Here is a 57,671-nt window from a genome sequence, read left to right as displayed (position 1 = left end):
GCATGTTTATCATTCATTACCCCTTGCATAATAACTTGATCATCTTCAGACAAAGAGACTTTTTTTACAATGCGATGATTTTGTAAGATGACATTTTGAAAATAATCATACGTACCAGAGTCTACGCCTGGTGCATAAAACTTCACTTGTTCACGTGGCCATGTTGAATGAATTTGTGACCATCGCTTCTCTCTTCCATTTTCACTCCAAAGTAGTCGTAACTCGTCTACTGACATATCGTCTACCCATGTATTATGGCGATTCACAACAATCGTAAGACCGTCGTTAGCAACCTCAAAAGGTGTGAACTGAATAGAGTTTTTCTTCATTTCATTTTTCTCGACTTGTTTCATTACTCTCGAAGCATTATTTATATCTACTTCTCCTTTACTGAAACGATTAAATCCTCCCCCAGTTCCAGAAATACTGATGGAAATTTTCACGTCTGGATGCACCTTTGTATATTCCTCCGCTACTGCTTCTATAATAGGAAAAACCGTTGAGGATCCATCAACTCTCACTTCTCCCGTATCATTTAAAGCAAATGCAGTAGACATTTCAAAACAGAGGAACCATATTGATAATACGAAAATCTTAATCGGTGTATGCATCCATTTCACGTGTTCTTCCTCCTAGAAGTAACCGGAAATAACAGGATTACAGATATAAGAATACTGCTAAACTATTAATTCGGTTTTAATTGTTTGTAAAAGTTTTGTAAAGTTCCACAAAAATCAACATACGATACAATTTTAATTCAGTAGTAGCTATTCATTTCCTCTGATGATTTCCCTATAAAATATTTATCCCCTATCCCACCATATACAAGTATCATTTATAGGGCCGCGTTTTTTAAATGTTGTATACTTGTCCACATTTATTACACGATATGCATAAACCATAAAAAAAAGCACACTATCTTTTCTAAAATGTACCCTATAGAATAGACACTTGAAAAAAGTCTATTCTATAGGGTATTTCTTGTATAATAAAAGGAAAATTGGGATCGGAGAATGTTGAAAATGACAAAAAAACTATTTACAGAAAGAGAAATTCAAATTCTATCAAATAACCTATACGTAAAATCTGTAAGTCAGAAAGGTATCACTTATACAGAGGAATTTAAGCATATTTTTATTGAGGAAAATGAAAAAGGAAAGCTACCTCGAAATATTTTTGAAGAATGTGGTTTTGATATAGATATGATTGGAATGAAACGAGTTATGTCATCGGGAAGTAGATGGCGTGCTGCTTATAGAAAAAATGGTGTATTGGGTTTAAGGGATACACGTATCGAAAACGCTGGAAGAACTCTTGAGAGAGAGCTTACGTTAGAAGAAAAGTATGCCCGTTTAGAAGCCGAACGAAACTTACTAAAGGCGGAAAACGAATTGCTAAAAAAAATCAAACTTATGGAAGGGAGGATGAGAAGGAAATAACACTACCACCTAGTCAGAAATTCATCTTGATTCGTTCTGTCATCATGAAATACAACTTAAGGAATATGGTCAGTCATTTGTGTAAAGTAGCTGGTGTATCCCGTTCGGGATACTATAATTACTTTTCAGTTTCATCTCAAGAACAACGGAAACAAAAGAGTGATCGAGATGAAATCTTGAAGGAAACCATATTAAAAGCACTTCGATTTAGAAATAGAAACAAAGGGGCTCGTCAGATAAAGATGACATTGGCGGGTCAGTTTCAAGTTGTCTACAATTTAAAGCGTATCCGTAGAATTATGAAGAAATACGAGATTATCTGTCCGGTTCGCAAAGCGAATCCTTATAAAAGAATGCTTAAAGCTACAAAAGAACATCGAATAGTACCAAATCAATTAAATCGGGAATTTAAACAAAATACCCCAGGGAAAACACTTCTTACAGATATCACCTATTTAGTTTACGGTAAGAATCAAAGGGCCTATTTATCTACAATTTTAGACGGCTCAACTAATGAAATTTTAGCTTACCATGTTTCAGAACAGATGACATTAGAGCTCGTAACGACAACTCTCCATAAACTAAAAAGGAATCCGCGGATTCGATTGACTGAAGGTGCTTATATTCATTCAGATCAAGGATCCCACTACACAAGCCCTACCTATCAAAAGCTAGTTAAAAAGCTAAACCTAGGACAATCCATGTCAAGAAGAGGAAACTGTTGGGATAACGCCCCACAAGAATCATTTTTTGGTCATCTGAAAGATGAAGCTCATATAAAACCTTGCGTGTCCTTTAATGAATTGAAACAAGAGATTAAGAAATATATGACGTATTATAATCATTATAGATATCAATGGAATTTAAAAAAGATGACTCCTGTTGGATACAGAAACCATCTTCTTGATGTTGCCTAACTTTTTTCAAAATGTCCTTTACAAAGGGTACAGATTATTTCATATAGTGTGCTTTTTTACAACTTTTTTATTCATCATCTTGATCTTTGTTTTTATTGTCTTTATCATCTTTTGGAGCTTCACCATTTACTTCTTTGTTTTTCAAATCAAAGTAAGCGTCCATAATTTCACGACCAATATATCCATTAATACCAGTCTTATCATCATGTACCCATGGAACGACAACAGAGAATGCTACTTCTGGATCTTCAAGTGGCGCATAACCTACTAATGTTAAGTTATATGTTTCCACACGTTCACCTTTTGCATTTCTACCAATCTCTTTATCTCCACCATACACAGTTTGAGCTGTACCAGTTTTCCCAGCAGCTTTATATTTTGCACCTGTAAAGTACTTTGTAGCTGTACCACCTGAATCATTATACACTTGTCTAAATCCTTCTTGAACGCGTTTAATTTGCGATTCCGGCATATCAATACGATTTAATACTTTCGGTTCCATAGATTGAACAACTTTCCCAACTTCATCTGGTTTCACTGCCGGTTGACGAATTTCTTTTACAACTTGTGGTTGCATACGATATCCGCCATTGGCAATCGTCGAAATATATTGCGCTAATTGAAGCGGTGTATACGTATCATACTGTCCAATTGATAAATCTAGTAAGAAACCTGGTTGACTACTCTTACCCATCTGACCAGCAGATTCATTCGGTAAATCAATTCCTGTTTTTACACCAAGTCCAAACTGTCCGAAATAATAACGCATCGTATCAAATGCTTTTTGAGGTATATCTAACGTACCACCTCTCACATATGGAACACCGGCGATATTCATCGCTGTTTTAAACATATAAACGTTAGAAGACATTTTTAAAGCTGTAAGGTCATTAATGTATCCCATCGTTTTCCAAGACGACTTCGTAGGTGTACCTTTTAATTTAATTGGTTCATCCAATTGTACTGCCCCTGGTTGAATCGCACCAGTTTGATATCCAGTAAGTACTGTTGCACCTTTTACAGTTGACCCCATCGGATAAGAACTTGTCATGGTACCTAATGCAAAGTCATTTACTTTCGTTTGACCATCTTCGTTAACTAATTGTTTCCCCGCCATAGATAAAACTTCACCATTTTTTGGGTTCATCATTACAACAAATGCGCGATCTAAAAGAGGTTCACTTCCTTTAAACCTCATTAAATTCTTCGCAAGAATATCTTCCACGCGCTTTTGTAATTCCATATCAATTGTTAAGTTCAGGTCATTACCACTTTGTCCTTTTGATACATTAATCGTTTCTAAAATATTACCGTTTTTATCTGTAACATTTCTAACTTCTGCTTTCGTACCATGCAGGCTATCTTCATACTGTTGTTCAAGATAACTTTTTCCTACTCGGTCATTTCGATTGTAATCACGAACAAGATAGTAATCTAGTCTTTCTCTCGGTAAGCCTTCATCAGATGTCGACACCCCACCAAGTACACTTCGGAATAAATCATCGTACGTATATTTTCGCTCCCAATCAACATTCGTATCTACACCTGGTAATGCTGCTAGGTTTTCACTAATAATCGAATATTCCTTTTCTGTAGCATCCTTTTTAATAACTTGAGGTGTCATTGCATATCCGCCGTCCATCTTACTCTTAATCGCTAGTATTTCTAGATCTTTGGCGGATAATTGATTAATCTCTTCTTCTGTTACACGACTTCTCTGACGCTCGTCTAATTCTTTATCATCAATTTTTTTATCTTTAAACTCTTGACGATCTTTATTCGTAATTTTTTCTTTAGCTTCCTCTTTATGCATAGCAAGCCAATAATCTTTTTTATCGCGATCTGTTAATTTATCTGTCGGTACTTCAATCAAATCTGCTAGCTTTTTCGCTGTTTCTAAGCGATCCTCTGCAGTTGATCCCTTCATTTTTGTAAATGTAATAGTACGAATGGCTGCATTATCTACTACAGGTCGCCCATAACGGTCAAATATTTTCCCACGCGGTACAGGATTACTTATCGTTGAGTTTTCTTTCTTCTCCACTTCATTCTTATATTCTTCACCGCGAACAATTTGTACATATCCGAGCCTTACAATAACCGCGGAGAACATTAAAAACACGCAGAAAAACAACACGTTTAATCGAAAAGGAACGTGGGTCTTTTTCTTATTTTGCTTCTGCTTCTTGCTCATACAAACCCCCTCTACCAACAGCTATGTAATGTGAAAGGGACACCCTCATACAGGTGTCCTCACTGCTGTCTTACATCTTTTTCTATTCTAGCATAAAACAAACGAGAAGTTAACCTTCTGGTTCAGTTTGGTTTTGCGCGTTCTCTTGCGTTACAACACTTGTTTTACTCGCATTTCCCTCATCATATTTGACATTTTTAACTGCAAAATAAATAAGAAAATGTCCAGCACCTAAAATACATAATAAGTAAGGTAAACTTTTTTCAGGTGGAAAGAATAGTACAGCACATAAAAAACTTAAAATGGAACAGATTCTTCCGGCGTTTAACCATAACTCCCGAACAACGACATATTCCACACGCCATTCTCTCGCATTTTTCGCTCTACCAATTACATCATATGTCATTGATCCGTACGGAACAAGTAAAATAGGATATGCAATCGCAATACATGCCGCATAAATAAGTAATTTCGTGTATGTAACATTGAAAATAACTAAAAAGACGACAGCATATAAAATAATGCCCCCAAGTAAAATTGCTTTTTTTCGCCACTCCTTCTTTAACATACGAGCAACTAAGTAATAACATACAAAGGATACAGCAGAGTTCACTAAACTGTATTTCCCTAATGCGAACTCACTATTAGTTGCTAAATAAACATATACTGAAATGACAAAAATAAACGTCCCTTCTCTCAATCCTTGGAAAAAATGAGCTCGTGTAATCTTTCCCCAATTTTTATCAATCCGTCGTTCTTTCAATACTTGCACGATTTCATAACGCCCTTCACATTCTCTTTTAGATAAAAAGAAGCTTAAGACGACAGCAATTGCAAATAGAACTAATGAAAGAAAGAATATAACAGTATAGCCACTCCATTTCTCCATACGTGAAATTGTGTATCCTGCTGCTATTGGTCCAATCATCCCAGAGAAGGATGTAAGAAGTCCAAGAAACCCATTAAAGAAATCTCTTGTTTCTGGTTCTGTAATTTCAAATGTCAATAAGTTAAAAGCCAACCAGTAAAAACCGTATCCTACTCCTAAAAGAGCCCCCATTAATAGAATATACTGAGAAGCACTTTTCCCTGCTACTAAGACAACGATAAAAAAAATTGCGAGCGTTCCTACCCCTATTCGTAATAAAATCGAGCGATCGATACGTTTCGCTAATTTCCCCCCTACAAGAAATGTGAGAGGCTGTAATACCACGCTGGCTAAATTATACAAGCCAAGATTCACATAATTTTGTGTTTGTTTCCATAAATAAATATTTACAAACGTATTCGATAAAGAAATTGCGAGCGTGTATAAACCTCCTATAAGGAGCAATAACACTAAATCCCGATTCACTTCAACGTCACCAATTATATGTTTCCATTTCATACACAACTCTCCTTTACTTCATGTTCTAGTCTTCCAAAGACAAGCCCAATTATGTAAAAGGAAAGCATAGAAAAAAGCTAGGGGCTCTCCCCTAGCTTTTTCTATATTTGTTACAATTATTTTGCTTCTTGGTAACGTTTTTCAGCAGCGTTCCAATCTACAACGTTCCAGAATGCACCGATGTAGTCTGGACGACGGTTTTGGTAGTTTAAGTAGTAAGCATGCTCCCAAACATCTAAACCGATAACTGGCGTTTTACCTTCAGTTAAAGGAGAATCTTGGTTTGGAGTGCTTGTTACTTCTAACTCACCATTGTTTACTACTAACCAAGCCCAACCAGAACCGAAGCGAGTTGCGCCAGCTTTTGCGAATTCTTCTTTGAATGCATCGAAGCTACCGAATTTTGCTTCAATTGCAGTTGCAAGTTCACCTACAGGTTGTCCTCCGCCGTTTGGAGATAGGATTGTCCAGAAGAATGTATGGTTAGCATGTCCGCCACCATTGTTACGTACTGCTGTACGGATTGCTTCTGGTACTTCGTTTAAGTTTGCAACTAATTCTTCTACGCTTTTGTCAGCTAATTCTGCATGACCTTCTAAAGCAGCGTTTAAGTTTGTAATGTACGTGTTGTGATGTTTTGTATGATGGATGTTCATTGTTTCTTTGTCAAAGTGAGGCTCTAAAGCATCATACGCATAAGGTAAATTTGGTAATTCGTGTTTTGCCATTGTTATATTCCTCCCAGTTTATGTATTGCCACTTAAGTGACATACAACTTCATTCTACCCTAATTGCCATAGGGTGCAAACAAATAAATCACATTGTCTTGCTATCATTAAAGTAGCAAAATCCCCACTTCTTTTCAATTAAAATGCTCATATATTCCGTAAAAAAAGCTTCCTTCTACAAGGAAGCTTCCTGCTAACATAATAAACATGTGAAATGGATATGGACCCTGTAGGACTCGAACCTACGACCGGACGGTTATGAGCCGTCTGCTCTAACCAGCTGAGCTAAGGGTCCACAATTATGTATGTAACAACATATCAAATAAAGGAATTCCTATCGGATATGCTCTTTAAGAAATGTAAGATAAATTTACCATATAGAAAAGAAAAGTGTCAATTGTATTTTTCTTATTTAAAAGAAGAAAGTTAATAAAAGAAATTTAGTTATCTCCACTATATGTAAATATAATATATCTTGAGATTCTCTAGATTACTACGTTACAATGATTTTATACATACATAAAGGAAGTGAATCTATGTCCATATTTACCCAATTCGTAAAAAGCATATACTCGCCTAAAGATATGGCGCTATTCCGTTTTCAAAAAATCGGTAAAACCATTTTGTATATTATGCTACTTTGCTTAATTACTACTATTCCAAGAACTTTTTTGTACGGTAGTTTTATCCAAGATGGTGTAAGCATGGTAAATCAAGTCATCGATAAAGATTTACCTGATTTTAAAATTGAAAATGGCGAACTAAAAGCCGATATTGATCAACCTATTGAAAAAGAAGAAGGAAATGCACTTTTCGTATTTGATCCAAATTCAACAGACCTAGAAAAATATCAAAATAAAACAGGTTTATTTGTTTTAAAAGATAAAGTAGTCTCTATGGGAAATGGTCAAATACAAACGTATTCTTATAACGATTTGTTAGGTGCATCTCTTGAGAAAAAAGATCTACAAGAATTTATTTCTTTATTCGATAATATTTATCCAATTTTATTATTTGTTATTGGATTCTTAGTGTACCTATTCCAATTATTCATCACTTTTGTAGGTGTGACTTTACTTGCGTTCATCGGTTCTGCTATGAGCGGTCAACGTAAACTATCCTATAAACAAGTTTGGACACTAACTGCATACAGCTACACAATCCCAACAATCTTCTTTATGATTATGGATGCATGTAAGATTGTCGTACCTGGATCAACATTCATCTATATCGCAGTTGTTTTAATTGTTCTGTACTTAACGATTAAAGAAGTTCCAAAACCGAAAGAAAAATAAGAACGAAAAAAAATGCCTAAATAGGCATTTTTTTTTTGGACAAGCATATATTCCTAGCAAAGGAGTGAAGAATATGAAGAGATTAGGTATATTCCTATTCGTGCTTGTTCTCGGTTATATATTTTATTACGATATAAAAATCGGTACTTTACCGATGTTAAGTTCATATAAAAAAACAACTGCTGCTCAAACGATTAAAAAAGAAAACACAGACAGTCAGCAGAATAAAGAGAACAAAACAGAAAAAGAAACGGATGTATCTTATAAAACAATTGAAGTAAAAACTGGTGAGACAGTTCTTTCTATTACAGAACAAATTAACAAGAAAAAAATTCCTTCCATAGAAAAAGTCATTGACGACTTTAAACAATTAAACAAAAGTACATCTGCTACAAAAATACAAATTGGAAAGTCTTATAAATTCCCCTTATATCAATAAGCTATCACTTAATCCTTGTCAATTACATAAAGGCGCTGATACAATAGTAAAAGTGAAACCGAGTACTTCGGTTTCTATAGCCCTATATCACGTATACTATCATTGATATGAGGGACTAAATAAGAAACTTCTTTTATAAGGAGAGCGATCTATTCGTGAATGAAATGACTCATCGTACAAAAACACGTCCAGTTAAAGTCGGTAATTTAACAATCGGCGGTAATAATGAATTAATTATACAAAGTATGACAACAACAAAAACACATGATGTTGAAGCAACAGTTGCTGAAATTAAGCGTTTAGAAGAAGCCGGCTGTCAAGTCGTCCGCGTTGCCGTTCCAGATGAACGCGCAGCAGATGCTATTGCTGATATAAAAAAACAAATCAACATTCCACTTGTTGCTGATATTCATTTTGATTATCGCCTTGCTTTAAAAGCAATTGAAGGCAGCATTGATAAAGTACGTATCAATCCAGGTAACATTGGTCGTCGCCATAAAGTAGAAGCTGTTGTAAATGCAGCAAAAGAGCGCGGTATTCCAATCCGTATTGGTGTAAACGCTGGTTCATTAGAGCGTCATATTTTAGAAAAGTACGGGTACCCAACTGCAGATGGTATGGTTGAGAGCGCGCTACATCATATTAAAATTTTAGAGGACCTAGATTTCCACGATATTATCGTATCTATGAAAGCCTCTGATGTTAACTTAGCAATTGAAGCATACGAGAAAGCTGCTCGTGCTTTTGATTATCCATTACATTTAGGTATTACAGAATCTGGAACATTGTTTGCCGGAACTGTAAAAAGTGCTGCTGGTCTTGGAGCAATCTTAAATAAAGGCATCGGAAATACACTACGTATTTCATTAAGTGCTGATCCAGTTGAAGAAGTAAAAGTTGCTCGTGAACTATTAAAATCATTCGGTCTTGCGTCTAACGCAGCAACACTTATCTCTTGTCCAACTTGTGGTCGTATTGAAATTGATTTAATTAGCATCGCTAACGAAGTGGAAGAATACATCTCTACACTTCAAGTACCAATTAAAGTTGCAGTACTTGGTTGCGCTGTAAATGGCCCTGGTGAAGCTCGTGAAGCTGATATCGGTATTGCCGGTGCACGTGGAGAGGGATTATTATTCCGTAAAGGGCAAGTCGTTCGTAAAGTACCAGAAGAAACAATGGTAGAAGAACTGAAAAAAGAAATCGACGTAATTGCTGCTGAAATGGCTGCTGAACGAGAAAAAGAAAAAGAGACACAAGAACAATAAAAAGAAGGTTGCCACAACATTTGTGAGCAACCTTCTTTTCTACGTAAAAAAGCTCGTCAGTTATATAACCGACGAGCTTTTACTTTGCACATTTTGGACAACGACCATATATTTCAAACTTATGCCCCGTTACTTCATAACCGGTAAAATCTTTATTCATAAAATCCATTGGACAGGAAGTAATCTCTTTCGTTCCCCCACAATCCAAACAAATAAAATGATGATGATGTTCCATAATAGAACAAGTAAAACGAAAATGTTTTTCACCATTTAATTCCGTTTGTTCTAAAACACCAATCTCAGCAAAAACTGTTAAGTTACGATAAATCGTATCAAAACTAAGCCCTGGATAATCGTCCTTCATATGCTCTAAAACGTCTTTCGCAGTTAAATAACGATTATGTGCTGCAAATAATCTGAGCATCTCTTCTCTTTTTCCAGTATGTTTGTATCCTTTTTCTTTCATTAGGCGTAAAGCTTCTGTTAGATTCATACCTATCCCTACTTTATGCAGTTTTTTTCTTCTTCCATAAAATCGCACCGATTAAAATAAGAACTGCTATCATAACAATTGTACCACCTGGCGCTAGATCAAGTTGATACGAAGCAAACATTCCACCAATTACTGCAATTTCACCAAATAAAATGGAAAAGAAAATTGTTTGTTTAAATCCTTTAGCAATACGAATACTTGCTGCAACTGGTAACGTCATTAATGATGATACAAGAAGAACCCCCACTACACGCATTGATACTGCAATGACAAGAGCAACTAATATAATGAAAATAAAGTGAATCCATTTCGCTCTTAAACCAGTTGATACTGCGTATTCCTCATCAAATGATAATAGAAACAGCTCTTTATATAATAAAATAATTGTCGCAACAACAACAATTGCTACAATCCCAATAATAATTAAATCTGTACTTGTTACAGCACTGACACTACCAAATAAATAACTAAATAAGTCTGTGTTAAATCCATTTGCAAGTGAAATGAAAATAACTCCAACCCCCATCCCTGCCGAAAGGATAATTGGAATTGCTAATTCTTGATAGTGCTTATATACAGTTCGTAACTTTTCGATTAGTAGCGCTCCACCAATCGAGAAAATCATCCCCATATATAAGGGGTTTAAAAACCCACCTGTAAAAATGGTTTTTTCAAGTAATAAACTTGCTGCAATACCCGATAACGTCACGTGACTTAATGCATCCGCAATAAGAGATAAACGACGAATAACAACAAACACACCAATTAACGGTGCAACAAGTCCAATTAAAATACCTGCGTATAAAGAATTACGTAAAAAGTCATATTGTAAAAAATCTTGTATCATTATATCCTCCCGTGATGCTCATGTTCGTGTTCTAAACGATGAACATGATGTCCATATAAGACGGACATTTCTGCATCTTCTAACTCTCGGAACTTCTCTACATTCCCATGGAAATGTAGATGTTGGTTTAGGCATGCAACATGTGTTACTTTTTCAGTAACAGCTCCCATATCATGAGTAACAAGAATTAATGTGATCCCGAGCCTTTTGTTTAAATCCTCTAATATTTCGTAAAAACTTTCCACATTTTTCACATCGATTCCAACAGTAGGCTCGTCCAAAATAAGCAATTCAGGATCACTAACGAGCGCACGAGCAATAAATACACGCTGTTGCTGTCCACCAGAAAGCTCTCCAATGTTACGACCTTGAAACTCACTCATCCCTACATCAGCAATTGCTTTTTCTACCTTTTTCTTATCCTCTTTTGTGAAAAAGCGAAAAAGCCCTTTTTTCGAAACAAGTCCCATTGACACAACTTCAGAAACAGTTGCTGGAAAACCAGAATTGAAACTATTTGCCTTTTGGGATACATAACCAACTTTGTTCCATTCCTTAAACTTCTTACTATCAACGCCAAACACGCGAATGCTTCCTTCTTTTGGCTTTAAAACACCTAATAAACACTTAAGTAAAGTTGATTTACCTGAACCATTCGGTCCCACTAAACCTAAAAAAGCTCCCTTCGGAACTTGCAAATTAATATTTTCTAACACATTCCGATCTTCGTATCGGAATGTTAAACCTTCAATTTCTAATATATTATTCATAGCATCTCACCTATTTTAATTCAGAATGATTCCGATTTATATCTATTTGAATTATAGTACAGCTTATTATAGTTGTAAACCAATCTGCCTAAAATATATCTATTTTTTCAAGAAACCTTACTATTATAACAAAAAGCAGAGAAAAATTCTCTGCTTTCGAAAAATATTCCTATAAACTTTTTAGTGAATAGCCGATTTAAACTTACCACCATTTGTCTCTTGCGTGCTCATAATCGTAACAAACGCATTTTCATCAATTTCATGCACAATTGATTTTAACTTCGTCACTTCTAGACGCGTTACAACTGCATAAATAACTTCTTTTTCTTTATCCGTGTAACCACCTTTCGCTACAAGCTTTGTAGTTCCACGGCCAAGACGATGCAAAATCGCGTTTGATACTTCCTCATATTGATCAGATACAATTAAAACCGCCTTCGTTTCATCTAGCCCTTGAATTACTGTATCGATCGTTTTAAATGCGATATAGTACGTCATAACAGAATACATCGCTTGTTCCACACCAAACACAAATGCTGCCCATGCAAAAATAAATAAGTTCACAAACATTACGAATTCACCAACAGAGAACGGTAATTTCTTCGTTAATAAAATCCCCATAATTTCAGTTCCATCTAGCGATCCACCATGACGAATTACAAGTCCTACACCAAGACCTAAAATAAGACCACCAAACACTGTCGCTAAAATAGGTTCTGTTGTAAATGGTGGTACCGCATGTAACGTTGACTCAATGAAAGCTAATGCTACAATACCAAATGTCGAAGATAACATAAATGTTTTTCCAATTTGCTTATAACCGGAATACATAAATGGGATATTGAGAACAACGACTAAAGTAGAAAAACTTAACCACCAAATGTTAGGAGTAAGATAATCTAATATAAGAGAAATACCAATAATTCCACCATCAATAATTTTATTTGGCATTAAAAATAGTTCAATTGCTACCGCCGCGCATGCTGCTCCAAAAATAATCATAACTAAACGATAAATGAGATGAATAACACTTTCTTTTCGATGTTGCTTTTGCTCCATAAGTCCTCCCTTTACTCTTTTTCTGTAGTTTTGTCCTTATATTATAACATACGCTTCTTTTCCTCATGAAAAAAGAAACTCCATACGAATATGTACAAGCTATATGCTCATATATTTCGATAGAAGAACGCGTGAAGGAGGATAATAAGATGAACCTCATTAAACAAATTGTTAATAAAAAATTAAATCATATTTCTACAAAAGAGTTATTAAAATATAGCAAAGAATATGAAGTTCCCATTACAGCCGCACAAGCTGATCAAATCGTTTTACTTATGAAGGGTAAAAATATTAATATTTACGATAACAACGAGCGACTAGAGCTCTTAAAACAAATCGCAAAAGTAACTTCCCCTGCCACTGCCCAACAAGTAAATACATTATTTCAGCAACTACTAAAATAAGGAGGGGATTTCCCCCTCCTTATTGCGCTTTAATTTTTTCAAGAAGCCCTTCATCAAAAGTGCCGTTTTTCAGCATTTCGATTTCCAATTTGTATGGTGGCTTCTTATCTTTTTTATCTTCCCCTACATACGGTGTTTCAAGAATTTTTGGTACATGCATTAACTGTGGATGATGTACAATGTGATGCAATGCTTTATACCCAATGTGACCAAATCCAATGTTTTCATGACGGTCTTTTCCTGCTCCGCGTACATTTTTACTATCATTAATATGAAGTACTTGTAAACGATCTATACCAACGATCTTATCAAATTCGTTTAATACGCCGTCAAAGTCATTTACAATATCATATCCTGCATCGTGCGTATGACACGTATCAAAGCATACAGATAGCTTTTCATTATATTTTACACCATCAATAATTTTTGCAATTTCTTCAAAGCTACGACCGCATTCTGTTCCTTTTCCTGCCATCGTCTCTAACGCAATGTTAACCGTCTGTTCTGGCGTTAATACTTCATTAAGCCCTTTAATAATTTGTTGAATACCAGCATCTGCTCCAGCACCAACGTGCGCTCCTGGGTGAAGAACAATTTGTTTCGCTACACCTAATGCCGATGTTCTTTCAATTTCCATGCGAAGAAAGTCTACGCCTAATTGGAATGTTTCTGGCTTCGTCGTATTCCCAACATTAATAATATACGGCGCATGGACGATAATTTCCTCAATTCCGTTCAGCTCCATATGTTTTCTTCCTGCTTCTATGTTCAATTCTTCAATTGGTTTTCTTCGTGTATTTTGCGGTGCACCTGTATAAATCATAAACGTTGTTGCACCGTATGAAACAGCCTCTTCACTTGCTGCTAATAACATTTTCTTACCACTCATGGAAACATGAGATCCAATCTTTAACATACAATCACCTCTTCAATATACAATAGATATAATGATAGCATAATTTGTAGAAATATGTAGTGAATTGTTTGTTCACAAAAGATGCACTACACAAATTTATATGACTATTTATACAGACTATACTTTTCATTTAAATTAGCTGGATTAAGTGAAACTTTAATCAATACTTTTCTATCCATATTGATTACATCTCCCACAAATAGCGGGATAAAAAAAAGATAAGGGAAACCCCTTATCTTTTTTTATTGCCATATTTTTTCTTCACTTTGTCACGTTCTGTTGCAAGTTTACGTTTATAGTTTGGTTTTACTTTTTTCGGTTTTTTAATAACTTTCGTTGCCATAACATCAAGTTCGTCATTTGGTTTTTTACGGCTCTTACGACGACGACGCTCACCTAAATCGGCCCACTCATCTCCGCGTAAATCTACATGCTTGAACTCAATATGACGTTGTTTTTCTAAACTATCTAACGCTTCTTCGTTTGCTGGATCATATATCGTCACTGCAATACCAGAATGCCCCGCACGTGCTGTTCTTCCAACGCGGTGAACGAAGAAATCTAAATCTGATGGTAGCTCATAGTTAATAACATGGCTAATCCCTTCAATATCAATACCACGTGCTGCTAAATCAGTCGCAACAATATATTGGAATTCAAGGTCACGAATTTGTTTCATCATTTTTTTACGATCACGTGGTGATAAATCCCCGTGAATTCGTCCAACTTTTAAGCCACGTTCCATTAATCCATCAGCAACTTGGTCTGCCATCTTTTTCGTATTCGTGAAAACAACTGCTAAATACGGTTTAAATTGAAGTAGCATTTTATGCACTAAATCAATTTTATTACGATGTTTAGAAGGCACTAAATAGTGTTCAATGTTTCCAGCTGCAACTTGTTTTGGATTGATATGAATATGCTCTGGATTCTCCATATACTTCTTCAGAAACGGTTTTAGTTTTTGAGGAATTGTTGCAGAGAAAACTAACATTTGCAAGTTTTTAGGCATGCGTGCTGCAATTTTATCTACATCATGAATGAATCCCATATCAAGCATTAAGTCTGCTTCATCGACAATAATCGTATTTGCTTTATGAACAAATAATGCTTGCTCTTCTACTAAATCTTTAATACGTCCTGGTGTTCCAACTACGATATGAGGTTGTTTTTTCAACTTTTCAATTGAGCGTTGTTTATCAGTTCCACCAATTAAACAACGTGCTGTAATCATTTGGTCTTCCGCACAAAACTTTGTTAATTTCACGATTTCTTCGTAAATTTGTTGTGCTAACTCACGAGTAGGCGCTGTAATAACAAGTTGTACTTCTTCACGACTTGCATTAATTCTGTTTAATGTAGGAAGTAAGTATGCATGTGTTTTCCCAGAACCTGTTTGGGATTGTCCAATTACACTTACACCTTTTTTCACGACCGGGAAAATTTTCTGCTGAATTCCTGTCGGCTCTGTAAAGCGTAGTTCACGAACTGCATCTATTAAAAATGGTTTAAAATCATACTGTGTAAAAGTTTGTTGTGTCATAAGTTACACCTTCTTTCTAAAATTTCTACTGCGCGCACAAATCAGTCAAGTCTACATTATATCGAAATCTACAAGTAAAATCCATCTTTAGTTTAGGTTTTCACTTCAAAAACTAACCTTCTTCCCTTTTATTGCATATTGTATGTGTATATACCTAACTGAAGAAAGGAGGATTTCTCACATGTTTCCGAAATCCCCTACAAGGCAAATGTATCCGAATCCAGGGCAACAACCTTATACACCATATCCAATTCCACAACTACCACCAATGGCACAAAAAAAGAAAGGTTTTCTTGCTAAGCTTTTTAAAAAACACGATCCAACCGAGCCTTTTATGCAAATGGTTCCACCTTACCGACAAATGGAAGGGCAACCGATGATGCATCAGCAACCACCACCGCCACAATATCAACAGCAATATCAGCAGCAATACCACCAACAATATCAGCAGCAACATCCACAATATCAACCATACATGCAGCAACATCCTGAGCAAATGATACCGCCTCAAATGTATGAATCAAATGAAACGCGCGGCGGCGCAACTACAGCTGCCGCAACAGCAAGCAGTGGCATCGGCAGTTTCTTTTCGAACTTAATTTCGAATCCTACTAATATGATAAACAACATCGAAAAAGTATCCCAAGTCGTTCAATCTGTAGGTCCTGTCGTCGAACAGTATGGTCCTATTATGCGTAGTCTACCAAGCATTGTTAAAATCCTCACCTCTGGAAAAAGTACGGAAGAAAATCAAACGGAAAATGTAACAGAGCCAGTTGAGGTAGAAAGTCCGCCTCCTGCACCTCAAAAAAAGAAACGAAAACGAAAGAAAATAGTGATTGAACCTGTAATAGAAAAAGAGTTACCGAAAGAACCAGTTCAACAAACAGCAACAAAACCAAAACTATATGTGTAACAATCCTTTGTTTTCTATCCACTCCTCCTTTATAATGTAAAAGACTATGCACAAAAGTATCCCTTGTTTAGAAGGAGAGGATTACTCATATGAAAATTGTTAAAATTTCCCCTCGTGGTTATTGCTACGGTGTTGTCGATGCAATGGTAATTGCACGTAACGCTGCATTAGATAAATCATTGCCGAGACCCATTTATATTTTAGGTATGATTGTTCACAATAAACATGTTACAGACGCTTTTGAAGAAGATGGAATCATCACATTAGACGGTCCAAGTCGCTTAGAAATTTTAGATAAAATTGATTCTGGTACTGTTATTTTCACAGCACACGGTGTTTCTCCAGAAGTTAAACAACGCGCAAAAGAAAAAGGTTTAACAACAATCGATGCCACTTGCCCAGATGTTACCAAGACGCATGACCTTATCGAAGCTAAGAAAGCGGAAGGGTATCATGTCATTTATATCGGTAAAAAAAATCATCCAGAGCCAGAAGGCGCAGTTGGTATTGCACCTGACATCGTTCACCTTATCGAAAGAGCCGATGATTTAAAAACATTAGAAATCCCAACAGATAAAATTTTAGTAACAAATCAAACAACGATGAGTCAATGGGATGTTCAACATTTAATGGAGGACATTCAAAAAAAATTCCCAACAGCAGAATTCCATAAAGAAATTTGTTTAGCTACTCAAGTTCGCCAAGAAGCTGTCGCTAAACAAGCTGATGTTGCAGACTTAACAATTGTTGTTGGTGATCCGAAAAGTAACAATTCAAATCGCTTAGCACAAGTATCACAAGAAATCGCGGGTACAAAAGCATATCGAGTTGCTGATGTAAGCGAAATTCAATTAGAGTGGCTACAAGGTGTAGAAAACGTAGCTGTTACAGCAGGTGCTTCTACTCCAACGCCAATTACGAAAGAAGTTATCGCTTTCTTAGAGCAATATGACCCAATGAATCCCGCTACATGGGAAAGAGTTCGAAAAGTACCGTTACAAAAAATATTACCTCGCGTGAAAGTGAAAAAAGAACAATAATAAAAACCGTTGCTTACATGAGCAACGGTTTTTATTTTTCTTATACAAATATAAATGGATCTGTATGTAACTGCGAAGCATGAATGTGTACATTGAGTTTCTTTGCATCCACTTTTTCTTGTAATTGCTTTTGTACACCTTGTTTCATTACTTTTTCAACATTATGTCCTGGGTCAACTATATTTAAACCGAGCATCATCGCATCATGAGCAACATGATAGTACATGTCACCAGTTACATATACATCTGCTCCTTTAAATTTCGCTTGGTTTATATATTTATTACCATCTCCACCAAGTACAGCTACTTTACGCACTTTATCATCTAACTTACCGACAACTCTTGCGCCCTTCACGTCTAATGATTGTTTCACATGTTCTGCAAATTGGCCAAGCGTCATTTCTTCTTGTAAGTATCCTATTTTTCCTAGGCCTAACGTTTCACCTTTATTATCAAGCGGATACACATCGTACGCTACTTCTTCATAAGGGTGCGCCGTTACCATTGCTTTAATCACTTTCCGCTGTAAGGAAGCTGGAATAATCGTTTCGATTCGCACTTCTTCTACACGTTCTAACTGTCCAGTTTCCCCGATATAAGGATTTGTCCCCTCTTGAGGTACAAATGTGCCTGTACCCTCGCTACTAAACGTACAGTGGCTATAATTGCCGATATGACCAGCACCTGCGTCTCCTAATGCTTTCCTTACTTCTTCTGCATGAGTGACTGGCACAAACACAACAACTTTTTTCATTTCTTCTGCATATGTCGGTGCCAAAACTTCTGTATTTTGCAATCCTAACGCCTCAGCAAGTAAATCGTTTACCCCGCCCTTAGCAACATCCACATTTGTATGCGCTGCATAGATTGCAATATCATTTTTAATACACTTTTCAATAATTTTCCCATACACCTTATCTGTATGAATCGCTTTTAACGGGTTAAAAATTAAAGGATGATGAGCAATAATGACATTTGCCCCTAATTGAATTGCTTCATCCACAACTTCTTCCGTTACATCTAGCGCAATCAATACGTGCTGCACGGGTTTATTAAGCGCTCCAATCTGCAGACCAATCTTATCTCCTTCCATTGCCAAATGCTTCGGATACATACTTTCAAATAAAGAAATAATTTCATGGCCGTTTGGAATTTTACTCATGATAAAACCTCCCCTATCATTTTCATTTTCGCTTCTACTTCCCCACGCTTCGCTTTTGTTTCTTCAGAATCAGCCGCACGTTCTAACTGTTTTAAAATATTTTGGAAGTTTTTTAATTCTCCTTCCCATTTTTCAACGAAGGCTTCACTTTTTTCTGTTATTAAAAATGGTCCCATAAACAATTCAGCTTGTTTATTTTCAGAGTAAGGCGCTACAACATTTCCGCGCTCCCCTACTAAAATTTCGTAAATTTTCCCATCTTCTTTTACGATTTTTTCATGGATAAGCTCCCAACCATTCTCAATAAACCATTCACGAATATGATGCGCTGCAATATTCGGCTGTAAAATTAAACGTGTTACACCTTCTAATTTTTCTTTACCACTTTCTAAAATGTCACGAATTAACGCTCCGCCCATTCCGGCAACCGTAATTACATCTACTTCTCCTGGTGCGATAACAGCTAATCCATTCCCTTTACGCACATCTACTTTATCTTGTAAACCACTTTCAGCTACAGTTGCTTGCGCAGAGCGAAATGGTCCATCTACAACCTCTCCTGCAACTGCTTTTGTAGCAATATTATTTATAATTGTATAACACGGTAAATACGCATGATCCGATCCAATATCAGCAACTGTAGATCCTACTGGTATTTCACGTACAACTTCTTCTAATCGTTTTGAAAGCTTTACTTCATTCATGTATTTCCATTACTCCTTCTCTTGTCAGTCTGTCTCCATGATAATGAATTTACAGTAGTTGTTGCAAGCCCATAACAACAATTCACCGCTCTATCATTCATCGTATTTTAGAAAATATAGAAAAACAAGCCCTTTGCATAAGCAAAAGGCTTGTCATACGGAACTTTATTTTTTCTTCGATAACCAATCAGCTACTTTAGCGGCTTGATCAGCTGGAACTATATTGGCAGGCATATTGCCTTTTCCTTTCGAAAGAATTTCTTTAATTTCATCCTTTGAAAGTTTCCCACCAATTTTTTGTAAGTTAGGTCCAACTGCCCCTTGTAACTGATCACCATGGCAGCTCGTACAGCTTTGCTTCACAATATCTTCTGGTTTTGATGCCGTTTGTGCTGGCTTCCCGCCATTTTTTGCATCAGCTAACTCTTTAGATTTATTTAGCCCCTGAAATGAAAATACAAACATAACGATAATACCCAATGCTGCAATAAGAGCGAACGGAATCAGCGGATTACGTTTCATATCTCTTCTCCCCCCTCTATACCCCTAAATAGTTAGATGATTCAGTCATTTATATTGTACTTGAAAACGCTCTATCAGAAAAGAGCAAACTACCACTTGTTAAAAATATTCCATAAATTCAGTTTATTGTTTTTTATTGTCATATCGCTTATTATTTCGATAATTATTAACGTTTCTCATCATATTTTTCGCTTTTCTACATATATTTTTGTATATAATAAACAAAATTAATCGAAAAATCGAAAAATGAGCATTTGCAAATCAAAAGACAATTCTGTAAAATAAATTACAAGAAATTGTAATCGTTGCCCATAGCTAAATTTTAACAAAAATTAACAAAATAAAAAAGTTTACTTCACAAAAGTGAAGTAAACTTAAAAAATAACCTATTCTAAGAAATCCTTAAGACGCTTACTACGGCTTGGATGTCTTAATTTGCGAAGTGCTTTTGCTTCAATTTGACGAATACGCTCTCTCGTTACGCCGAATACTTTCCCAACTTCTTCAAGCGTACGAGTTCGTCCATCATCTAAACCGAAACGAAGACGTAGAACATTTTCTTCACGATCTGTTAGTGTATCTAACACATCTTCTAATTGTTCTTTTAGCAATTCATAGGCTGCATGGTCCGCAGGCGATGTTGCTTCTTGGTCTTCAATAAAGTCACCTAAATGGGAGTCATCTTCTTCACCAATTGGTGTTTCAAGAGAAACTGGCTCCTGTGCAATTTTTAAGATTTCACGTACTTTTTCTGGAGCAAGATCCATTTCCTCACCAATCTCTTCAGGAGATGGTTCGCGACCTAAATCTTGTAATAATTGACGTTGTACACGAATTAACTTATTAATCGTTTCAACCATATGAACTGGAATACGAATTGTTCGCGCTTGGTCTGCAATGGCACGTGTAATAGCTTGGCGAATCCACCAAGTTGCATACGTACTAAATTTGAAACCTTTACGATAATCGAACTTTTCAACAGCTTTAATTAGACCCATATTACCTTCTTGAATTAAGTCTAAGAAAAGCATACCACGGCCTACATAGCGCTTTGCAATACTTACTACAAGACGTAAGTTTGCTTCTGCAAGACGACGTTTCGCTTCTTCATCGCCTTCTTCAATACGCGTTGCAAGTCGAATTTCTTCTTCTGCAGATAGTAAGTCTACACGACCAATTTCTTTTAAATACATACGAACAGGATCGTTGATTTTAACCCCAGGTGGTACACTTAAATCATTGAGGTCAAACTCTTCTTCTGTTTTTGTAATTTGGCGATTATTAGGGCCTTCTTCGTTGTCATTATCACCAACTAAATCAATGCCTTGTTCACCTAAATATTCATAGTATTCATCCATTTGATCGGATTCAATTTCAAATCCATTCATGCGTTCTGCAATCTCTTCATATGTAAGAACGCCACGTTTTTTTCCGAGCTCAGTGAGTTGTTCTTTCACTTGCTCAAGGGTCATTTCAGTTTCAATTTGTTTAGAACGAGCTGGTTTGTCAGCCATCTGTTCCCCTCCTTACGCGAGATACAAACATTCATTATACTAAAACTTTATCAAAAAAGCTATTTTCTCGCTTTTTGATTTTGTAAATATGCTACATAATATTTAGCAGCCTCTACAGGATCTGTTTTTTCCATTTGTTTCACTTTAAAGATAATTTCCATCTTTTCAAGTTTTTCCTGATGCCGTCTAAGCGTCTCCAAATGGCCTTGCAACACTTCTTCTGTGTATTCTGGATTAATAAATTCATCCGTCGAAATATCAGTGATAATATTTTTCAACTTTTCATCAGAGAGCCAACTTAAAAATGTTCCAACTGAAGGTTCATTTCCCTTTTCATAATATGCGTATAGTTCATATAAAATCCCTTTATGTTCTTCTGTATGAAAATCTTCTATATGGGATTCCATACGAACAGCTACTTCTGCACTTTGCAACATATGGTAAATAATTTCTCTTTCCGCTCTTTCAAAACCTGTTAACTTCGGTTTTGTTTGAACGACTTGAGACGTTTTAGCAACCTGCTTTATTTGTTTTTGCTGTACCTTTTGTTCTTTGCGATATTGGTGCAATTGGTTCAAAAGTGTTTCCATTGAATACGAAAATTCTTGCGATAATGACTTCAAATATGACTCTGCCTGCATCGCATCTTGTAACAACGATAACTCTTTTAAAACACTCTTCACATATTCTTCTTTGCCAGACTCATCTTGCAAATTTTTCCCTAAACGCAAATAATTTATTTTAAAACCAACAAAACTCACACTTGATTTCACAAGATTTTCAAAAGCAGTAGTCCCATATTGTTGCACATATTCATCAGGATCAAGCTTATCTGGCAAGGATGTGACTTTCACTTGGCAACCAACTTTTAGCAATAATTGCCCTGCTTTCATCGTCGCTTCTCGCCCTGCTTTATCACCATCATAGCAAAGAACAACAGTTTCAACGTTACGTCGCAGAAGTTTTGCTTGTTCTTCAGTTAAAGCTGTTCCCATTGTCGCAACAGCTTCTTCCACACCACTTTTTACCGCAGCTAGTACATCGGCATATCCTTCGAAAAGAACCACTTGCCCACGCTTTCTAATAAACGGTCTTGCTTGGTGGAAGTTATACAACAATTTACTTTTGTGAAAAATCGGTGTTTCAGGGCTATTTAAATATTTCGGAGTGTCATCTCCTAACGCCCTTCCACTAAACGCTATCACCTTACCTTGTAACGTATAGATCGGGAACATAACTCTTCCACGGAAGCGATCATAATGACTACCATCCTTCTCACTTCTTATTAGAAGGCCAGCTTGTTCCATACTAGACAGCGATAAACCTCTTTTTTGTAAAATTTTCGTCGCTGCATCCCAAGCAGGTGATGCATAACCAATTTCAAACTTCTCAATCATCTCTTTCGTAATACCACGGTTTAATAAATATGAAAGTGCTTCATTTCCCTCTTCCGTATTTACTAATAAATGATGATAATACTTTTTCAATAATTCATGAGCTTGTTGCATGATGACAGTGTCATCAGATATGTCTTCTTGTTGTCCTTGCCCTGATGTATACTCTGCAACCGCAATTCCATTTCTTTCGCCTAGCTTTTGAACAGCCTCGGTAAAAGCCAGTCCTTCCATTTTCATTAGAAAGGAAAATACATTTCCACCTTCTCCACATCCGAAGCAATGAAAAATTTGCTTATCAGATGAAACAGAGAATGAAGGAGAATTCTCACCATGAAATGGACAAAGGCCGAAATAGTTACGCCCCTGTTTTCTAAGTTGAACGTATTCACCAATGACTTCTACAATATCGGATGATGTCCGAATCTGTTCAACAACTTCTTCGGGAATTCTGTTCCCCATAACTCCATCTCCGTGTCGTATTTTGTATTCGATATAAATTAAAAAATTCCTTTATAATTCGACAATATTTTTCTAAACTTGTTAGAAAGTGTTGCCGATTACATTGTATAAACGATTTTGAACCTTTCCTATAGGTCCTTTATCTGCATAAATCGCATATACATACTTGCTATATAAAATTGTATACATTTGCTCATCTGTTACAAATGTATCTCTTAGAAACAATACATACACACCTTTTTATAAGAAGAGTAGCAAGCCACATATACTGTTTGATCTTGAGATTTGTAACTTTTTCATGTTGATCCATATAACGATCAACTCCATTTTGTTCAGTATCTACAAAGATCCAATTGCCTTGCTATTTCCTTAAAGGATGAGCATATGATGCGACAAACAAAATTCCGACATGAAATTCCGCTCCAACTTGCACAATTTCAGCCTTCACGGGATATACATCTACACCAACTAATATGTTGTTGATGCTTTGCATATTTCTGTATTCTACATCCCTTCTGTGAATCCTTCCATAATGTGCGTTTTCTTGTATAGATTTTGTCGATTTAACGTAATTACATGTCTTTTTCGTAAATCCTATCCCTAGTTTATTCTGAAAAATTAAAGTCTAAACGTAAAATATAGGTTTTTATCACAATTTTTTATTATAATATATTTTCTTCAACTACGCTACATATCCCTTTATTTTTTCATCTTACATTTCAGGATGACAAACTCACACCTTGAATATACTAAAAGACAAAGGAGTATAAGTATAACCATTACACTACAATCTATTACAAAATCCATAGGTACCATATTTCACACGAGCGAAAAAAGCACATTCACCTTTGGTAAATGTGCTAAAACATTTTTTGGTTTTGCACTGCATTCACAATAATATTTGCTGTTTCTTCAATTGCTTTATTCGATACATCGATTACTTGACAATTTATTTTACTAATTACTTCCTCAAAGTGATCAATTTCTTCTTGAATACGATTAATATTTGCATATGTTGCTCCATCACTTAATCCAAGTGATTTTAATCGTTCTTTTCGAATATGATTTAACTTATCTGGCGTAATTTTCAAACCGAAACATTTTTCTTTTGCCACTTGATATAGTTCTTCAGGTGGGTCAACTTCTGGCACGAGTGGTACATTCGCAACTTTCAAGCGTTTATTATGAGCTAAATATTGGGAAAGTGGTGTTTTTGATGTACGCGAAACACCAATCAACACGATATCCGCTTTTAAAATACCTCGTGCATCTCTGCCGTCATCATACTTCACAGCAAACTCAATCGCTTCAATCTTTTTAAAGTATTCTTCATCTAACCTACGGACAACGCCTGGTTCATATCTCGGCACTTGCCCCGTAATTTCTTCAATTTGATCAATAAGAGGGCCGATAATATCGTATGCCTCTACCCCTTCTTTTGCAGCCTCTGTTACTAAATATTTGCGCATATCAGGCTTAACTAACGTAAAACATATAAGTGCTTGATTACTCTTAGCAATCGAAATCACTTCTTTTAATGTCCCTGTATCTTCTACATACGGTACACGTCTAATATCAGGAGCAAACGGGAATTGCCCCATTGCTGCTCGAACAACCAAATCAGCCGTTTCTCCTACAGAGTCAGATACGACATATACGATTTTATTATCCATTACATTACCTCACTTTAAACAAATTACACTTATTCGTTATTTACTAAATTTACAAACGCACGTGTAATATTTGTTTTTGTAATTCGCCCAATCACTTCTAAACCTTGTTTCGTATCTTTTACAACTGGCATTGCATCAATCTGTCTTTCTATTAATTCCATCGCAATATCATATAAAGAATCCTCTCTACGACACATCGCAATGTTTGGCATCCTTGTCATGATAATATTAACCGGAAGAGAGGTTAAATCCTGCTTTCCTAAGCTCGCTCTTAATAAATCTTTACGAGACACAACACCAACTAATAGAGTCATCTGATCTACAACGAACAATGTACCAACGTCCTCTAAAAACATCGTACAAATTGCATCGTATACGGAAACATTTTTATCAATTACAACCGGTCTAGATTGATAATCTTGTACTTTAATTTTCTTAACAGCTTCAGATAATAGCTGCCCCCCAGTTTTACCCGTATAAAAATAACCTACGCGTGGACGTGCTTCTAAATAACCAGCCATCGTTAAAATTGCTAAGTCTGGTCTTAGCGTCGCACGTGTTAGACCCAATTGCGCTGCAATTGATTCCCCTGTAATAGGACCGTGATCTTTTACAATCTGAATGATATGTTCTTGCCGTTTATTCAGCTCTATGATAATCACCACCTTTAATGCACAACGAAAAAAGTTATACTATCTCTTAAATATTATATACTAAATATGCTATTCGAAAAAGAAAGTATGTAAAAAGGACCGTATACGGCCCAAAATTATATTTGAAACTTATCAAGTTGTTCTAAAAAACGTCTTGATTTCAAATAAATTCCGCAATATTCATCATAATATGTATTCAATACTAAACGCATTTGTTTTTTTGTGCTATCCTTTACCGATACATTTCCGAGCCTATGTAAATCGAAATGGAAGAAAAGACGTAATAATTTATGAACAGCTTCTCCTACCGGTATACGATACGGGTCTTGCTCCGCATGACGTGAGCACAGAAAACCGCCTTCCCTAACGGAGAAGGCGACAAAGTCTGTTTCTTGATGACAAATCGCACATGTATCAAAGTACGGGCGCATCCCTAATACCGGAAGCATTTTCGTTTGATAAATTAATGATAATACTTCTGGATCAACACCCTCACACATATAATGCAACGTTTGATATAACATTTCAAATAAATACGGATTATGTTTTTTATCTTCTGTTGCTTTATCAGTTAATTCAACAATAAATGATGCATAAGCAGTTAAAAATATATCCTCGCGAATTTCTTTCATAGTTGAAATAATCTCGCCTTGTTGCAATGTTCCAAGCCCAGATCCCATTTGAATAAGAAACTGGCCATGTGTCATTAATTGCGACACAGATGCTAATCGGCTTTTCGGTTTTTTTGCCCCTCTTGCCATTGCACTTACCTTACCAAGTTCTCTTGAGAATATTGTAACAATCTTGTTCGTTTCTCCGTAATCTGTCGTACGGATAACGATGCCCTCAACTTTTTGAAACATGTTCGTCACCATCCAAGGTTTGAACAAAACGGGTCAAGAAATTGGAGAGTCTAGATGCGCTAGCTCCTCTTCATGTTGATCCATCTCATCGTTTACGTCTTTTTCCATTTCTTTCAAAAGCAAGTACGTTTCAATGCTTCCTGTTTTGGAGAAAAACTTCCAGGTAAAATCTAGCATAAGAATCCACCTTTCTCAATAAGCGTAGCCTATAAACCAATTTCCTTTGTTGTTATTAAATTGACCCATTTTGTCCATTTTCATGTGAGAAAAATTTTTCCTAATTTATCAAAGTTCATAAAAACCAATAATCAGTGGATGAACCAACCATCCACTGATTACAGCTTGACTCTATTTTAGTACTCATCCTCGCGGAAACCTAGGTCACGAAGCTGAGACATTTTATTACGCCAATCTTTTTGCACTTTTACCCATACTTCTAAAAATACTTTAGAACCAAGTAGCGCTTCAATATCAAAACGAGCTCGCTTACCAACTTCTTTTAACATTTTCCCTTGTTTTCCGATGATGATTCCTTTTTGTGATGCACGTTCAACAACAATCGTTGCATTTATATAAACTGCCCCGCCCTCACGCTTTTGAATCGCATCGATAACAACAGCCACAGAATGCGGCACTTCTTCACGTGTTAAATGTAGTACTTTCTCACGAATAAGCTCTGCAATAATAAATCTCTCCGGATGATCCGTTACTTGATTATCTGGATAGTATTGTGGTCCTTCTGGTAAATACTTTTTAATTGTTCCAATTAAAGCGTCCACATTATTACCGTCTAACGCAGAAATTGGTACAATCTCTGCAAACTCATGTAGTTTACGATATTGATCAATTAACTCTAGTAATTGCTCTGGATGAAGTTGGTCAATTTTATTAATTACTAAAAATACTGGTTGTTTCGTTTCTTTTAACTTCTCGATGATGAATTCTTCACCACGACCAAAGCCTTCGACAGCATTAACCATAAACAGAACGATATCAACTTCTTTTAATGTCGTTTGCGCCATCTTCACCATGAAGTCGCCTAGTTTATGTTTAGGTTTATGTATTCCTGGTGTATCAATGAAAATAACTTGTGCATCATTTTCTGTATATACACCTTGAATTTTATTACGAGTCGTTTGTGGCTTATCACTCATAATAGCAATTTTCTGGCCGATAATACGATTTAAAAATGTAGATTTCCCAACATTCGGTCTGCCAATAATAGAGACAAAACCTGATTTATAACCTTTTCTATTCATGTAAATCCTCCGCTAAAAATGCTCCTGGTAACAATTCTCCGACTGTCGTCTCTTGAACGTCACCATGTAAATTTGTTAAGTATACTTTCGTATCCTGTTTACATAATTCTACCATAACTTGTCGACATGCTCCACAAGGAGGTACTGGGCGCTTTGTATCTGCTACAACCGCAATGGCTACAAATTCTTTATCTCCTTCAGAAACCGCCTTAAATAAAGCTGTTCTTTCAGCACAATTACATAAGCCATATGATGCATTCTCAACATTACATCCACGATATACTTTTCCATCGCGCGTTAATAGTGCTGCACCTACTTGAAATTTAGAATATGGTACGTACGCTTGTTTACGCGCTTCGATTGCTTCTAGAATTAATTGTTTACTATTCATATTCCCGCATCCTTCCTGTTCACAGCTATGAAGAGGTACACTCTCTCATTAAAGCCCCTTACGGCACTTCCAAAGCTTAATAAAAGCTTCGGAATGCAACTATACCATATACGGTAAAAAGATAATAGCACCAATTATAACAGCTATAATTGCAAACAATAAAACCGCTCCTGCCGCAACATCCTTTGCAATTTTTGCAAATGGATGAATATCGGCAGTCGCTAAATCTACTGTTTTTTCCACAGCCGTATTTACCATTTCTAAACTCATTACACTCCCTATTACAATAAGTAATATCATCCACTCTGTTCTCGTAATATGGAAATAAAAGCCGCAGCATATAACAATGACTGCGGCTAAATAATGGATTTTCATATTTCGCTCATGACGAAAACAAAAGAATATACCAGCTATAGCATATCCAAAACTATCTATAAGTTTTCCTTTTTTCATCGTCCTAATCCAAAAGCTTCTAAAATTTCTTTTTGTCTTCCGAACATTTCTTTTTCATCTTCTTCTGTCATGTGATCATAACCAAGTAAATGTAAAAAGCCATGTAATGCCAAAAATCCAAGTTCACGATCGAAAGAATGTCCGTACTCTTCAGCTTGCTCTTTCGCCCTTGGAATAGAGATAATAAGATCACCTAACATGCGTGGCATCTCTGCACCAACAATCTCCATTTCTCCTTCTCCCATTTCTTCCATCGCAAAGGATATTACATCTGTAGGTTGATCTTTATCTCGGTAATCACGATTAATTTCTCTAATGCGCTCATTATCTACAAATGTCACCGATACCTCCGCACCATCCTCGATATTTTCCATTTGAGCTGCTTTTTCTAACACTTCACGAATTAAACTCATATACGCTTCTTTTACTTCTTCTGTTTCATCAATAAAATCAATTAACAAACTCATTCTTTCTCCTTTTCTTCCGGAAGTTCCGGATATGTAATACGCGAATGGAAAATACCATTTAACGTTTCACACAACGTTTTTCCAACGATTTGTAGTTCCTTAAACGTCAAATCACATTCACTAAATTGACCGTCTTGTAGTCGATCTTTAATAATACTTTGCACCAAATTATTAATTTGTTCTGGCGTTGGGTGATTCATAGAACGTACCGCAGCTTCTACACTATCAGCAATACCAACAATTGCCGATTCTTTCGAAGTTGCTTTTGAACCTGGATAACGGAACATCTCTTCTGTATATTTTTCTTTATCTTCTTTAATAGCTTTATAATAAAAATATTTCAGTAACGTTGTACCGTGATGTTGCCCAGCGATATCAATAATTTCTTGTGGAATATGATATTCTTCGAGCATTCTTACTCCATCCGTTACGTGAGCAATTATAATATCTTTACTCGTTACAGGATCTAATTTATCATGCGGGTTTTCAATTCCCATTTGGTTTTCAATAAAAAATTGCGGTTGTACTGTTTTTCCTACATCATGATAATATGCCCCTACACGCGCTAATACACCATTTGCCCCGACTGCTTCACAAGCAGCCTCAGAAAGATTCGCTACCATTACACTATGATGATATGTCCCTGGCGCTTCTAACAAAATTCTGCGTAAAAGCGGATGATTTGGACTTGATAGTTCCATAAGCTTCATGCTTGATACGATTCCAAGTCCACTTTCTAAATATGGTAAAATCCCCATAGCCAAAACGGATGATATAATCCCTGAAAGTGAAGCCATTAATAATTGCGTACCAATTTCAAGAGGCGAAAAATTCCCATTACGTAATAATAAGAGCGCCGCCAATACGACTACATTTAATACAGAAACGAGTATACCAGCTTGTAAAATCATTGTACGACGATTTTTTTCTCGCAAGAAAATACTAACCGATAATGAACTTAACAATACGTAAATCCCTACACTATAATTTAATGTACTCGTTACTCCTTCATTAAACATAATACTTCCGCATACAGAAAAAATCATACTCGTTAAAAAGACAAATCGATCACCAATCATTAGTTTTACAAGTATTGTTCCCATCGCAACTGGGACAACATATGCAATCCCCGCGTATTCAAGTTTTTGAAACAAACTAATGATTTTCATTAAGACGATTGTGATAGACAAAATTGTAATATACGCTAAAACATACGGTCTATCTTCTCTTTTTCTCTTTAAAAATAATTCAAATTGTTTATGCATAAAGTATAGTAACACACCAATGAGTACCGCTAATCCAACATAAGGTTGAAAGCCGTTCCCTTTTTCTAACAAACCAACTAATTTCAACTGATTATACACATCACTTGAAATTGTTTCACCTTCTCTAACAAGAACTTGTCCTTGAAGAATATAAACAGGTGGAACTAAATCTTCCTCTGCTTTTCTTTTCTCTTTCGTTAAGATCGGGTCATAAAAATAGTTTGCTGAAATTGCATATCTTCCTAGCGCCTTAATTGACTCTTTTAAACCATTATCAACATTAACACTATTCATCTCACTTACATATCGTTCTTTCGCATCTTTCAATTCGTCCATTTTAATATGCTCAGTCATGATACTATTAATCGCTGTGACCGCAGCATCTTTCGCTAATACTAATTGGCTCGAATCTGCATTAATCAAACTTAGTAAGTTTGAATCAGATAATTCTTTCGTTAAGTCAGCGGGTAGTTTCTTTTTTAACTTCTCCACTTTCTCAGCATCAGTCATCTTTTTTTGATCATCCGGTCCAACAGCTTTAATCTCTTGCACCACTTCATCCACTTTAGCAAAAACGTCATTCACAATATCAACTTTGTTTTGTTTATACTCACTTTTATATGTATATTGATCTTCAACTTTTGTAGCGGCTTCTTTTTTCTTTTTATCCGTTGTAACTTTATCTTCAATTTTTATAGGAGAATGGATTGTCTTTTTCGCAATAGAATACATATTAACATCTAATTGCTCTGGTTTTACATTATTCATAAGCGCAAAAAACAGCACTGCTCCTAATACAACGTAAGAAATCCAACTTAGTTTTTTCGAATGTTGTAAATTACGAAACCACTTAGAAATTTCTTGAGATCTTGACATGATTTCAATACCTTCTCCTCTCCAGAAATAAAGTGAAACTATTTATAGCTTTCATTTCTTCTACCAAACGATACTTTGAGGCAACATTTTATACACTAGTACCTATAGTTTATTTTCCTTATCTTTCATGATAGTAAAAAATATGACGTTCGCCAACCTTATCATACAAAAAGAAATGATCCTGACAAATAGGATCATTCCATTTTATCATATGCCTCAATAATACGTTGCACCAATGGATGTCTCACAACGTCCGTTTGTTCTAATGTAATAAATGACAGACCTGATACATCAGATAAAATATTAGCAGCTATAGATAGTCCTGATTTTACCCCTTTTGGCAAGTCTACTTGTGAAGGATCCCCTGTAATAACCATTTTAGAACTAAAACCTAATCTTGTTAAAAACATTTTTATTTGAGCACCCGTTGTATTTTGAGCCTCATCTAAAATAACAAATGAATCATCAAGCGTACGCCCCCTCATATAAGCAAGCGGCGCGATTTCAATTACTCCTCGCTCCATCATACGCTGCGTATATTCTTGTCCAAGAATATCATGTAAGGCATCATATAATGGGCGTAAGTATGGATCTACCTTCTCTTTCAAATCCCCTGGTAAAAAACCTAAATTTTCTCCAGCTTCTACAGCAGGTCTTGTTAAAATAATTTTCTTTACATACCCTTGTTTTAAAGCCCTCACAGCCATTACTACAGCTAAGTATGTTTTTCCAGTTCCTGCAGGCCCTATCCCAAAGACAATATCATTCTTCTTCATCGCATGAATATATCGTCTTTGCCCCATTGTTTTTACACGAATGGATTTACCTTTTGCAGTCTTGAAAATTTCTTCTTCATATAACTCTTCAAATTGAGCAATTTTCCCTTGTTGTGCAAGCTGAATTGCATACGCAACATCTCTCTCTGAAATTGATATACTTTTACGAATTACAACAAGTAATTGCTGTAAGATTTTTTCTACGAGTGTCACCGTTTCAACTGCCCCAGATACATGAACAGTTTCTCCTCTAGTTACGATCGATACATTCAGTTCTCGTTCAATTACTTTTAAATGTGCATCATTGACTCCAAAAAGAGCGATTGCTTCGTTAGTATTTTCCAATTTTTGGTTCATTTCTACTAATTGTTCTGCCATTACTCAGTCTCCTTGAATATCGGATTCGGATATTGGTTGTGGCTCTGCAATATTTTCAACCACAGTATAATGCAATGTGACCTTTAGTTGACCCGCCTCAACCTCTTTACTCAAAATCTTATCACTTACAATCATAGCATGTTCATCCAATTTTTTCTTTAGTTCTTTTTCGGCCATCTCTTTCGCTACTTTCAGCGCTTGCTTTTCTGTATATTCTCGATTCGCTTCTTCCTCTTCTCTCACAACATCTTTTTCATATGCAATCGGCAGTGTAAAACCAAATAATTTCACATCATGTTTTACACTTTCAGTACGAGAGCGTTTATACTTATCATGCTGAAATCCCCATATTTTTATTTTCGTATCCCCAAATTTAAGAAAATGTTCATTGTATACATTACCAGTATACACTTGGAATTGCGTCTTTAACGGGACATCCACCTTAGATGTATACCACGTTTCTCCATACACAATACCTTTCGCTGAAACAATCGTCGGACTTTCCTCATTACCATATATTCCTGATACGAGAATCTGCCCTTTTTCTACATGATCATTTTTCAGTACAACCGGCTTTCCAACTTCTACGAACGTCTTTGTAATAATCGCTTCTTTTTTTGCTACTAAATTTTGCGGCCTTTGTTCCTTTTCTTTCTTCGGTTCGTTTTTTTCAACAATTTTAAAATGATACGTCGTTCCTCTTACTTCTAGTCCCGCCCAAGTAATGGCATTAATATTATCTGTCAAATGGCGTTGTACATCTTCTACATTCGGCATTTGAAATTGTAGTTTCCCTTTTTTAATACCCATTTTATCCAATTCTTTCATCAATATATATTCCGTTTCAGGTTTTGCTCCTGTAATTTCAATTTTCCAAACCATATTTGACATTGCAATCACACCAAAAAAGAAAATTAAAAAACCAATTAAAAATCCACTATTTTTAATTAAACGCTTATTCCAAAAAGGAAAACCATAACGTCCAATAAAATATAATTTACATTCATTTTTTCTATAAATTGGTTTTATTTTTTTCACATCGCGTAACAACATACAAAAAACTAACGTTTCATCAGCTATCTTTTTAACATCCCAAACTAATAAATTCCTCCGTACACATTCATTAACAAACCGTTCCGCTCCTCTACCTTCAATTCGCACTTTTACATATCCAAGCCACTTTATAAACCATTTATTTTTCATTTACCACCTTCACTACCTTTCTAAAAGTAGATATACTACTTTTTATTTGAAACATTAAAATAGCTCGTACTAAAATGAAACCGAGTAAAACTGTAATCAGTCTCTATCAACGGAACTTTTACAGGATAAAGAAGAAAAACTTCACAAATGGAAGTTTCACTTCAATCACCTTTTTTTTCATTTTCTAAAAATGTTACTTGCTCAATTATCCCTTCGAGCAAAAGCTCTTCTGGAAGAATCGTTTTAATAACAAAGGATTGTCCTTTAATTAATAATTGACCGTGTTTTAAAAGTAATCGCACTTCTTTATCTGAAAACACTAATAACCCCCGATGATTTTCTATATAAATATGTATTTGCCCAACAAGAGTAATCCGAGGTAGATCCATTAATACATCCACTGGTAGGTCTACTTGTTTTGTCAACCAATTTTTCATTTGTTCTAATTTCTTCATCTCGAAAGACCCCCTCTCATCCCATATATATGTATTTCTTCACAAGTGCCTATCGTGTTATAACGACTTCACTAACATAACTATATTCTGTAAGAGTTCATATCATGTTAATTAAAACAGTCGCTATATGAAATCATATTTGTCAGGACAATGATGGATCAGAGGATGTTACCTTTAATAATAGAAGTATTAATACAAGAATATGCGCCCCTACAGGATATCAGTACAAGTTACATTAAGAAATTGAGCCTAGCGAGAAGTTAGAAACTTGAAAAAAACTGTTACAATTCGTTCTGGATGTGACATACTGACCATAGAATAAGTAGTTGTCATTTATTGGACAAATGAGATAAAGTGAAACTTTAATCCCCCCTCACCAATCGGGCTGCCCGTTAATGAGGGATAAAATCAAAAAAAAAGAAAATTTCTCCACTCTGAATGTTACGTTGTAAGTAAGAATATTTTATAGATGGTTGTTATATGAATTTCAAAAAATATTAGGGTTCATTAAAAAATGAATTAATAAATGAGGAAATACGAAAGTAAATTGGCTTTAGTCAAGAAATTTCGAATGTTATAAAACAAATTATCGACAGTAATATCCGGCCATTTTATGCAACTGATGCAAAATCTAAAATAGTTAGAATCTCTTTCGTTACCTTTGAGGATTATGCTGAAGAGCAAGCTATAAAACTTCAATCTGATTTTCAGAAGGTTCGGTACTTAGCTTTTATTTGCGAAAGAAGTTTTAGTCAAGGAAGTAAGAATAGGTGTAGAATCGGAATTATACAAGGAAATAATAAATTGAAACTTTAACTAGAGGGGTTTCTATCACTTATAGAAACCCTTTTTAAGCAATATAGCGTTTCTCCTTAATAAGAACAATAAAAAAACGTCTCATACGAAATGAGACGTTTTTTTACGCTAATAGCTGGATAACCAGCTTATTCACAAGTGATCCGTCTGTTTTACCTTTTACTTTCGGCATAACAGCAGTCATCACCTTACCCATATCTGCTTTAGAAGTCGCACCAACTTCAGAAATAACTTGCTTGATTACATCAACTAGTTCTTCTTCAGTTAATTGCTCTGGCAAATATGCGCTTAAAATCTGAATTTCACTTTGCAGTTTATTAACAAGGTCTTCACGACCAGCTTTTTTAAATTCAAGGAGGGAGTCCTTATACTGTTTTACTTCACGAGCTAAAACTGTTATTTCCTCTTCTTCAGTAAGAGTATGTTGCAGTTTAATACCTTCATTTTGTAAAGCAGCCTTAACCATACGAATAACGGTTAATTTTTCTTTTTGTTTATTCTTCATCGCTTGTTTCATATCATCGTTTAAACGACCGAGAAGACTCATAACTTACACCCTCTCTTAGAATTTACGCTTTCTTGCCGCTTCAGATTTCTTCTTACGTTTTACACTTGGTTTTTCATAAAACTCGCGCTTTCTTGCTTCAGCAAGTGTACCAGTTTTAGAAACCGATCTTTTAAAACGGCGAAGTGCATCCTCCAAAGACTCGTTTTTACGAACGACTGTTTTTGACATTCTCTTTCCCTCCCTCCGAAACATCACACTTACATACTAACTTCAGCATGCAAAAAGAAACACTTCTTCAGCATGTCTTTTACGATTATAATACATTTTATCACTTCAGGTCAACTATTTGGCAGAATAAAAGAAGAATAGAAGCATTTCCTTTTCAAAAGTTATGCAAATAGCTAGTATCCTTTACTGATGAAGACAACTATATTTTTATCATTTCATCTTTTTTCATACAGGGATGCATGAAACGCCTCCCCACCTTATAGTACTTAACCGCTTCAAATAAAGAAAGCATGCAAACCGTTTCCGGTTGCACGCTCTTTTTATGCGCTAGCTGATTCTTTTTTTACATCATCTTCAAGAACACGAACAAATTGCGCTTCGTTATATGGATAACCAGCTTTCGTAATTTTCACTTTCACTAGCTTACCAATTAATTCTTCTGATCCTTCAAATACAATTTTCAAGTAGTTATCTGTATACCCTACATATAACCCTTCACGGTCGCCGTCTTTAAATTGCTCTTCTGGAATGATTTCAAGCACTTCACCTTCAAACGCTGATGCATATTCTTTCGCTAATTGATTAGATAGCTCAATTAAACGATGAACACGATCATTCTTCACATCTTCAGGAACTTGATCTTCCATGCGTGCTGCAGGTGTTCCTGTACGTTTTGAGTAAGGGAACACATGTAACTCAGAGAAGCGGTTCTCTTTAATGAAATTGTATGTTTCCATGAATTCTTCTTCTGTTTCACCTGGGAAACCAACGATTACGTCAGATGTAATCGCAAGGCCTGGTAACGCTTCTTTCAAACGATCTAAACGCTCTTGGAAGAACTCCATCGTATATTTACGACGCATACGTTTTAATACAGTATTAGAACCAGATTGCAACGGAATATGCAAGTGGCGTACAACTACTTCAGATTTATCTAACACTTCAATTACTTCATCTGAAATTTGACTCGCTTCAATAGAAGAAATACGAAGACGTTTTAATCCCCCTACTTCCGCTTCCATATCACGAAGTAATCCAGCTAAGTTATAATCTTTTATGTCTTCGCCGTATCCACCTGTATGAATACCCGTTAATACGATTTCTTTATAGCCTGCATCCACTAATTGTTGTGCTTGTTTAATAACTTCTTTTCCATCACGAGAACGCATTAAACCACGCGCCCAAGGAATGATACAGAATGTACAGAAGTTATTGCAACCCTCTTGTATTTTTAAAGACGCACGTGTACGATCCGTGAAATAAGGTACATCAAGTTCTTCATACACACGTGTTTTCATAATATTACGGACAGCATTAATTGGTTGACGCTCTTTACGGAATTCTTCGATGTAACCTAACATCTTTTCACGATCCTGTGTACCAACTACAATATCTACACCCGGAATCGCCATAATTTCAGCTGGAGATGTTTGTGCATAACATCCCGTTACGCAAATAACTGCATCTGGATTTTGACGCACAGCACGTCTGATTACTTGACGGCTTTTTTTGTCCCCAGTATTCGTTACTGTACATGTGTTAATAACATATACATCAGCTTTCTTTTCATATTCTGTTCTTTCATAACCACCTTGTTTAAACAATTGCCAAATGGCTTCTGTTTCATAGTGGTTTACTTTACAACCTAACGTATGGAACGCAACAGTTGACATTGATCATCACCCCATCAATTCAAAATGATACGAAGCAGCACTTAACGCGTATAACGGCGCCGTTTCTGTTCTTAAAATTCTTGGTCCTAAACTACATGGTACAAATTTATGTTCACGAAGCGCTGTAATCTCTTCCTCAGCTAAACCGCCTTCTGGGCCAAATACAATCAATAGCTTTTGACCTGGTTTCATTGTCGTTAAAGCTTTCGCAAAATTAGATTTCTCACCTTGTTTTGCTTCCTCTTCGTAAGCAACAAGACAAACATCATACTCACCACTCATTGAAAGCAATTGCTTAAATGATGCCGGAGCATGTACTTCTGGAATTTCACTTCTATGTGATTGTTCCGCAGCTTCTTTCACAATTTTTCTTAAACGCTCAACTTTTTTATCAGCTTTTTTCGCATCCCATTTTACGATAGAGCGAGATGCTTGAAATGGTAAGAATGCAGCTGCCCCAAGCTCAGTTCCTTTTTGAAAAATTAACTCTAGCTTGTCTCCTTTTGGCAGTCCACTTGCAATCGTCACGAAAACAGGAAGTTCACTTGACGCCTCTACCCATTCTACAATAGCCGTATTAATAAATTCACTGGTAATTTCATCAATTGAACATACTGCTGTTTTTCCGTTTACACAGCAATAAATATGATCACCAGCTGACATACGCATCACTCTTGCGATATGATGTACGTCATCACCTACAATGCGAATACTTGTCTCATTTACATATTTCTCTTCTACAAAATAACGTTGCATATAATCACCTTAGTAGAGTTTCGTTCCTTTCGTAAGTCAACACTTACGAAAAGAACGAAACGTTATCATTTTTCATATAACAAACGGCAAGTCTCTCACCTTATAGTGAGAGACTCCCCCTTTTCATTATAGACTAAAATCTATATTACGCATTTCGTGCAATAATTGCTACCCAATCTTCCATTCGTAACACTTCTTCAATTGTAAATCCAGCTTGTTCTAACGCCTCAGAAATTACTTTTTCCTTCGCAGCAATAATGCCCGATGTAATAAATAATCCACCTGACTTCACAACTCTTGCTGCATCTTCAGGGAATAATAGAATAATTTCTGCTAATAAGTTAGCTACGATTAAATCAACAGGACCTTCAATGCCTTCTAAAAGACTATTTTGTCCAACAGACACGATATCATCTGTTTTATTTAAACGTACATTCATTTCTGCACTTTCAACCGCAACCGGATCTAAATCATATGCTTGAACAGAAGACGCACCTAATTTTGCAGCCGCAATACTAAGTACACCAGAACCTGTTCCTACATCAATAATAGTGTCACCTGGCTGTACTGTTTTTTCTAAAGCACGGATACACATCGTTGTTGTTGGATGAGTTCCTGTACCAAACGCCATACCCGGGTCTAATTCAATGATTTTTTCATCAGGAGAAGATGGTGTATATTCTTCCCAAGTCGGTACGATTGTGAATGTATCAGAAATTTGTACTGGATGGTAATATTTTTTCCAAGCAGTAGCCCAATCTTCTTCATTGACTTCGTTAACGGTAATATTTCCAGTACCAATTTCGATGTCGTAAGATGGAAGCACATCAATAGATGATTTTACACCTGCAATCGTTTCATGTAAAGAATCCGTTTGCGGGAAATACGCTTTTATTAATACACCTTCCGCCGGATATTCATCTGGGTTCAATGCATAAATTTCACCATATTGTTGCTCGCGCTCTTTCGTTAACTCCGCTGGATCCTCAATCGCAACTCCACTAGCACCAGCTTCATGTAAAATATGAGAGACAGCTTCTACTGCTTCTTCTGTTGTAAGAATACTAATTTCTGACCATTTCACAATTTACCAACTCCATTTTTTATTTCCATTATTCCCCTTTGAAAGCACGTTTAAGCTTTCCGAATAAACTATCATCCTGCTCTTCTTGTCCTGCAAATTCACGTAATAAATCTTTTTGCTGCGAAGTCAATTTCGTCGGTACAACAACACGAACGACTACATATTGATCTCCTTGGCCGTATCCACGTACGTTCGGAGCACCTTTTCCTTTTAAGCGGAATTCTGTTCCAGTTTGTGTTCCTGCTGGAATCTTCAGCTTCACTTTACCATGAACAGTAGGAACTTCCACTTCATCACCAAGCGCCATTTGCGCAAATGTTAATGGCATTTCGCAAATAATGTGATCTCCTTCACGCTCGAAGAATTCATGACTTCTTACATGAACGACAACATATAAGTCTCCTGCTGGTCCGCCATTTACGCCGGCTTCACCTTTTCCAGACACACGAATTTGTTGACCATTATCGATACCCGCTGGAATTTTAACATTGATTTTTTTACGTTTACGAACTTTACCTGAACCGTGACATGTCGTACATTTTTCTTTAATAATTTGTCCAGTTCCTGAACAATGACCACAAGCTTGACGATTTACGATACGACCAAACGGTGTGTTTTGTTCTACACTCACTTGACCAGAGCCTGAACAATGTTTACATGTTTCTTTTGAAGTTCCTGGTTTTGCTCCACTACCTTTACAAGTATCACATGGATCTTCTACTGGAATTTCCACATTTAATTCCTTACCAAAAATAGCTTCTTCAAAATCTAAAGTGACTTGATATTGTAAGTCAGCACCTTGGCGCGGAGCATTTGGATCACGACGTCTGCCGCCGCCACCGCCAAAGAAAGAACTAAATATATCTTCAAAACCGAAGCCACCGCCGAAGTCTCCTCCGCCGCCAAATCCACCGAATCCTTGATTTGCACCAGCATGACCAAATTGATCGTACTGTGCACGCTTTTGATCATCACTTAACACTTCGTATGCTTCTTGTACTTCTTTAAACTTTTCAATTGCATTTTCTTCTTTGCTTACGTCTGGATGGTATTTTTTAGCCAAACGACGATACGCTTTTTTAATTTCATCTGTTGAAGCGCCCTTGCTAAGTCCAAGGACCTCATAATAGTCTCGTTTACTCATAAATTTACAACCCCCGAATCTTTCACATAAACGTAATTTTAACACCGAAAGAAAGTGCTTTGCAACAAAGTTTCCTCACTTACAGTATGCAAAGCGAAAAACTTAAGATCCTCACACATCGCTTCTCATTCGTGAAAAAAGCCAAAGTCAAGGCACGCTTGACTTTGACTTTTTGTCATCTTACTTATTATGTTTACAATTGAATTACTTGTCTTCTTTTACTTCTTCAAACTCAGCGTCAACTACATTGTCTTTCTTTGCGCCAGCATCTTGTGCACCTTGCGCACCTTCTGCTTGACCAGCAGCTGCTTGAGCCTGCTCGTATAATTTAACAGTTAATTGTTGTACGATTTCTTGTAAAGCATCTTTTTTCGCACGAATTTCTTCAAGCTCGTTTTTCTCAATTGCAGCTTGTAATGCTTCTTTCGCTTCTGTTGCTTTTGCAACTTCAGCTGCATCTACTTTACCTTCTAAATCTTTTACAACTTTGTCTGTTTGGAATACAAGTTGGTCAGCTTCGTTACGAAGTTCAACTTCTTCCTTACGTTTTTGGTCAGCGTCAGCATTTGCTTCCGCTTCTTGTACCATACGTTCTACTTCTTCATCAGAAAGACCTGAAGAAGATTGGATTGTAATAGCTTGCTCTTTGCTTGTTCCTAAGTCTTTCGCACGTACGTTAACGATACCGTTCGCATCAATATCGAATGTTACTTCGATTTGTGGAATACCACGTGGTGCTGGTGGAAGGTCAGTTAATTGGAAACGACCTAACGTTTTGTTGTCAGCCGACATTGGACGCTCACCTTGTAATACGTGAATGTCTACTGCTGGTTGATTATCAGCAGCTGTCGAGAATACTTGTGACTTACTTGTTGGAATTGTAGTGTTACGCTCGATTAATTTCGTGAACACGCCACCCATAGTTTCAATACCTAAAGAAAGTGGAGTTACGTCTAATAATAGAACGCCTTCTACATCACCAGTAAGTACGCCACCTTGAACTGCAGCACCTAATGCTACAACTTCATCAGGGTTTACACCTTTATATGGCTCTTTACCAGTTTCACGTTTAATAGCTTCTTGTACAGCTGGGATACGAGTAGATCCACCAACAAGAATAACTTTATCTAATTCGCTTAGAGCAAAACCAGCGTCTTTTAATGCACGACGAGTTGGCTCTAATGTTCTTTCAACAAGACCTGCTGAAAGCTCTTCGAATTTCGCTCTTGTTAACGTTAATTCTAAGTGTAATGGACCAGCAGCTCCAGCACTAATGAATGGTAATGAAATTTGAGTTTGTGTTACACCAGAAAGATCTTTTTTCGCTTTTTCAGCTGCATCTTTCAAGCGTTGAAGCGCCATTTTATCTTGGCTTAAATCAATGTTATTTTCTTTTTTGAACTCAGCTACTAAGTGATCGATGATAACTTGGTCAAAGTCATCGCCACCAAGACGGTTGTCACCAGCAGTTGAAATAACTTCGAATGTGCCGTCTGCTAACTCAAGGATAGATACGTCAAATGTACCGCCACCTAAGTCATATACTAAGATTTTTTGTTCTTCGTCTTGTTTTTCTAAACCGTAAGCAAGTGCTGCTGCTGTTGGCTCGTTAATGATACGCTCAACTTCTAAACCAGCAATACGACCAGCATCTTTCGTTGCTTGACGCTCTGCATCGTTGAAGTATGCAGGTACTGTAATAACAGCTTTCGTTACTGTTTCACCTAAGTATGCTTCAGCAGAAGCTTTTAAGTTTTGTAAAATGATTGCAGAAATTTCTTGAGGTGTATAATCTTTACCTTCAACTTCTACTTTGTAGTCTGTACCCATATGACGTTTAACAGACATGATTGTATTTGGGTTTGTAATTGCTTGGCGCTTTGCAACTTCCCCAACTTGACGTTCTTCATTTTTGAAAGCTACAACAGAAGGTGTTGTACGGTTTCCTTCTGGATTTGGGATAACCTTTGGTTCTCCACCTTCCATAACAGCTACACAAGAGTTTGTTGTACCTAAGTCAATACCGATAATTTTACTCATGGCGAATCCTCCTAGTTTTATGTAAATTATTGATTTACTTTTACCATTGATGGGCGAATCACACGGTCTTTTAGTTTATAACCTTTTTGGAATTCTTCCACAACCGCGTTTGATTCAAATTCACTATCTTCCACTTGCATAATAGCTTGGTGTTCATTAGGATCAAACTGTTTACCAACAGCTTCAATCACTTCCACACCTTCTTTAGTCAGCGCTTCTAACAATTGACGATGCACCATTTCCATACCTTGTAACAAGGATTTCGTTTGCTCATCAGTCGCTTCCACTTGCATTGCTCTTTCAAAATTATCAAGAGCTGGCAAGATGTCTGAAACTAGACTTTGTGCTCTATATTTTTCAGCAGCCTGTTTATCCATTTGGACACGGCGCTTATAATTTTCAAAATCAGCTTGTAGACGTAATGTGCGACCTTCCGTTTCCGTTAGTTTCGCTTGTAGCTCATCTACTTTTTCTTGTAAAAGAGCAGCCTCACTTTTTTCTTCTACAGTTTCTTCACTGTTTTCTGGTGTGACAGCTTCTTCAACTTGCGCTTCTTTTACTTCTTCTACCACTTGTTCGTTACGCTCTTCCACAATATTCACCTCCTTAAAAGGTATTAGGTATCATGCATAGCATGATTACCTAAGCATTATATATTACACACAGCAATGAAAATTTCATCACTTGAGCGAATGTATTACTCTCATTTACTTTTTAAGTCCATCAGTAAATTGTCTCGTAAATAACTGTAACAAACTAATTACACGAGAATATTGCATTCTCGTAGGACCTAAAATAGCAATTGTTCCAAGTTGCTCTTCGCCGATCGAATATGTTGCAGAAATTAAACTACAATCCTCCATAGCCGTCGAAGAGTTTTCCCTACCAATTTTCACTTGAATCCCGACTTGTTTATGACGCAAAATGTCATAAAATTCGGCTTCATTATCAATCATGGTAAGTAAAGATCTAACCTTTTGAATGTCATGGAACTCTGGCTGCGAAAGCATATTTGCTTTTCCTCCAAAGTATATCTTTTCCGATAACGGAACTTGAAATGTACCATCCAACATTTTTATTGCACTATCGTAATTATGAACATACCCACGTAAAACTGTAACAATCTCCTTAAAGATTTTATTATGAAGTTCTTCCATCGGTACGCCAGATAGCTTTTCATTTAAAATATTAACCATTTTTTCTAAATCTGATAAATCAACAGATTCCGGAACGGTAATCGTTTTACTTTGTACATGCCCTGTATCGGTTACAATAATAGCGACAGCAGTTTGACGATCAAGCGGCACAATTTGTACATTTTTAAGTTTATTTGTACTTAACTTCGGTCCAAGAACAATGGCCGTATAATTCGTAAGTTCTGATAAAATTTGAGCAGATTGTTGTGCAATTTTTTCCGCTTCAAAAATTCTTTCAGCAAATAAATCTTTAATTTGTACAATTTCAGCGTTCGGTAAGTTTTGCGGTGCTAAAAGATGGTCTACATAAAATCGGTAGCCTTTCTCAGAAGGAACACGTCCAGAAGAACTGTGCGTTTTTTCAATAAAACCTAATTCTTCTAAGTCCGCCATTTCATTTCGAATAGTAGCTGAACTAAATGTAATTTCATCTTTTTTAGCCAACGTTCTAGACCCAACGGGCTGCGCTGATCCAATAAAGTCATCAATAATTGTTTGTAAAATTAAGAGCTGACGTTCCGTAAGCATCTCATCATCACCTCTGTTAGCACTCTTTGTCTTTGAGTGCTAAATCTATTAATAACTTACCAAAATTGACATTCAATTGTCAACGGAAACGTCACGAAATAATGAAACTTTTTCACGCCTATGGAACATTTAATTAGTCAATCAAAAATGATTGGAATACTTCATTCCCTAATAATTTTCCTTTTCGCGTTAAACGCACATGTCCATCTTCCTCTTCAAGCAATCCCTGCTCTTGGTTGCTTTGTAACTGCTTCGCGAAAACTTGATCCATCTCTATATTAAATTTATTGCGGAACGCCGTTTTAGAAACACCTTTTGTTTTTCGAAGCCCTAAGAACAGCTCTTCTTCCATTCTTTCTTTCTCCGTCACTTTGTGAACATCTAAATACGGAAATCCTGTTTCATCAATTTTATTAAAATATTGCTTCAGCGGACCTACATTTTGAATACGTTCCCCGTTCACATAACTATGAGCTCCAGCTCCAAATCCATAATACTCTTCATTATTCCAGTATGTGAGATTATGTCTACTTTTATTGTCACCTTTTGAGAAATTACTAATTTCATACTGGTTATAACCGTGTTTCTCCATTTCATCCATTACTATTTCATACATTTTCGCTTCATGGTCTTCACCCGGAAGACGCAATTTCCCTTTGTTCATTAAGTTATAAAACACTGTTTTAGGTTCTACAATTAATGAATATGCAGAGAAATGTTGTACACCAAGCGTAAAAGCAATATCTAATGTTTCTTTTACATCTTCTATCGTCTGTCCTGGCAAAGCATAAATAATATCTACATTAATATTTTTAAATCCTACTTCCTGCGCTTCTCGAATCGCGAGGAATGCATCTTCCCTCGTATGCTTGCGCCCGATTTTCTCAAGCAGTTCATCACGGAACGTTTGCACACCAAAACTAATTCGATTCACTCCACCTTCTAGCAGTACATTCAACTTCTCTTTCGGCAGATCTCCTGGATTCGCTTCAAATGTTAATTCACAATTTGGGGCGAACGGACGCAAATGACGATTAATAATCTCGAGTAATTTTTTTGTCTGTTCCATATTTAACGCTGTCGGAGTTCCCCCGCCCACAAAAATCGTTTTTATACTATCAAACGGAACTTTTTGAACCGTATTTATTATTTCCTTCTCTAAATAATCTAAATATTGATCAACCGGTTGGCGTTCAATAAACACTTTATTAAAATCACAATAGTGACAAATGTGCTGACAAAACGGAATATGAACATATGCAGCTTGTACCAAATATAACTCCTACCTTTCTAAAAAGAAAACCTCCGCACTCCGGAGGGTTCTCTACTTCTCTAACGTATTACGAATTTGTTCCATTCGCATTTTTCCCCAATCATACATCATTTCAACGATCGGTAAAAGTGACATGCCTAGTTCCGTCATATAATACTCAACGCGAGGAGGAATTTCGGGATATACTGTCCGATCAACAATTCCATCTTCCATTAACTCTTTTAATTGGTTCGACAAAACTTTATGAGAAATGCTTGGGAATAACCGTTGTAATTCACTGAAACGATGTGGTCCTTCCACACCAAGATGCCACAGTATCACAACTTTCCACTTTCCACTAATAATAGAAAGCGTCAATTCCTTTTCACAATTAAAATTACCATTTTGTATTTTATCTTGAATATCTTTTCGAATATTTTCGGACATTAACAATCTCCTAACTCTATATGAACTAAAAAGCTCTCTCATTATTGTAAATGAGAGCTGCTCAGATGTCTAAAAAGTAATTATACAGAAAAAAGAAGCCGCACAAACGACTTCTTTTTTATTTCAAATATTAGTTGTCATCCATTTTCAGTACAGCCATAAATGCCTCTTGCGGTACTTCTACAGAACCAACAGACTTCATACGTTTTTTACCTTCTTTTTGCTTATCAAGAAGTTTACGCTTACGAGAAATGTCACCGCCGTAACATTTTGCAAGTACGTTTTTACGCATCGCTTTAATTGTAGAACGTGCTACAACTTTATTTCCGATAGTCGCCTGAATTGGCACTTCAAACTGTTGTCTCGGAATTAATTCTTTTAATTTCTCTACGATTACTTTACCACGGTCATACGCTGAATCACGGTGTACGATAAATGATAAAGCATCCACTTGTTCATTATTTAAAAGAATATCCATTTTCACAAGTTTAGATGGTTTATAGCCAATTAACTCGTAATCAAATGATGCATACCCTTTCGTATTTGATTTCAATTGATCGAAGAAGTCATATACGATTTCTGATAACGGGATTTCATATGTTAATGTAACACGCGTTTCATCTAAATATTGCATATCAATAAACGTTCCACGTTTACCTTGGCAAATCTCCATTACAGCTCCAACATAGTCATTCGGAACCATAATTGAAGCCTTCACAAACGGCTCTTCTACACGATCGATAGACTGTGGATCTGGCATATTAGATGGGTTATCAACAATAACATCTTCACCGTTAGTTAAATAAACTTTATAAATAACGCTTGGCGCTGTTGTAATTAAGTCAATCTTAAATTCACGTTCAATACGTTCTTGAATGATTTCCATGTGAAGAAGCCCTAAGAAACCACAACGGAAACCAAATCCTAGCGCTTGAGATGTTTCTGGTTCAAACTCAAGAGCAGAATCGTTTAACTCTAATTTTTCTAATGCATCACGTAAATCGTTATAACGAGCAGAGTCAATTGGATACAGACCACAGAATACCATCGGATTTAACTTACGGTAACCTGCTAACGGCTCTGCAGCTGGACGTTTCGCATGTGTAATCGTATCACCAACACGTGTGTCACCAACATTTTTAATCGATGCTGCTAAGAAACCTACATCACCTACTGTTAACTCGTCACGTTGCGTAGTTTTCGGTGTAAATACACCTACTTCTGTTACTTCAAATTCTTTACCCGTTGCCATCATACGTACTTTATCGCCAACTTTTACTGTTCCATTTACAACACGGATATAAGCAATTACACCGCGGTACGGATCATATAAAGAGTCGAAAATCATACATTGTAATGGCTCTTCTGAATCACCCGACGGAGCTGGTACTTTTTCAACAATTTGTTCTAAAATTTCTTCAATACCAATTCCAGCTTTCGCAGAAGCAAGTACCGCTTCTGATGCATCTAAACCAATTACATCTTCTACCTCTTGACGTACACGTTCTGGATCCGCACTTGGTAAGTCGATTTTATTAATAACTGGTAAAATTTCTAAATTGTTATCAAGCGCTAAGTATACGTTTGCTAACGTTTGCGCTTCAATACCTTGCGCTGCATCTACTACAAGAATCGCGCCTTCACAAGCCGCTAAACTACGAGATACTTCGTACGTAAAGTCGACATGTCCTGGTGTATCAATTAAATGAAGAATATACTCTTCACCATCTTTTGCTTTATAGTTTAATTGTACTGCGTTTAATTTGATTGTAATACCACGCTCACGCTCTAAATCCATAGAGTCAAGCAACTGAGCTTTCATTTCGCGTTGTGTTAACGCGTTTGTTTTCTCTAAAATACGGTCTGCTAACGTTGATTTTCCGTGGTCAATATGAGCAATAATAGAGAAATTACGAATTTTGGACTGTCTTTTTGCTCTTTCTTCTTTATTCATCTATGTTCTCAACTCCTAATAGTCTCGCCAATATACACTAGCACTGATTATATCAATAGAGCAACAAAGATTCAATGAAAACTCGTGCTGCTTACGATACAAATCATTCTATCTATATCTTATGCGAATAAACCATAAGAGACAAACCCTTTTCAAATTTTAAAACGGCTGTCCTACAAATCAGTAAAACAACCGCCTCCCATGTTACTCTTAGCTAAAAATTCCTTTTATTTTCCCAACAACTATATCCGTCCCGAACTTCGTCATTTCATAAGCTACACTTGCTACCGCCATCCCAATTCCTTCTACAACATTAAAACTTCTTAAACGTTCTAATTGCTGTTGTTTTTCTGAGGCCGAAAACGAGCTACCCAAAATTTCTGATTCAGCACCTGTACTTTCTGTCCCTGTCATATGAGCTATTTGTTCATATGACAATTGCTGATAGCCTTTCATACTTTTCAAACCATGATTAGCAAGTGCCACTCCTGCTATCATCATAAGTAAACATAAAGCTACACTACATATACACAAAAGCGCAAAGCGACTCAAACCATAATCATCTGTTCCCCTCAATGTGTATATGCTCCCGTATTATCTTGATCAATTTGATGATGTAGCGCTGCATTTAAACCACTCGCTATTACATTCGCCATATCCTCAATAAAAGTATCTACTTCTTTTGGGGTTACCATTAAATTATGACCAAGAGGAGATAGCACTTCATAAATCAGCCTTCTTTTTTCTTCTTCTTCCAATGTACCAACAGCACCTAAAAACATATTTCTGCTCTTTTCATCCGGCATATCTTCTTCTGTTAATTTTTTCTTTTCTCCAAATGAAAATCCCGCTGGTAACAAAGATCGTGAAGGTTTATTTCCTTCTTTCATCTCTCGACCAAAATGTTTCAAAATAAAATCAATCGTATCACTTGTAATCGAAACAGCATCGACCACAGTCGGAACACCAATTGCGATAACAGGGATACCTAATGTGTCTTTACTTAGTTCTTTACGTTTATTCCCAACCCCTGATCCAGGATGGATTCCAGTATCAGAAATTTGTATCGTGCTATTTACTCGTTCAATAGAACGAGCAGCTAATGCATCAATTGCAATTACAAAGTCCGGGTTCGTCTTCTCAATAATTCCATAAATAACATCGCTCGTTTCGATTCCTGTAATCCCCATTACCCCCGGCCGAATTGCACTAACAGGCCTAAATCCTTCTTCTACACTTTCAGGCTGCAATTGAAACAAATGTCTCGTTACTAATACATTTTCTACAACTATCGGTCCAAGAGCATCTGGTGTTACATTCCAATTCCCAAGACCTACAATTAAACAGCTTGCTTCTTTTGTAACTCCAACCTCTTCTAAGAAACAAGAAAATTCTTTTGCAAAAATACGCTCCACTTTTTGTTGAAGTTCTGTATCTTGCTGACGTATCCCTTGTACTTCAAGTGTTAAATAATTTCCAGGTTTTTTCCCCATCGCTTCAGAGGCAGCTTCATCAATCGTTACTTTTGTAATTATAGTACCTTCTTCTTCTCTCTCTTTTACAATAACTCCCTGTATCCCTTTTTGTTCTTCTTGGCTTTCTTGCAACATTTGATGAGCTTCTACAGCAAGGTCAGTTCTAATGCTATATTTACTTAAATCTAATGGTTCTTTCATCGTATCTCCTCCGTAATTCATAGTAAATATCGTTAGATTTCCCAAAGTTATATAAGGTCATTCTTTCCTTTACGTGAAATTTCATGGATATACTATTGCAATTCTCTTCACCGTTTGATAGAATATCACTTGTTCTATGTAAGAATCGAGTCATTCGATTGCACCAGGGAGGTGAAAAGTATGGCAAACATCAAATCTGCTATCAAACGCGCTAAACTTAGCGAAGAGCGTCGTGCACATAACGCTTCTATCAAGTCTGACATGCGTTCTGCTGTTAAAACTGTAGAAGCTTTAGTTACTAATAACGATCTTGAAAATGCTAAAGAAGCTTTCAAAACTGCTTCTAAAAAACTTGACAAAGCAGCTCGTAAAGGTCTTATCCACCAAAACGCTGCAGCTCGTCAAAAATCTCGCTTAGCGAAACAAGTAAACGCGTAAGGCGTTTAAAAAACGATCCATTTGGATCGTTTTTTTATATACAAAAAAGTTCATGCACTAAGTGCATGAACTTTTTTGTGTCATCACATATGATTTAATCGCATTAAGAAAAATTCGAGCACAAGCTTCTTATCCATCTTTCCCGTCTTCATACTATAATCAGCTTCCGCTAATTCTATAATCACTTTTTTTAATTCTTCAAAAGAGAAAAACTTCGTTTGATTCATTGCTAACTTTACACGATACGGATGTACACCAATATGAGACGCAATTTGATTTTGTCCATAACCACGTTGCTGTAGCTCTTTCACTTGATACAACAAGCGGAATTGACTCACTAATAACGCAAGCAATTTAATCGGCTCTTCCTGCTGCGTAAATAATCCATCCAAAATTTGCATTGCACCTGCAATATCTTTTTTCACCACTTTTTCTGTCAAAGCAAATACATTTTGCTCAACTGATTTTGGCACAAGCTCTGCAACAAGTTTCGTCGTAATCTCTCCGCCCATACCAACGTATAACGTTAACTTGTCCATTTCCTTCGCCAACATCGTTACATTACTTCCCACAAGCTCTAGCAACAAACTAACAGCCGCGTTATCAATATGCACATGCACTTCATCTGCACGAGCAACAATCCACTTCTGAACATCCTGTACTTGCATCGCATTCGCTTCTACTACATCTGCTGTTTTCTTTAATAGTTTTGTAATTTTTTTTCGCTCATCAAGTTTTTCGTAAGGCGCAACAAAAACAAGAATAGAAAATGGAGAAGGTTCACCAATGTATTCTTCTAAAATTTTTATATTTTGCTCTAACTTTTCTTTTTGCGAAGTCAAAAATAGCGGTGATTTTATTAACAGTACTTTCCGTTCTCCGAAGAAAGGAAGCGTACGCGCATCCTCAACCACATCTTCTAAATACGCTTCTTCTAAATCGTATGTCACAACATTAAACTCTCGATCTTCTTCTTCAAGTGCTTCTGTCGTAATAAGCTTTATCGTTTCATTTATAAAAAAAGCTTCCGTTCCATATATTAAATATAACGGAGCAAACTGTTTCTTTTTAATTTTTTTATGTATATCACTCATACTTTTTCCTACTCCCTAACTTGGCAATATATATTTATACTAATGCCCTAGCTTTTGTTTTACAAGTACAAAGGAACAGGCTTTATAACCCGTCCCTTTATTTATATTTAACGCCACGCAATAAGCCCCGGGTTTCTTATTGGTGTGCGGTAATCACCTTCCCTTTATTATTCGCAATAAAAATTTGAGTATAAGTGCCAACTGTTAACATGCTTGGAAACGAAAAACTCACATTACTTCATGATTTACAAGTAACAAAAAAGCTCGTTTTCTCTTCATATGGAAATTGTAGATTTTTTTCTGACAATATTTTATACTAAAGTGGAATGTTGGGGAGGGATTCTAAATGAATGATTTTGAACAAAACGTTCAAAGTAAACGCAATGACGCTATTGATTCAGGGGTAGGATTTATCGTCTCATTTGGTTTTTTCGCAACACTTTTCATCATTGCAACTGTTATTAAATTTATCGGTTCTTAAAGACTGCCACTTCATGGCAGTCTTCTCTTTTTCATCTATTATGTGTTTTATCATATGTGATTTTACTTTTAAAGGTTCCATTTCCCCCTTTAAAAACATAGGAAATAGCACCTTGCTTGTCCGTGCGCCATATCGCACTCCCCGTCTTCTCAAAACGCTCTATCACTTCTTTATGCGGGTGTCCATACCTATTCTGCTTACCAACAGATATAATCGCTACACGAGGCTGTATGACGTTCAAAAAAGGCTCTATAGATGACGTATTACTCCCATGATGAGCAACTTTTAAAACATCCACTTGTAAATCTGGATATGCCTCTACTAAAATCTTTTCCCCTTCTTCTTCCAAATCGCCTGTAAATAGCCACTTCAACCCTCCAAATTTTGCCCATATTACAATTGAAGCGTTATTTTCGCTTTTTTCTTTTCCTTTTGGAGCTAAAACGAAAAATTCCGCTTCATTTACACTCCAACTCTCCCCTTCCCCCACTTCAGTTATTTTCATTTCCTTTTCTAATGCCTGTTTCTTTACTACTTTTTCTAATACTGCATCTTTTCCCTTTCGGCCAAATACCACTTCTTTTACAGGTATATATGATAATAATTCTTGCGCAGCACCTATATGATCTGCATCTCCATGCGTTACGATTAATTTATCAATTGTTTTAATACCTTCTTTTTGTAAAAAGGGTATTAAAACATCCTTTCCAACAGAAAATTCATGCTTTTTTTGTTGCCATTCTTCCTTATTCACACGAAGCGTTCCACCTGTATCAATAAGATAAATCCCTTTATCATACGGAAGGCGAATTAATATTGCATCACCTTGTCCAACATCAATAAATGTTACACTTCCGCCGCCTCTAAAATATGGATATATATAATGACATGTGCTAATAAAAAGAAATACACTCGCAACTATACAAACTATTTTTTTCGGCGCTCTCCGTTCCCAAACCATCAATATGCTGACAATACTGGCGCAATATACAGCTACAAGATTGAAGGGCGTTTCCCCGAAGATAAGCTGGGTAAATGGTAAACTTTCACAATAACTTAGAAAATCATTAGACATACTCAAGCCTATTGATAATACATCGGCAAATCCTTTTGCGAGAAACGGGACAATTGGCATACACAGTAAAATAATAATGCTACATGGTAATACAATGATAGATAAAAACGGAACGTATAAGAGATTGAGGAGAATGCTATATGGAGAAAAATAACCAAAGTGGTATAACAAAATCGGAGTACTAACGAGCTGTGAAATGATAGAAATATAAATAGAATTTCGGATTACTCCGTTGCTACTCTCTAACAATAACGGAGCAGACAAAAGTAAAGCGAAGCTACCTACAAAAGAAAACTGAAATCCAATATTAAAAACAAGATAAGGGTCATATATAAGCATGCATATAGCTGTTACACTTAAAGCATCTAAACTAGATAAACGAATCGAGCACATAAAAGCAATTAACATCAAAACTCCTGTTATAGAAGCTCTTATAACAGAGGGTGACGCCCCTGCTAAAACCATATACAAAGGAATACAAACGATAAGGCAAATTGTTGCTACCTCCCTTGTCACACCGCTTCTTAGCAAAATAAAATATACTATCACCATTAACAGTACAATGTGCGAACCTGAAATTGCTAACAAATGTACAAGACCAAATTGTTGATATTGCTCTTCCACTTCAAACGTCATTTGTTGTCTATCACCAAATAGTAATGCATTCATAAAAGCACCTGATTGCTCTGGAAACATTTCTGTAACTTTCGAGATTACTTGTTGCCTCAAAAGAAGAATCCATTGCGTGAGCGACAGTGATGTTTTATAGCATTCAGAAATATATGTAGCCTCAAATGTGAAATGAATATGTTGTTTGTATAAATAATCACGGTAATTAAAACCATGAAAATTCCGAGCTGTTTCCGGTTCTTTCCTCTCACCCTCGAATACACATGATATCCCTGCGTATAATTGTTGCATTTTTTTCTTTTCCAAGACTGATTTGATTCTATAACTTAACTGCACTATATTTTTATTCTGATCTTCAAATTGAAAAGATAGGCGATCCCCATTAACAAGCGGTGCATTTTGTATAACCCCTCTTGTAACTCCATAGGACTCCCCTAGAGGCTTATTCCACGTTTGAACATAGGAAGTGTATATGGCGCTATTAAAGCACGCTACAATACAAAAAATGAAGGTTTTACGCGAAGTGCGATATAAACAGAAGAAAACATTTAAAAAGAGGCAAAAAACTATCAATAAAAGTGACGAGGAAAAGGCAATTGCAACCCCTATTATAAATGAGATTGCAACATACCCCCATTGTTCCTGCAACTTATACTCACTCCTTATAGCATCATTTTTGCTTTCGTGAATACATGCTGTAATTCTTCCATTGATAAATTATCTTTTTCTAAAGACGCAAATAATTCTTTCAACTCTGTATAACGTTTTTGCTCCTCTAATGCAGCAATATCATATTCTAGCGGAACGTGCTTCACTGTTACGTTCGCTTGTTCAAATAACTCTATGGCGTATGGATGATTTTTATAATCCTGCGCATAATAAACCGCTGTAATACCACTTTGAATAATTGCCTTACAACATTGTAAACAAGGGAAATGCGTAACGTAAATTTCTGCTTCCTCTGTTTTCGCACCAAACTTGGCACATTGTAATAAAGCATTCATTTCGGCATGAATTGTCCGAACACAATGATTATCGATTACGTAACAACCATCATCTATACAATGTACGCCACCTTTAATTGAACCATTATACCCACCAGCAATAATTCGTTTATCGCGAACGATTGTCGCTCCTACCGCAAGCCTTGTACATGTACTACGCAAAGATAGTAGATGGCTTTGCGTCATAAAATATTGATCCCATGAAATTCGTTCCATATTTTTCACCTACTTTTTTGTCTACTTGTAGTGTAGCGAAAGAAGAAAAACTTCGTCAATCTTTTACGGAATAATAATTTGACCTTTTATCTTTTCAAGAGACTTCGCACCAATCCCATCAATCTCTAATAAATCTTCTATTTTCTGAAACGGACCATGTTCTTCTCGATATTTCAAAATACTTTCTGCCTTTCGAGAGCCAATCCCTGTAATTTTTTCTAGTTGTTCTTTCGCCGCTGTATTTATTCGAATCTTGCCATCTTCCTTAGAAGAAGTAAGCACCCCTTGTTCTGACTCATTTTTACTCGGTATATAAAGAAGCATTTGATCTTGTACAATTTGTGCTAAATTTACTTTTTTCATATCTACTTCTGATAAAAAACCACCAGCCTTTTGAACCGCATCCTTTACGCGATCTCCTTCCTTCATTTCATATACCCCTTCTTTACTAACCGCTCCTTTCACATCAATTATAATTGTTCTTTTCTGTTCCTTTGTATCCGATATTTTCGGTTTACCCTTTTTTTCTATCTCCTTCTCTTGTACATTCATTGTAATAGGCGTTCGTTCTACATTCTGATTCGTTTTCCAAAAAACAAGAAAAAGTAAAGTTCCAATAATAGCTACTAAACCTAACCACTTTTTCGGAAAATCCCACATCATTTTACACCTCTAATCATAAATTTATAACATCATTCATATTGTTTAGGAGAAAGCTGTTACGAAGGAGGGATGAAACTTTGAACATAGGAATTATAGGGACAGGAAACATGGGAAATATACTAATCGATGCATTTTTAGAAACCCGTGCTGTCAAACCTTCTTGCCTTACAATCATTAATCGGACGCCCGCAAAAGCATATCATATAAAAGAAAAATACCCTTCTGTTCAGATAGCAAAAACAATCCCGGAAGTAATCGAACAATCACAACTTATTTTTATTTGTGTTAAGCCGATAGATATATACCCTATCCTAAAAAAATACGCTGAACATTTTTCTGATGAAACGTGCTTAGTTTCTATTACAAGTCCAATATCTCCATCACAATTAGAGACTCTCGTACCTTGCCACGTCGCGCGTATCATTCCAAGTATCACAAATCGCGCTCTCTCTGGCGCCTCACTATTTACATTTGGAGATAATTGCTCTGAAGAATGGCAACAAAAACTACTTCGTCTATTCAAAAACATTTCTACACCTCTTGTAATAAAAGAAGATATAACGCGCGTTTCATCTGATATAGCAAGTTGCGGTCCTGCTTTCTTTAGTTATTTACTACAATGCTTCATTAACGCTGCTGTAGATAAAACAAATATTACACACGAAGAGGCTACTACTTTAGTAAGTGAAATGGTCGTGGGGATGGGGAAATTACTTGAAAAAGAAATCTTCACATTACCTACCTTACAAGAAAAGGTTTGCGTGAAAGGCGGCGTTACTGGGGAAGGCATTCGGGTTTTAGAAGAACACGTTGGAGATATGTTCCATAAGTTAATCGAGCGAACACATGAAAAATTTGATGAAGATTTAGAATGCGTTGATCAGCAATTCAATAAACACACATAATAAATACGTCATTTTCATTCCAAATCCTTTTTATAAATACTTACTTTTTTACAATACATTTTCACTTCAACTACTATTCCCACACTTTACGCATACGATCTTTAGATTATGCTAGAACTAAAAATACATCTTCTTTATAAAACAAAAGCAACCTTCTCGGTTGCTTTTGTTTTTATCCGTTTTTCTTCGCCATGAAGAAAATACGCTCTGTTTGTTCTGTAACTTCAAGTCGCTCAAAATCACCTGTTACACGAAGCACTGTAAAACCTGCTTCTTCAAGCCATTTCGTTAACTCTTCCACTTGATATGCACGTTGCACGTGACATTCGTCAAACCGATGGTACACATCTTCTTCTGGATCTTGAACAAAGAATGTTAAATCATGCTCTACACTATTTGATTCTTCACCAGGGAAGCAATTCCAAATAAGAGATATTTCTTCTCCATTCACTGTATACGTTTCATTTTGAAATACATGATGTATTTTATATAAAGAGTGTACATCAAATAAAAACAAACCATCTTGACGTAAATGGTGAAATACTCTTCTAAATGTTTCTTGTACTCCATCTTCTTGCAATACATAATTTAATGAATCACAAAAAATCGTTACACAGTCAAACTCACCCGGAACATCAAGCTCGCGCATATCTTGTTGGTAAAAAGGAATAAAATGCCCTTCTCCGCCTAGTTTTTGCTGAGCGACTGTTAACATTTCTTCTGAAAGATCGACACCTATTAAATCGTAACCCTTTTGCACAAGCGGCAGGGTTACATTACCTGTACCGCATGCTACATCAAGAATTTTTGCCTCTTTCATACCTGCCTGCTGTAAACTTCCCTCTGTAAATTCCACCCATTTATCATAAGGGACATCATTCATTAGTTCGTCGTACAACAATGCAAATTGTTCGTATTTCATTGGCCTAACTCTTCTGTAATATCTTCACGTGGCACATCACCCCATAGACGCTCTAAATTATAGTGATTACGCTCATCTTTATGGAATACATGAGCAACTACATCTCCAAGATCAACTAATACCCAACGTGCTTCGTCAAACCCTTCCATACGTTGTACGTCGATTTGGAACTCATGTGCTTTTGATTTAATTTCACGTGCAATTGCTTGCACTTGTTTATCTGAATTTCCGTGACAAATAATGAAATAATCTGCAATTGGTGAAATACCTTGCATATTTAGGACAACCATATCTTCTGCTCTCTTATCATCAGCTGCTTTTGCCGCTAATACTAATAATTCTTTATCGTTCATTTACTCATTTCCTCCTTGATAACTGCATTGTATGTTTGGAATGTTAATGGATAAATCGTCTGATCTTTTTCCATTAAAAATTGAATTGTTCTCTTTAACGCAAATAATAGGGCTTGATTTATATCCGTATATGCGAGTTTACGAGCCTCTTCCACTCCTGGAAACTTTCGCCCAGGTTCAATGTAATCAGCTACATAAATCACTTTATCTAACATCGTCATATTCTCATGACCACTTGTATGATATGTAATAGCTTGCAAAATTTCAGAATCCGTAATGCCTACTTCTTTTTCTACTAAGTATGCCCCAACAGGTGCATGCCATAACTCTTTGTTATAGCAAAGTAAATCTTTCGGCAAATCTTCACGTTTAATAATCTCTTCCATTTCTGAAATTGCTCTACATTTCGCATAATCATGGAATATAGCTGCCATCTCTGCTTTTTTCTCGTCCACACCGTATA

At 36.2% G+C, this 57,671-nt stretch carries 59 protein-coding genes and 1 tRNA gene (2 of these 60 running past the window's edge); 10 read left to right on the top strand and 50 right to left on the bottom strand.

The features are described from left to right. On the bottom strand, window positions 1-620 hold the 5' portion of the coding sequence (locus QCI79_RS20700) for a PstS family phosphate ABC transporter substrate-binding protein (RefSeq protein WP_000871805.1). 298 nt of this gene lie to the left of the window's left edge; only the first 620 of its 918 coding nucleotides appear in the window; it begins with the start codon at window positions 618-620; the stop codon falls past the left edge of the window. Window positions 621-1,013: 393 nt separating this feature from the next. Between QCI79_RS20700 and QCI79_RS20695 the strand changes: the two genes are divergently transcribed. Continuing rightward, window positions 1,014-2,356, top strand: a protein-coding gene (locus tag QCI79_RS20695; RefSeq protein WP_087942833.1) for an IS3 family transposase whose coding sequence is annotated in 2 segments (ribosomal slippage) — window positions 1,014-1,395 and window positions 1,395-2,356 — 1,344 coding nt in all. Because the reading frame shifts where the segments join, the coding sequence is not laid out codon by codon here. A 67-nt stretch (window positions 2,357-2,423) separates the two neighbouring features. Here the strand turns inward: QCI79_RS20695 and QCI79_RS20690 are convergent. From QCI79_RS20690 to QCI79_RS20675, 4 genes are all read right to left on the bottom strand, one after another. Beyond that, window positions 2,424-4,550 (bottom strand): peptidoglycan D,D-transpeptidase FtsI family protein, encoded by a 2,127-nt coding sequence (locus QCI79_RS20690; protein WP_000038982.1) that lies wholly within the window; start codon window positions 4,548-4,550, stop codon window positions 2,424-2,426. 109 nt (window positions 4,551-4,659) lie between these two features. Next, window positions 4,660-5,937 (bottom strand): MFS transporter, encoded by a 1,278-nt coding sequence (locus tag QCI79_RS20685; protein ID WP_000871385.1) that lies wholly within the window; start codon window positions 5,935-5,937, stop codon window positions 4,660-4,662. A 116-nt stretch (window positions 5,938-6,053) separates the two neighbouring features. Next, entirely contained in the window at window positions 6,054-6,665 is a 612-nt protein-coding gene (gene sodA / locus QCI79_RS20680; RefSeq protein ID WP_001052031.1) for a superoxide dismutase [Mn], read from the bottom strand. Window positions 6,666-6,886: 221 nt separating this feature from the next. Then, window positions 6,887-6,960, bottom strand: a tRNA-Ile gene (locus QCI79_RS20675). A gap of 241 nt (window positions 6,961-7,201) precedes the next feature. Here QCI79_RS20675 and yqgB point away from each other — a divergent pair. The 3 genes from yqgB (at window position 7,202) to ispG (ending at window position 9,667) form a co-directional block, all read left to right on the top strand. Next, a complete protein-coding gene (gene yqgB, locus QCI79_RS20670) occupies window positions 7,202-7,960 on the top strand; it encodes a protein YqgB (protein ID WP_000021899.1) in 759 nt (252 codons plus the stop codon). Window positions 7,961-8,033: 73 nt separating this feature from the next. Next, complete coding sequence (gene yqfZ / locus QCI79_RS20665) at window positions 8,034-8,399, top strand: protein YqfZ (protein ID WP_000825416.1); 366 nt, start codon at window positions 8,034-8,036, stop codon at window positions 8,397-8,399. Window positions 8,400-8,563: 164 nt separating this feature from the next. Further along, on the top strand, window positions 8,564-9,667 hold the full coding sequence (ispG, locus tag QCI79_RS20660) for a flavodoxin-dependent (E)-4-hydroxy-3-methylbut-2-enyl-diphosphate synthase (RefSeq protein ID WP_161512286.1): 1,104 nt from the start codon (window positions 8,564-8,566) through the stop codon (window positions 9,665-9,667). A gap of 79 nt (window positions 9,668-9,746) precedes the next feature. Here the strand turns inward: ispG and QCI79_RS20655 are convergent, their stop codons facing one another. The 4 genes from QCI79_RS20655 to QCI79_RS20640 all read right to left on the bottom strand — a co-directional run bounded on the left by QCI79_RS20655 (window position 9,747) and on the right by QCI79_RS20640 (window position 12,836). Beyond that, window positions 9,747-10,160 (bottom strand): Fur family transcriptional regulator, encoded by a 414-nt coding sequence (locus QCI79_RS20655; RefSeq protein ID WP_001054516.1) that lies wholly within the window; start codon window positions 10,158-10,160, stop codon window positions 9,747-9,749. A gap of 13 nt (window positions 10,161-10,173) precedes the next feature. Continuing rightward, entirely contained in the window at window positions 10,174-11,007 is an 834-nt protein-coding gene (locus QCI79_RS20650; RefSeq protein WP_000613815.1) for a metal ABC transporter permease, read from the bottom strand. After that, window positions 11,007-11,777 carry a metal ABC transporter ATP-binding protein gene (locus tag QCI79_RS20645; RefSeq protein WP_001059662.1) on the bottom strand — a complete coding sequence of 257 codons (771 nt, stop codon included), beginning with the start codon at window positions 11,775-11,777 and terminating at the stop codon, window positions 11,007-11,009. The genes QCI79_RS20650 and QCI79_RS20645 overlap by 1 nt, the downstream gene beginning before the upstream one ends. Window positions 11,778-11,957: 180 nt before the next feature. Then, window positions 11,958-12,836 carry a YitT family protein gene (locus tag QCI79_RS20640; protein ID WP_000435963.1) on the bottom strand — a complete coding sequence of 293 codons (879 nt, stop codon included), beginning with the start codon at window positions 12,834-12,836 and terminating at the stop codon, window positions 11,958-11,960. Between the two features lie 149 nt (window positions 12,837-12,985). On the opposite strand from QCI79_RS20640, the gene QCI79_RS20635 reads away from it, so the two are divergent. Beyond that, on the top strand, window positions 12,986-13,240 hold the full coding sequence (locus tag QCI79_RS20635; protein WP_001048954.1) for a DUF2624 domain-containing protein: 255 nt from the start codon (window positions 12,986-12,988) through the stop codon (window positions 13,238-13,240). Between the two features lie 19 nt (window positions 13,241-13,259). Here QCI79_RS20635 and QCI79_RS20630 read toward each other — a convergent pair whose 3' ends face one another. Together QCI79_RS20630 and QCI79_RS20625 are read right to left on the bottom strand one after the other, a co-directional pair. Beyond that, complete coding sequence (locus QCI79_RS20630; protein WP_000912460.1) at window positions 13,260-14,156, bottom strand: deoxyribonuclease IV; 897 nt, start codon at window positions 14,154-14,156, stop codon at window positions 13,260-13,262. A 232-nt stretch (window positions 14,157-14,388) separates the two neighbouring features. Then, entirely contained in the window at window positions 14,389-15,699 is a 1,311-nt protein-coding gene (locus QCI79_RS20625; protein WP_000194015.1) for a DEAD/DEAH box helicase, read from the bottom strand. Window positions 15,700-15,880: 181 nt separating this feature from the next. On the opposite strand from QCI79_RS20625, the gene vrrA reads away from it, so the two are divergent. Together vrrA and QCI79_RS20615 are read left to right on the top strand one after the other, a co-directional pair. Continuing rightward, on the top strand, window positions 15,881-16,615 hold the full coding sequence (gene vrrA, locus QCI79_RS20620) for a VrrA/YqfQ family protein (RefSeq protein WP_000484170.1): 735 nt from the start codon (window positions 15,881-15,883) through the stop codon (window positions 16,613-16,615). An 89-nt stretch (window positions 16,616-16,704) separates the two neighbouring features. Continuing rightward, window positions 16,705-17,655 (top strand): 4-hydroxy-3-methylbut-2-enyl diphosphate reductase, encoded by a 951-nt coding sequence (locus QCI79_RS20615; protein ID WP_000706659.1) that lies wholly within the window; start codon window positions 16,705-16,707, stop codon window positions 17,653-17,655. Window positions 17,656-17,695: 40 nt separating this feature from the next. Here the strand turns inward: QCI79_RS20615 and QCI79_RS20610 are convergent, their stop codons facing one another. The 32 genes from QCI79_RS20610 to gpr form a co-directional block, all read right to left on the bottom strand. Next, complete coding sequence (locus QCI79_RS20610; RefSeq protein WP_000036233.1) at window positions 17,696-18,817, bottom strand: Nif3-like dinuclear metal center hexameric protein; 1,122 nt, start codon at window positions 18,815-18,817, stop codon at window positions 17,696-17,698. Then, window positions 18,814-19,521, bottom strand: a complete 708-nt coding sequence (locus tag QCI79_RS20605; RefSeq protein ID WP_001006545.1) for a tRNA (adenine(22)-N(1))-methyltransferase — start codon at window positions 19,519-19,521, stop codon at window positions 18,814-18,816. The genes QCI79_RS20610 and QCI79_RS20605 overlap by 4 nt, the downstream gene beginning before the upstream one ends. A 165-nt stretch (window positions 19,522-19,686) precedes the next feature. Further along, on the bottom strand, window positions 19,687-20,043 hold the full coding sequence (gene cccA, locus QCI79_RS20600) for a cytochrome c550 (protein WP_000828141.1): 357 nt from the start codon (window positions 20,041-20,043) through the stop codon (window positions 19,687-19,689). 386 nt (window positions 20,044-20,429) lie between these two features. After that, window positions 20,430-21,557, bottom strand: coding sequence for an RNA polymerase sigma factor RpoD (gene rpoD / locus QCI79_RS20595; RefSeq protein WP_000764066.1), 1,128 nt, complete (start codon window positions 21,555-21,557; stop codon window positions 20,430-20,432). 59 nt (window positions 21,558-21,616) lie between these two features. Continuing rightward, entirely contained in the window at window positions 21,617-23,413 is a 1,797-nt protein-coding gene (gene dnaG, locus QCI79_RS20590; protein WP_000528222.1) for a DNA primase, read from the bottom strand. An 81-nt stretch (window positions 23,414-23,494) separates the two neighbouring features. Further along, window positions 23,495-23,638 (bottom strand): hypothetical protein, encoded by a 144-nt coding sequence (locus QCI79_RS20585; protein WP_000479733.1) that lies wholly within the window; start codon window positions 23,636-23,638, stop codon window positions 23,495-23,497. Window positions 23,639-24,273: 635 nt separating this feature from the next. Next, window positions 24,274-25,086, bottom strand: a complete 813-nt coding sequence (locus QCI79_RS20580; RefSeq protein WP_000368936.1) for a pyruvate, water dikinase regulatory protein — start codon at window positions 25,084-25,086, stop codon at window positions 24,274-24,276. Window positions 25,087-25,115: 29 nt separating this feature from the next. After that, window positions 25,116-25,748 (bottom strand): transcriptional regulator CcpN, encoded by a 633-nt coding sequence (gene ccpN, locus QCI79_RS20575; RefSeq protein WP_000583756.1) that lies wholly within the window; start codon window positions 25,746-25,748, stop codon window positions 25,116-25,118. 107 nt (window positions 25,749-25,855) lie between these two features. Next, window positions 25,856-26,602, bottom strand: coding sequence for a DNA repair protein RecO (gene recO, locus QCI79_RS20570; protein ID WP_000487013.1), 747 nt, complete (start codon window positions 26,600-26,602; stop codon window positions 25,856-25,858). A 33-nt stretch (window positions 26,603-26,635) separates the two neighbouring features. Then, window positions 26,636-26,779, bottom strand: coding sequence for a YqzL family protein (locus QCI79_RS20565; RefSeq protein WP_000883924.1), 144 nt, complete (start codon window positions 26,777-26,779; stop codon window positions 26,636-26,638). Window positions 26,780-26,955: 176 nt separating this feature from the next. Beyond that, window positions 26,956-27,861, bottom strand: coding sequence for a GTPase Era (gene era / locus QCI79_RS20560; protein ID WP_001080229.1), 906 nt, complete (start codon window positions 27,859-27,861; stop codon window positions 26,956-26,958). Then, window positions 27,854-28,252, bottom strand: a complete 399-nt coding sequence (locus tag QCI79_RS20555) for a cytidine deaminase (RefSeq protein WP_001086282.1) — start codon at window positions 28,250-28,252, stop codon at window positions 27,854-27,856. The genes era and QCI79_RS20555 overlap by 8 nt, the downstream gene beginning before the upstream one ends. A gap of 99 nt (window positions 28,253-28,351) precedes the next feature. Continuing rightward, window positions 28,352-28,705: a diacylglycerol kinase family protein gene (locus tag QCI79_RS20550; RefSeq protein ID WP_000715469.1), complete on the bottom strand. Its 354-nt coding sequence runs from the start codon at window positions 28,703-28,705 to the stop codon at window positions 28,352-28,354. Further along, window positions 28,702-29,172: an rRNA maturation RNase YbeY gene (gene ybeY / locus QCI79_RS20545; RefSeq protein WP_000054679.1), complete on the bottom strand. Its 471-nt coding sequence runs from the start codon at window positions 29,170-29,172 to the stop codon at window positions 28,702-28,704. Before ybeY ends, QCI79_RS20550 begins: the two co-directional genes overlap by 4 nt. After that, on the bottom strand, window positions 29,169-31,313 hold the full coding sequence (locus tag QCI79_RS20540) for an HD family phosphohydrolase (protein ID WP_000091514.1): 2,145 nt from the start codon (window positions 31,311-31,313) through the stop codon (window positions 29,169-29,171). The genes ybeY and QCI79_RS20540 overlap by 4 nt, the downstream gene beginning before the upstream one ends. Before the next feature lie 194 nt (window positions 31,314-31,507). Next, window positions 31,508-32,467: a PhoH family protein gene (locus QCI79_RS20535; protein ID WP_000840499.1), complete on the bottom strand. Its 960-nt coding sequence runs from the start codon at window positions 32,465-32,467 to the stop codon at window positions 31,508-31,510. Between the two features lie 3 nt (window positions 32,468-32,470). Next, window positions 32,471-33,670, bottom strand: coding sequence for a sporulation protein YqfD (gene yqfD / locus QCI79_RS20530; RefSeq protein WP_000792499.1), 1,200 nt, complete (start codon window positions 33,668-33,670; stop codon window positions 32,471-32,473). A gap of 161 nt (window positions 33,671-33,831) precedes the next feature. Next, complete coding sequence (gene yqfC / locus QCI79_RS20525; protein WP_000732269.1) at window positions 33,832-34,125, bottom strand: sporulation protein YqfC; 294 nt, start codon at window positions 34,123-34,125, stop codon at window positions 33,832-33,834. A 919-nt stretch (window positions 34,126-35,044) separates the two neighbouring features. Beyond that, window positions 35,045-35,488: a GatB/YqeY domain-containing protein gene (locus QCI79_RS20520; protein WP_000054562.1), complete on the bottom strand. Its 444-nt coding sequence runs from the start codon at window positions 35,486-35,488 to the stop codon at window positions 35,045-35,047. Window positions 35,489-35,503: 15 nt separating this feature from the next. Continuing rightward, a complete protein-coding gene (rpsU, locus tag QCI79_RS20515; RefSeq protein ID WP_000048061.1) occupies window positions 35,504-35,677 on the bottom strand; it encodes a 30S ribosomal protein S21 in 174 nt (57 codons plus the stop codon). Window positions 35,678-35,997: 320 nt separating this feature from the next. Continuing rightward, window positions 35,998-37,350 (bottom strand): tRNA (N(6)-L-threonylcarbamoyladenosine(37)-C(2))-methylthiotransferase MtaB, encoded by a 1,353-nt coding sequence (gene mtaB / locus QCI79_RS20510; RefSeq protein WP_000108679.1) that lies wholly within the window; start codon window positions 37,348-37,350, stop codon window positions 35,998-36,000. A 6-nt stretch (window positions 37,351-37,356) separates the two neighbouring features. Next, window positions 37,357-38,106 (bottom strand): 16S rRNA (uracil(1498)-N(3))-methyltransferase, encoded by a 750-nt coding sequence (locus tag QCI79_RS20505; RefSeq protein ID WP_001190159.1) that lies wholly within the window; start codon window positions 38,104-38,106, stop codon window positions 37,357-37,359. 145 nt (window positions 38,107-38,251) lie between these two features. After that, window positions 38,252-39,190 carry a 50S ribosomal protein L11 methyltransferase gene (gene prmA / locus QCI79_RS20500; RefSeq protein WP_000872117.1) on the bottom strand — a complete coding sequence of 313 codons (939 nt, stop codon included), beginning with the start codon at window positions 39,188-39,190 and terminating at the stop codon, window positions 38,252-38,254. A gap of 28 nt (window positions 39,191-39,218) precedes the next feature. Next, entirely contained in the window at window positions 39,219-40,334 is a 1,116-nt protein-coding gene (dnaJ, locus tag QCI79_RS20495) for a chaperone protein DnaJ (RefSeq protein ID WP_000043948.1), read from the bottom strand. 204 nt (window positions 40,335-40,538) lie between these two features. Further along, window positions 40,539-42,374: a chaperone protein DnaK gene (gene dnaK / locus QCI79_RS20490; protein WP_021728417.1), complete on the bottom strand. Its 1,836-nt coding sequence runs from the start codon at window positions 42,372-42,374 to the stop codon at window positions 40,539-40,541. Between the two features lie 26 nt (window positions 42,375-42,400). Beyond that, window positions 42,401-42,967 (bottom strand): nucleotide exchange factor GrpE, encoded by a 567-nt coding sequence (gene grpE, locus QCI79_RS20485; RefSeq protein ID WP_000392711.1) that lies wholly within the window; start codon window positions 42,965-42,967, stop codon window positions 42,401-42,403. Window positions 42,968-43,081: 114 nt separating this feature from the next. Beyond that, a complete protein-coding gene (gene hrcA / locus QCI79_RS20480) occupies window positions 43,082-44,098 on the bottom strand; it encodes a heat-inducible transcriptional repressor HrcA (RefSeq protein WP_000954941.1) in 1,017 nt (338 codons plus the stop codon). A 133-nt stretch (window positions 44,099-44,231) separates the two neighbouring features. Further along, window positions 44,232-45,371 (bottom strand): radical SAM family heme chaperone HemW, encoded by a 1,140-nt coding sequence (hemW, locus tag QCI79_RS20475; protein ID WP_021728416.1) that lies wholly within the window; start codon window positions 45,369-45,371, stop codon window positions 44,232-44,234. Between the two features lie 51 nt (window positions 45,372-45,422). Continuing rightward, complete coding sequence (locus QCI79_RS20470) at window positions 45,423-45,797, bottom strand: winged helix-turn-helix transcriptional regulator (protein ID WP_001293539.1); 375 nt, start codon at window positions 45,795-45,797, stop codon at window positions 45,423-45,425. 130 nt (window positions 45,798-45,927) lie between these two features. Then, entirely contained in the window at window positions 45,928-47,751 is a 1,824-nt protein-coding gene (gene lepA / locus QCI79_RS20465; protein WP_001030951.1) for an elongation factor 4, read from the bottom strand. A 210-nt stretch (window positions 47,752-47,961) separates the two neighbouring features. After that, entirely contained in the window at window positions 47,962-48,327 is a 366-nt protein-coding gene (locus QCI79_RS20460) for a YqxA family protein (RefSeq protein ID WP_001215034.1), read from the bottom strand. Continuing rightward, window positions 48,324-49,427, bottom strand: coding sequence for a GPR endopeptidase (gpr, locus tag QCI79_RS20455; RefSeq protein ID WP_000662616.1), 1,104 nt, complete (start codon window positions 49,425-49,427; stop codon window positions 48,324-48,326). The genes QCI79_RS20460 and gpr overlap by 4 nt, the downstream gene beginning before the upstream one ends. 180 nt (window positions 49,428-49,607) lie before the next feature. Here gpr and rpsT point away from each other — a divergent pair, with 180 nt between their 5' ends. Beyond that, entirely contained in the window at window positions 49,608-49,865 is a 258-nt protein-coding gene (gene rpsT, locus QCI79_RS20450; RefSeq protein WP_001274011.1) for a 30S ribosomal protein S20, read from the top strand. A gap of 83 nt (window positions 49,866-49,948) precedes the next feature. Here the strand turns inward: rpsT and holA are convergent, their stop codons facing one another. Further along, window positions 49,949-50,959 (bottom strand): DNA polymerase III subunit delta, encoded by a 1,011-nt coding sequence (gene holA, locus QCI79_RS20445; protein ID WP_001279908.1) that lies wholly within the window; start codon window positions 50,957-50,959, stop codon window positions 49,949-49,951. Window positions 50,960-51,305: 346 nt separating this feature from the next. Between holA and QCI79_RS20440 the strand changes: the two genes are divergently transcribed. Further along, a complete protein-coding gene (locus tag QCI79_RS20440) occupies window positions 51,306-51,440 on the top strand; it encodes a YqzM family protein (RefSeq protein WP_000997609.1) in 135 nt (44 codons plus the stop codon). A 31-nt stretch (window positions 51,441-51,471) separates the two neighbouring features. Here the strand turns inward: QCI79_RS20440 and QCI79_RS20435 are convergent, their stop codons facing one another. The 3 genes from QCI79_RS20435 to QCI79_RS20425 all read right to left on the bottom strand — a co-directional run bounded on the left by QCI79_RS20435 (window position 51,472) and on the right by QCI79_RS20425 (window position 55,028). Then, complete coding sequence (locus tag QCI79_RS20435) at window positions 51,472-53,793, bottom strand: DNA internalization-related competence protein ComEC/Rec2 (RefSeq protein WP_021728415.1); 2,322 nt, start codon at window positions 53,791-53,793, stop codon at window positions 51,472-51,474. A gap of 14 nt (window positions 53,794-53,807) precedes the next feature. Then, window positions 53,808-54,365, bottom strand: a complete 558-nt coding sequence (locus tag QCI79_RS20430; protein WP_000439773.1) for a ComE operon protein 2 — start codon at window positions 54,363-54,365, stop codon at window positions 53,808-53,810. 63 nt (window positions 54,366-54,428) lie between these two features. After that, window positions 54,429-55,028 carry a helix-hairpin-helix domain-containing protein gene (locus QCI79_RS20425; RefSeq protein WP_000989929.1) on the bottom strand — a complete coding sequence of 200 codons (600 nt, stop codon included), beginning with the start codon at window positions 55,026-55,028 and terminating at the stop codon, window positions 54,429-54,431. A 77-nt stretch (window positions 55,029-55,105) separates the two neighbouring features. Between QCI79_RS20425 and comER the strand changes: the two genes are divergently transcribed. Continuing rightward, window positions 55,106-55,933: a late competence protein ComER gene (comER, locus tag QCI79_RS20420; protein WP_001020560.1), complete on the top strand. Its 828-nt coding sequence runs from the start codon at window positions 55,106-55,108 to the stop codon at window positions 55,931-55,933. 172 nt (window positions 55,934-56,105) lie between these two features. On the opposite strand, the gene QCI79_RS20415 is transcribed toward comER, so the two are convergent. The 3 genes in view from QCI79_RS20415 to yqeK are tightly spaced (each overlapping or abutting the next) and all read right to left on the bottom strand, a layout consistent with a single transcriptional unit that may run on beyond the window. Then, window positions 56,106-56,855: a class I SAM-dependent methyltransferase gene (locus QCI79_RS20415; RefSeq protein WP_000873080.1), complete on the bottom strand. Its 750-nt coding sequence runs from the start codon at window positions 56,853-56,855 to the stop codon at window positions 56,106-56,108. After that, window positions 56,852-57,208 (bottom strand): ribosome silencing factor, encoded by a 357-nt coding sequence (gene rsfS, locus QCI79_RS20410; RefSeq protein ID WP_000998193.1) that lies wholly within the window; start codon window positions 57,206-57,208, stop codon window positions 56,852-56,854. Before rsfS ends, QCI79_RS20415 begins: the two co-directional genes overlap by 4 nt. Continuing rightward, on the bottom strand, window positions 57,205-57,671 hold the 3' portion of the coding sequence (yqeK, locus tag QCI79_RS20405; RefSeq protein ID WP_001078477.1) for a bis(5'-nucleosyl)-tetraphosphatase (symmetrical) YqeK. It continues 103 nt past the right edge of the window; the window shows 467 of its 570 coding nt (coding positions 104-570); its start codon lies off the right edge, out of view — the gene reads right to left on this strand; the stop codon is at window positions 57,205-57,207. The genes rsfS and yqeK overlap by 4 nt, the downstream gene beginning before the upstream one ends.

The organism is Bacillus cereus group sp. MG1 (assembly GCF_040460035.1).
In the GTDB taxonomy this organism is placed as follows: Bacteria; Bacillota; Bacilli; order Bacillales; family Bacillaceae_G; genus Bacillus_A; species Bacillus_A cereus.
This window is presented reverse-complemented; position numbering and strand designations above follow the sequence as displayed.

Bases quoted from the DNA above. Each gene is read 5' to 3' on its own strand.
- QCI79_RS20690 (WP_000038982.1), bottom strand. From the start codon at position 4,550: ATGAGCAAGAAGCAGAAGCAAAATAAGAAAAAGACCCACGTTCCTTTT.
- QCI79_RS20685 (WP_000871385.1), bottom strand. From the start codon at position 5,937: ATGAAATGGAAACATATAATTGGTGACGTTGAAGTGAATCGGGATTTA.
- sodA (WP_001052031.1), bottom strand. From the start codon at position 6,665: ATGGCAAAACACGAATTACCAAATTTACCTTATGCGTATGATGCTTTA.
- yqgB (WP_000021899.1), top strand. From the start codon at position 7,202: ATGTCCATATTTACCCAATTCGTAAAAAGCATATACTCGCCTAAAGAT.
- yqfZ (WP_000825416.1), top strand. From the start codon at position 8,034: ATGAAGAGATTAGGTATATTCCTATTCGTGCTTGTTCTCGGTTATATA.
- ispG (WP_161512286.1), top strand. From the start codon at position 8,564: ATGACTCATCGTACAAAAACACGTCCAGTTAAAGTCGGTAATTTAACA.
- QCI79_RS20655 (WP_001054516.1), bottom strand. From the start codon at position 10,160: ATGAATCTAACAGAAGCTTTACGCCTAATGAAAGAAAAAGGATACAAA.
- QCI79_RS20650 (WP_000613815.1), bottom strand. From the start codon at position 11,007: ATGATACAAGATTTTTTACAATATGACTTTTTACGTAATTCTTTATAC.
- QCI79_RS20645 (WP_001059662.1), bottom strand. From the start codon at position 11,777: ATGAATAATATATTAGAAATTGAAGGTTTAACATTCCGATACGAAGAT.
- QCI79_RS20640 (WP_000435963.1), bottom strand. From the start codon at position 12,836: ATGGAGCAAAAGCAACATCGAAAAGAAAGTGTTATTCATCTCATTTAT.
- QCI79_RS20635 (WP_001048954.1), top strand. From the start codon at position 12,986: ATGAACCTCATTAAACAAATTGTTAATAAAAAATTAAATCATATTTCT.
- QCI79_RS20630 (WP_000912460.1), bottom strand. From the start codon at position 14,156: ATGTTAAAGATTGGATCTCATGTTTCCATGAGTGGTAAGAAAATGTTA.
- QCI79_RS20625 (WP_000194015.1), bottom strand. From the start codon at position 15,699: ATGACACAACAAACTTTTACACAGTATGATTTTAAACCATTTTTAATA.
- vrrA (WP_000484170.1), top strand. From the start codon at position 15,881: ATGTTTCCGAAATCCCCTACAAGGCAAATGTATCCGAATCCAGGGCAA.
- QCI79_RS20615 (WP_000706659.1), top strand. From the start codon at position 16,705: ATGAAAATTGTTAAAATTTCCCCTCGTGGTTATTGCTACGGTGTTGTC.
- QCI79_RS20610 (WP_000036233.1), bottom strand. From the start codon at position 18,817: ATGAGTAAAATTCCAAACGGCCATGAAATTATTTCTTTATTTGAAAGT.
- QCI79_RS20605 (WP_001006545.1), bottom strand. From the start codon at position 19,521: ATGAATGAAGTAAAGCTTTCAAAACGATTAGAAGAAGTTGTACGTGAA.
- cccA (WP_000828141.1), bottom strand. From the start codon at position 20,043: ATGAAACGTAATCCGCTGATTCCGTTCGCTCTTATTGCAGCATTGGGT.
- rpoD (WP_000764066.1), bottom strand. From the start codon at position 21,557: ATGGCTGACAAACCAGCTCGTTCTAAACAAATTGAAACTGAAATGACC.
- dnaG (WP_000528222.1), bottom strand. From the start codon at position 23,413: ATGGGGAACAGAATTCCCGAAGAAGTTGTTGAACAGATTCGGACATCA.
- QCI79_RS20580 (WP_000368936.1), bottom strand. From the start codon at position 25,086: ATGGATAATAAAATCGTATATGTCGTATCTGACTCTGTAGGAGAAACG.
- recO (WP_000487013.1), bottom strand. From the start codon at position 26,602: ATGTTTCAAAAAGTTGAGGGCATCGTTATCCGTACGACAGATTACGGA.
- QCI79_RS20565 (WP_000883924.1), bottom strand. From the start codon at position 26,779: ATGCTAGATTTTACCTGGAAGTTTTTCTCCAAAACAGGAAGCATTGAA.
- era (WP_001080229.1), bottom strand. From the start codon at position 27,861: ATGAATAGAAAAGGTTATAAATCAGGTTTTGTCTCTATTATTGGCAGA.
- QCI79_RS20555 (WP_001086282.1), bottom strand. From the start codon at position 28,252: ATGAATAGTAAACAATTAATTCTAGAAGCAATCGAAGCGCGTAAACAA.
- QCI79_RS20550 (WP_000715469.1), bottom strand. From the start codon at position 28,705: ATGAAAAAAGGAAAACTTATAGATAGTTTTGGATATGCTATAGCTGGT.
- ybeY (WP_000054679.1), bottom strand. From the start codon at position 29,172: ATGAGTTTGTTAATTGATTTTATTGATGAAACAGAAGAAGTAAAAGAA.
- QCI79_RS20540 (WP_000091514.1), bottom strand. From the start codon at position 31,313: ATGTCAAGATCTCAAGAAATTTCTAAGTGGTTTCGTAATTTACAACAT.
- QCI79_RS20535 (WP_000840499.1), bottom strand. From the start codon at position 32,467: ATGGCAGAACAATTAGTAGAAATGAACCAAAAATTGGAAAATACTAAC.
- yqfD (WP_000792499.1), bottom strand. From the start codon at position 33,670: ATGAAAAATAAATGGTTTATAAAGTGGCTTGGATATGTAAAAGTGCGA.
- yqfC (WP_000732269.1), bottom strand. From the start codon at position 34,125: ATGAAGAAATTAGAACAAATGAAAAATTGGTTGACAAAACAAGTAGAC.
- QCI79_RS20520 (WP_000054562.1), bottom strand. From the start codon at position 35,488: ATGAGTCTTCTCGGTCGTTTAAACGATGATATGAAACAAGCGATGAAG.
- rpsU (WP_000048061.1), bottom strand. From the start codon at position 35,677: ATGTCAAAAACAGTCGTTCGTAAAAACGAGTCTTTGGAGGATGCACTT.
- mtaB (WP_000108679.1), bottom strand. From the start codon at position 37,350: ATGTCAACTGTTGCGTTCCATACGTTAGGTTGTAAAGTAAACCACTAT.
- QCI79_RS20505 (WP_001190159.1), bottom strand. From the start codon at position 38,106: ATGCAACGTTATTTTGTAGAAGAGAAATATGTAAATGAGACAAGTATT.
- dnaJ (WP_000043948.1), bottom strand. From the start codon at position 40,334: ATGAGTAAACGAGACTATTATGAGGTCCTTGGACTTAGCAAGGGCGCT.
- dnaK (WP_021728417.1), bottom strand. From the start codon at position 42,374: ATGAGTAAAATTATCGGTATTGACTTAGGTACAACAAACTCTTGTGTA.
- hrcA (WP_000954941.1), bottom strand. From the start codon at position 44,098: ATGCTTACGGAACGTCAGCTCTTAATTTTACAAACAATTATTGATGAC.
- QCI79_RS20470 (WP_001293539.1), bottom strand. From the start codon at position 45,797: ATGTCCGAAAATATTCGAAAAGATATTCAAGATAAAATACAAAATGGT.
- lepA (WP_001030951.1), bottom strand. From the start codon at position 47,751: ATGAATAAAGAAGAAAGAGCAAAAAGACAGTCCAAAATTCGTAATTTC.
- gpr (WP_000662616.1), bottom strand. From the start codon at position 49,427: ATGAAAGAACCATTAGATTTAAGTAAATATAGCATTAGAACTGACCTT.
- rpsT (WP_001274011.1), top strand. From the start codon at position 49,608: ATGGCAAACATCAAATCTGCTATCAAACGCGCTAAACTTAGCGAAGAG.
- holA (WP_001279908.1), bottom strand. From the start codon at position 50,959: ATGAGTGATATACATAAAAAAATTAAAAAGAAACAGTTTGCTCCGTTA.
- QCI79_RS20440 (WP_000997609.1), top strand. From the start codon at position 51,306: ATGAATGATTTTGAACAAAACGTTCAAAGTAAACGCAATGACGCTATT.
- QCI79_RS20430 (WP_000439773.1), bottom strand. From the start codon at position 54,365: ATGGAACGAATTTCATGGGATCAATATTTTATGACGCAAAGCCATCTA.
- QCI79_RS20425 (WP_000989929.1), bottom strand. From the start codon at position 55,028: ATGATGTGGGATTTTCCGAAAAAGTGGTTAGGTTTAGTAGCTATTATT.
- QCI79_RS20415 (WP_000873080.1), bottom strand. From the start codon at position 56,855: ATGAAATACGAACAATTTGCATTGTTGTACGACGAACTAATGAATGAT.
- rsfS (WP_000998193.1), bottom strand. From the start codon at position 57,208: ATGAACGATAAAGAATTATTAGTATTAGCGGCAAAAGCAGCTGATGAT.